The following is a 56,303-nucleotide window of genomic DNA, read 5'->3' on the forward strand; positions in this document are numbered from 1 at the left end:
TCGCATCGACGGCCTCTTCAACGTCGCCGCGAATATCGCTCCCTCCGAAGTCGCGAAAGACACCGACGTCGTCGATATCGACCTCGCCGCTTGGCAGCGGAGCCTCGACGTGAACCTCACCGGTTACCTCTTGACGCTCAAGGCCGCACTGCCGCACATGATTGCCGGTGGCGGCGGATCCGTGGTGAACACCATGTCCGGGGCCGTCTATGCCGGTATGGCCGATAAGGTCGCCTACTCCGTCACCAAGGCCGGGATCGGAGCACTCACGCGGCATGTCGCCCGTCGCTACGGCAAGGACCGGATTCGGTCGAACGGCATCGCGCCCGGGATGGTGCTCACCGAACAGACCCAACAGAATCTCCCCGAGAGCTACCGCGACCTGATTCTCCAGTCGACGCCGGCGCCCCGCCTCGGAGAGCCCGACGACATCGGCGCGACGGTCGCATTCCTGCTTTCCGACCTGTCCGAATGGACGACCGGACAGATCCTTTGTGTCGATGGCGGCACCACGATGCGCAACTGAGCTGCTCGTCCGGCGACCATGGACCACCCCTCATCGAACAAACGAAGACCACATGGGCAAGCTCGCATCGCGGACCCGTCCGAAAGATTCCCGACCCTAATCAGTAGAAATGATCCAGATGAATCCGTTGGCAAGACTTGTCGAGAAGAGCCTGATGCTCCCGGGTCGACAGATGAAGGAGTCACAGTTTGAGCTACTTCACCCCCGCGGCGGCCACATCCTCTTCCTTGGTGACAGCATCACCGAGGGAGGAGCATGGCAGGAATGGTTCCCGAAACAACAGGTGCTCAACAGAGGGATCGGCAGCGACACAAGCGCTGGGGTGCTCAATCGACTGGAGGTTGCGCTTCGCGGGGACCCGTCGAAGGTCTTCCTGCTAATTGGAACCAACGATCTAGGGCTCGGTGTCGGGCGCGAGACGGTCCTCCAAAACGTCAGTCGGATAGTTGACCGAATAGTCGGCCACACCACAGCGACTGACCTCGTGCTGCAGAGTGTCATGCCCAGGCACGCTCGTTACGCATCTCGCATCCGCGCCCTGAACGCGTCGTATAGAGAACTTGCCGACGATGCAGGCGCAACGTTCTTGGACCTCTGGCCAACGCTTAGCGATAACCGAGGTGGACTACTAGAGCAGTTCACGCGCGACAACTTGCATCTGAACGGTGCAGGTTACGAGGCCTGGGTGTCCGTGCTCTCACCCTTGATAGTCCGCCGCGAAGAAAATATATCCGGCTAGAGACAGTGCGACAGAAGCGTCGCCCGCGCCTCGAGCAGACGCCGCAGCAAGCTCGTCACCCTAGTATCCAGGTTCCCGATCGATCGTGACCCGATGCTTAGCTCGGGCATTCCTTCGCACCCAATTCGACGATCGTGCAGGTAGAGATCAAGCATCGTCATCGTTCGTGTTGCCATCACCGGTCGGATACGCCAGCGTCACGGTGATACCTAACTCGTTAAGCGTTCGGAACAGCACTCCGAGGCCGAGCTGGGGCACCTCCAGTTCTGGGCCCGTGGTCAGAACACTCCCACCCGTTCGCGCAACGCCGCCGTGCTGCTCAAGCTCTGCGCCGGTGCCGGTCTTTGGGCGAGCGAGGTCTGCGAGCTCCGCCGTGGCGACACAACAATGGACGCAGACGGGACTCTCGTCACCGTGCGCGGCGACAACGCCCGGCAGGTGCCACTGCTCGGCCGCTGGGAGGACGACCTCCTGCACGCCATCGGCACGCTCGAACCCGAAGACCGGGTGTTCGGGAGCCGGAGCAGGGCCCGCAAGGGCAGGAACCTCGTCAACACCTTTGTCGCCAACAGCGTGCTCTCCCCGCAGCGGCCGCGTCCCCAGACGAACCGCATGCGCGCCACCTCGCTAGTGACGCACCTGGCAGCCCGCACAGACATTCGCGTTCTGATGACCGCCAGCGGGGTCGGCAAGTTCGAGAACCTCGCCCGACTGCTGCAGTACGTTCCTGCGCTTGACACTGCCGAGTACCGCCGGATGCTGCGCAAGGAGGCCGGCTGACGGCGCTCAGCGAAATTCCCCAGTCCTGCTCATCGAAGCTCCCCGGGTCGCGGGGTTAGACCAGCGGAAGTTTGTGCCGGTTGTCACGCGGCGTAGCTCGACGGATGCGGCGGCGTGGTTGCGGAGCCGGTAGGAGGCGCCGTCGAGGGTGACGACAACGGATCGGTGCAGGAGCCGGTCGAGCATCGCGGCAGCGACGGTGGTGTCGCCGAGGATCTCGCCCCAGGCGCCAACGGGCCGGTTCGTGGTGATCACGATCGACGTTTTCAGGTAGCGCTGGTTGATGACTTGGAACAGTGCCGACGCGGCCTCGGTGGGCAGTGGCAGGTAGCCGAGTTCGTCGATCACGAGCAGCGTCGGACCGGCGAAGAACCGCATCATCGTGCCCCACTTGCCCTCGATCGCGGCGCGGTGGCAGCGGGCGGCGAGGTCAGCGGCAGAGGTGAAGTAGGTGCGGTAACGGGCCGTCACGGCGGCGTGACCGAGGCCGGTCGCGATGTGTGTTTTGCCTACTCCGGGCGGCCCGATCAGGAGCACGTTTGTCGAGGTCTCGAGGTAGCGGCAGGTGCCGAGCTCGGCGAGCAGAGACTGGTCGATTCCGGAGGCGGCGTCGTGAACGCTACGCGCATTAGCGTCGTGTCCCAGAAACACGAAAATCCTCACCCTGTTGGGCGAGGATTTTAGACAAGGTCAGCCCCAGATCGAATTTCATTAATTCAATCGCTACAAAAGCTGAACTACTCGTACGGAACCTTCTTTGATGCTCATCGCCTGGCGATTCCGGTGCGGGACATTGCGCCGATCATCGCCATCGTCTCGGTGCTCGGCATTGGGGCCTCGACCCTAGGCGCGCTCGTCGGTGGGAGCTGGTCAGACAGGCTGGGGCGTCGGCGGCCGTTCATCCTCGGCGCCGCCCTGCTCTTTGCCGGTGGGGCCGCGCTGATGGCCTTCGCCGAGGCCTTCCCGGTTCTACTGTGCGGAGCCGCGCTGTCCTCGCTCGGCGTGGCGATGTTCCTCGCCGTGAACCAGGCGATGGTTCTGGACGTGCTGCCGCATCGCGAGACACAGTACGGACGTTTCATGGCTATCACTGCATCCTCGCAGAAGATCCCCAGCGCCATTGCGCCGATGCTCGCTCCGCTCATTCTCGCGATCGGCTCCGCGAGCGCCACCAATTACACCGCGCTCTACCTGATCACGGGGTCGCTCGTGGTCGTGGGCGGCGCCATCATCGTGACCAAGGTGCACTCGGTGCGTTGACCGCACGCGTGGCTTTCAGGTGGGCGCCCGCTTGGGCGGACATCAGGTCTGATCCGCGATGGCACGCTCTATCAAGCCGAGCGGCGCCTCACTGCTTGACAAGCATCAGATGGGCACGCGTACCATCTGGCAAGACCCTGACGGCGGCCCGGAACGAGACTTGATGCGCGCACGTTTATTCAACGTTTATTCACTCCAGCTCACCCGAGGTGAGTCGAGGAGTCTCGATATGATGAGGGAACATCATGCAAGAAATCCCCAGTCAGGTCTAGATTACTCGAGGTCACTCGAGGTGGGGCGACTCGTGGGGGAGGCGCGGATGGAGTCCGCCGGTCACGGGTTCAAGTCCCGTCCGCCCTACTCACGGCCGAGAGCGGGGTCTGCAGAGGCGCTGCGGCACCCGGATTCAATTTGGCGCCTTCGCGCCCACCGTTTACCCATCACAATCAACCACAGTGAACCGGAACCGATCGGGTAGAATCTGAGGCAGCGAACCGCTTGGTTCCCTGCCAACAGTAGGGAATCCGCGAGTTCCTGAAACGATCGGTAAGGACCGGCAAATGCCCGGATCCTCCAGGGGGTCGCAGGTTCAAATCCTGTCAGCCCGACCAAAGGGCCGTTCTCGAAACTGTTCGTGAAACTGCCTCAAAGAAATCGCTCCTGATGAGAATCAGGAGCGATTTTTGTTTTGTCGGACGGTTTTGTGGGTTTTGGAGCTCGGCATTGTCTTCCGGGCAGATTCGCGGATCGTTTTCCTGCTCGTTAACGACTTTCAGGCGCACCGATGTCTTCGGTGCGCCTGGGGTTTTGCCCTCTCGGGCGGTGTTGGTGAACCGCTGAGCGGTTAGGTTCGGACGGGTGGCCCGCCGGTCTCGTCGGATGGCGTGGGTTTCACTTTGTCGGGTCGGAGAACACCCTCGGGGCAGGTATCTGTGTAAGGGTCGTGCCATTCGTAGTCGCGGCGTCGGACTCGGGCGATGGCGGGTTCGCCGAGAGCTTTCTTTCGGGCGCCGGGGCGTAGCATCGAGGTATGAGAGCTGCGCAACTGGATAAAGCCGGTGACCCGATCCGTATCGTGGACGTTCCTGAGCCCACCGCAAGCGCCGGACAAGTGCTGATCAAGGTCGCCGCGGTCGGCGTTTGCCATTCCGACCTCGCGATCCAGGCGCAGATTCCGGGTATGCCCCCGGTCCGGCACTTTCCCCTCATTCTCGGTCATGAGATCACCGGTTACGTGCATGCACTGGGCGAAGGCGTGACCGGCTTTGAGATCGGTGACGCGGTCGGCGTCTGGCCCGGCTGGGGCGACCGGACGTGTGTGGTGTGCCGGAGTGGGTACGAGCATCTGTGCCCGAACATCCAGTTCCCCGGCGTGGTCATCGATGGCGGTTGGGCTGATTTCATGCTCATTCCGCACGCCGACTACCTGATCCCGCTCGGCGACCTCGATCCGATCGTCGCCGCACCGTTGACCGATGCGGGCCTGACGTCCTTCGGCGCAGTCTCGAAGATCCTGCCGCTCCTGACCAACGCGGACACCAGCGTCATCGTGATCGGGGCCGGCGGGTTGGGACAGTTCGCCATCAAGTACTTCAAGGCCCTGACACCGACGAAGGTGATCGCACTCGACATCGAAGAGAGCAAGCGCGCCAACGCGCTCGTGATCGGTGCCGACCACGCCTTCGATTCGACAGAGGAAGACATCGCCGACAAGATCCGCGAGGTGACGACGGACAAGCTCGGCGTGACGGCGGTCCTCGATTTCGTCGGAATCGACGACACGTTGACACTCGCGGCGAACGTCGTGATACCGCGCGGACGAGTGACATTAGTGGGCATCAATGGCGGGTCGCTGCCATTCGCCTACGGAAGCACCCAACAAGAGGTACAACTGAGCACTAGCACGCTCGGCACCCGAGAAGACTTCGCAGAAGTGATCCGGCTGGCCCGAGAGAACGGGATCAACGTCAACACCACTCACTTCGACCTGGAGGACGTGAACCAGGCGCTGGCAGACCTGGCCAGCCACAAAATCCCGGAACGCGCCGTGTTGATCCTCTGACCCGGCCTGCGTAGCGGATGGCTGCCATCACGCCAGTTTTAAGCGGCGCGATGGCAGCGATCCGTTCCGCGTCTCGGTTCGCGACGCTGCGGAGCTGGTATGGCATCCCGAGATCGGGGCGGATCGCCGCGCTCAGGGGTCCCCTTGCGGTACAAAGCCCAGTACCGCGGCCGGCGCCAGATCGCCTCCAAGCGCGTCCGCTCAACGCTCCTTTCTCCAGGGTCGTTGCCGTGCGGGCACCACAATCGTGCGGACGTGCAGGACGCACCGCTGTACTCACGACCTAACGAATTCCGGAGCGAAGCGGTCGCGGATGATCGACAGCCTTGGCCGCTTGGAGTGACCTACTTGAGCGCTTCCGTTTCCTCATTCAGCAGTCCCACGCTTCTTGCAGATCGAGGGCGCCCCCGGGCTGATCGCATCTGACGCGGCCGGGCCCGGCGGCGCACCTCCTCTTCAGAGGTGATCCCACGGGTGACGGTTTCGATGCGGGTGATGAGTGCGGGCAACGGCTACAAGTATCTGCTGCGGACTGTCGCGGCCGGCGATGGCGAGAGATCGCTGTCGACTCCATCGACGAGGTACTACGCCGAGGCGGGCACGCCGCCGGGACGATGGTTGGGGAGCGGTGTGAGGTCGCTCGGCGACGGTCAGATCGTCGTCGGAGATCATGTCTCGGAGGCGCAGCTTCAGCTTCTCGTCGGGATGGGCCGCGATCCCATCACCGGTGAACCGCTTGGGAGGGCGTACCCGGCCTACACCGCTGTTGCCCAGCGGGGGCGGAGCGCGTCGACAAACTCGACCGCGGTCTCGGTGTAATCGAGCGGGCCGAGGCATCCGCTGCTATCGAAGTTGAAGAGAAAGACCGCGGCACCCGCCGAGCGGTTGCCGGTTTCGACTTCACGTTCTCCATCCCGAAATCCGCTTCGGTGCTTTGGGCGGTCGCCGACGCGGGCTCTCAGTCGCTCATCGCCGACGCCCACCACGCCGCGGTTGCGGAGATGGTTGCGTTCATGGAGCGGGAGGTTGCAGCCACCCGGACGGGTTCAACTGGACGCGACGGCGCCGTTGCCCAGGTCGATGTCACCGGGTTGATCACCACGGCCTTTGATCATTACGACTCCCGTGCCGGCGACCCCCACTTGCACACGCACGTCGTCATCAGTAACAAGGTGCGCACCACGTTCGATGAGAAGTGGCGTTCGCTTGACGGGCGTCCGATGCACGCGGCCGTCGTCGCGTTGTCCGAGCTGCACGAGGCGGTGTTCGCAATCCGTCGTGGGCGATCTCGACGGTGCCGGAGGAGATCGTCGCTGTGTTCTCCAGCCGGTCTCGGCGCATTGACATTCAGGCTCACCGCCTCGTCGAGGAATGGGCCGCGGGGCACGGGCGACAACCCTCGAACGCCACGATCATCCGGCTGCGTCAGCAGGCGAGGCTCACGACCCGTCCGGAGAAAGAGGTCAGGTCGCTTGCCGACTTGACGGCCGGATGGCGTGAGCGGGCGAGCAACTTGCTCGGTCAGGATGCAACACAGTGGGCGCGCACCGTCACGAACAACGATCCTGCCTCGCTGCGGCGCGTGCCCGGCGGGCAGGCGCCGAACGGGACGGGCGAGCTTGTAACCGCGAGGGTCTTCCTGCCCTACGGGGCCGGGCGTGCAGCGGGCGAGGCGGGGTCTTCTGGACTTCGGGCTCTTCGGGACGGACTATCGGGCGCTCATACATACCGGGCACTTGGACTAAGCCGCCGAGTCGACGCCCGGCCCGTCACCGAAGTGCTGGCACATCCTGTAAGCGAAGCATTGAGAGACGCTGTAACCGAAGTCACGAGAGAGGTCGCAAACAAGAAACTCCCGTAGGATACGAATGTACCGAATTTCGTACCGAATCGAGGGGTTTTTGTGTGACCGAGTGTCACGTTCCGCTTGAGCGGTCTACGGCGAGTCCGACGCCGGGCTGGCGTGGCTGCTTCACGGGCTTCTTCAGCGCTGCGCGGGCGCAGGTTGAAATCTGTTGGGCCCGTTGGCGTGGCGCTCGACGAAAGCAGGACACCAGTGTGATGCCAGAGGTTGGGAGGAGCCCCAGTGATTGAGCTGAAGTCAAAGATGTTCGCGGTGCGCAACACCACGCATGGTGGCCCTCGGCTGCTAGCGGTAGAAAAGGTGGCTCTCCCACATCGGGTAGCCGGCGAAGTGCTCGTCGAAGTGCACGCTGCCGGGGTGGCTTACCCGGACGTTCTGCAGTCTCGTGGTGAGTACCAGTTGCGTGTTCCGCTGCCCTTCACTATCGGATGTGAGTTTGCCGGTGTCGTCGTCGACGCAGACGCGGATTCGGGATTCCGCCCTGGGCAACGGGTGCTCGGTGTGACGGCTTCAGGCGCCTTTGCCGAGTATGTTGTGGCCCCGGCCGACCGAGTTCTGCCCCTGCCGGATGAGGTCGACTTCGTGACGGCCGCGGGCATGCCGATCAATGTGCTCACTGCGGAGTTTGCACTCGGCGAGCGCGGAAAGCTCCGGGGAGGGGAGACGGTGCTCATTCACGGCGCAGCAGGCGGGCTTGGTATTGCCCTCACGCAGCAGGCGAAGTTGCTCGGAGCCAATGTGATTGCGGTCGTGTCAACGCCGGAGAAGGCAGAACTCGCCCGCCGGGTGGGTGCTGACGCGACAATTTCCCCATACGACTTCCTGACCGAAACCCGACGACTGACCGAAGGTCGCGGTGTCGACATGGTGTGTGACCCGGTTGGCGGCGAGCGGTTCACCGACTCGCTTCGAGCCTTGTCTACACGCGGCCGGCTGCTCGTGCTCGGGTTTACAGGAGGAAGCATCCCCACCGTCCGTGTGAACCGGCTGCTGCTGACCAATACCAGCATCATTGGGGTGGCCTGGGAAGGTCTCATGCCTGTGTCCAGCGTCTCACTCCCTGATCAATGGGAGCGTCTGTCTGCCCATATCGGGGCCGGGGCTGTTGAGCCGGTGATCAGCGAGGTGATGGCGTTCGAGCACGCGCCCGAGGCGGTGGCGGCCCTCGATGAGCGGCGCGCTCGGGGAAAGATCGTGTTGGCCGTGCGGCGTCCGGCCTAGGTTTCCGGTCCGGCAGCGGGGCGCCGCGACGGCTTCAGCGACCTCGATTTCGTTGAGCTCGCTCGGCCCGATGCCGTGGCGATCGCAGGACCGCGCGATTGCGTCGCGGGTTGTGCCCGCAGCACGTTGATAGTTCCCCGTGGGGCAGGCGCTGGGTCAGCGGTTCCCGGCAACGCAAAAGCCGCCCTGATCAACCTTCAGGAGGGAGGTTGATCAGGGCGGTTCTAGGCTGTCACGGCCGAATCACGAACACTCCGCCGGTCGGTTCAGCATTCGATGATCGGGAGGATGAGCCGGCTGGGGTGCGCCGGACCGTGGTGTACACGGTTAGTGGCTTCGACCGCGTCGTCGATGGACTCGCGCGCGATGAAGCCACCAGTGTTCGTATTGCGGTCGAATCGGGGGAAGTTGCTGCTCGAGATGTCCAGACGCAGACGATGCCCGGGCAGGAAGACGTTCGAGGTGACGCCCATCCTCACTGTGACCTCGTAGACCTCACCGGGGGTGAGTGGCGTGGGGCTGGAGAGGCCGTCGCGGTAGCGCAGGCGCAACATCCCGTCGCAGAGGTTGATGGCTCGGCCGTCGGGGAAGACGTCGACCAGTTTCGCGGTGATGTCCGTGTCCACGGCGCTGGAGGATACGAATACTTTCAGCTCGACGTGGCCGGTAACCTCGAGGGGATCCTCAAGTACGGGAGACGTGTAGCAGAGGATGTCGTCGCGGCCGTCAACGACGGACTGGTCGACGGGTCCGATCAGCCCCGGTTCTGCGGGCAGCAGTGCGCCGCCGGCCGTGGGGACGGGATTGCGGGGGTCGTAGGTGAATTCGTCGAGCGAATCCGCCGCGGGGGCGCTGGGCTGTAGCGATCCGTCCCCGTTGCGGGTTGCTGCCGAACCAGCGCTGTCCAGGTAGTGGTCGGTGTACTGGGTGTCGGGGAGGGGCCAGTCGGCCTCGTCACGCCACTGGTCGATGCCCATCACGAAGATGCGCACTCGCGGCGCAGGCGTCGCCGGGGACGTACCGCGGAGGTGCTCGTCGAAGAAGGCGATGTGCTCGGCTGAGATGTCGGTTTCGCCGAGTACCCCGAAGTACCGGTCGGGGAATCGGCCGGTGGAACTCATGTGGTCCCACGGGCCGATGAGCAGCCGAGACTTGGTGCGGGCCTCTTCGGAGCCGCCCTGCGTACGTACGCCGATGAAGCCTTCGACGGTGCCGTTGATTTTCAGGTCGTACCAGCCGCCGATCGAAAGGACCGGCACGCTCACCTTGGACATGTGTTTTGGCCCTGACCAGTCCTGACTCTGCCAGTATTCGTCGAAGTCGGGGTGGGCGATCCAGTCGTCAAACCAACGACCTGTGCCGTGAACAGGCAGATCGGCGAGGGGCGTGGGATGGTTGAGGGACAGTGGGTCAAGAAGTGCGCCGCCGAGCCGCATAAGAGTGGTCGGGTCTTGGCTCGCGCCCAACGCCAAACTCCGCTGCTCCTGCCCCGCATACGACATCGCGTTCCAGAACGTGTCCAAGCTGAGTGACATTGCGCCGCCCTGCGAGTACCACAGGTTCCTGTACCAGTCGGTTGCTGCTTGGGTGGGGGCGATTGCGCGTAGCCCGGGCGTTCCGCTTATCACTAGGGCCCACTGGACCATTCCCAGGTATGAGGAACCATACATGGCGACGGTTCCATCCGACCAGCTCTGCTCGCGCACCCATTCGATGGTGTCCTGGCCGTCCGCGATCTCGTTGGCCTTCGGCTCGTAACTCCCCTCCGACATGCTGGTCCCACGCGCGTCCTGCATAACAACCGCATATCCGGCGTTGACCAGCGGCATCAACGAGGGAACTGTGCTGTTGGAGCCGCCAAAATGCAAGGTCTGCCGCCTGTCGTACGGAGTTCGGACCAGCAGGGTAGGCGCCTGTCCCTCCAGTGGTCGCCACACGTCCGCCACCAGCGTGACGCCGTCGCGAGTCTGCATGGCTACATTCGGTTCATACACGTGCTTCATATCGTCTCCTCATTGAGAACATGCCCTGCCCCAAGAAGGTAACAGGGCGCCCAGTCCGGGCTCGTCCCGCGCCAGCTCTCATGACATTAATTTCACGGAGTACGGATCGCGGTACGAACAACTCTTGTATCGTATCGTCACGACATTCGTTCCCGCAACGCCCGCTCTGTGGCATTCTTCGCGTCGTTCGCCTGCGCAGGGCGTAGCGGCCTCCATCGCCTCTGGCAATAGGCAGTGCCCCCTCCGACTACGGCGCGACAGGGCGGCGCGCGGCACACTGCACGAGCTTCCTCTCTCGGGCGCTCGGTGTCCGCGCGCGTGGAACGGTGTGTTCTCGCCACGCGCGATGATGCTCAGTATTCAGCAGGGCCGTTGCACGAGACATTCGACGTGACCGGACGTATTCGCGCCACCTCCGTCGCTCACGCCGAAGAGCGCGACCGTGCGTTCATCTGGGACGCTGTGTTGGCACGGCGTCTCGCCGCTTCTCAGGCGAAGTGCGACGTGCGGGGCACGCGCACGATAACGGCGTCGCCTTGTCCGCCGCCGCCACAGAGAGCTGCGGCTCCGATGCCGCCCCCACGCCTGGCCAACTCCAGTGCGAGGTGGAGCACGATGCGAGCACCGGACATGCCGATCGGGTGACCAATGGCTATCGCGCCGCCGTTGACGTTCACGCGGTCGAGCGGGATCCCCAGTTGCGCGGCAGAAGCCAGACAGACGGCGGCGAAGGCCTCATTGACCTCGATCAGGTCGAGTTCGTCGGGCCGGATGCCTTCGCGTTCGCATGCTCGGGCGATGGCGTTGCCGGGTTGCGCTTGCAAGGTGGAGTCGGGGCCGGCAACCATACCGTGGGCGCCGATTTCAGCGAGCCATGCCAGGCCGCGGGCTTCTGCTGCCTCACGGCTCATGATGACCATGGCGCAGGCGCCGTCTGAGATGGGTGAGGCATTGCCCGCTGTCACGGTGCCGTCTGGGCGGAAGGCAGGCGGCAACGCGCCGAGGATGGTGGCAGTGGTGTCTGGCCGGATGCCTTCATCGCGGGAGACGACGATGGGATTGCCGCGTCGTTGCGGAATGGTCACCGGAACGACTTCGCTGTCGAACACTCCGTTGCCCCAAGCCGCGCTGGAGCGTTCGTGGGAGGCTGCGGCAAAGGCGTCCTGGGCGATGCGACTTATCGGGTCGGTGTCATTCTTTCGTTCGGTCAACAGGCCCATAGCTTCGCCGGTGAACGCATCCTCCAGGCCGTCGAGGGCCATGTGGTCGGCCATCGTGATGGGGCCGAATTTCGTCCCTGCTCGTGATGCCGAGAGGAGATGAGGGGCGCGGCTCATCGATTCCTGTCCGCCTGCGACGATGATGTCGGCGTCTCCGGTACGAATGAACTGGTCGGCAAGGATGACGGCTTGGATGCCGGACAAGCACACCTTGCTGATGGTGGTTGCCGGGACATCCATGGGGATCCCGGCTGCTGCTGCGGCCTGGCGGGCCGGCAGTTGCCCGGCGCCGGCCGTGAGAACTTGCCCCATGATCACGTAGTCGATATCCGCGCCGCTCACACCGGCCCGTTCCAGGGCGGCTGCGATTGCGTGGCCGCCGAGCTCTGCAGCGCTGACGGAGGAGAGCCCGCCGAGGAGTCTGCCGATCGGGGTGCGGGCGCCGGCGACAATGACGGAGGTGCTCATTGGTTACTCCTCGTGTTTTTGATGGTGTGAAGCTCTGCGGGGTGCAGGGGCTGAAAGTAGGGTTCGGTCCAGGCGGGGTTGGGGCAAGAGTCTGCCCAGTTCGGGGTGCGGTCGCGATCGATCACGCGGGCGCGGATTCCCTCGGCGAAATCGGGGAGGGCGAAACACCGCACGGAGACGCGCAGCTCCTGAGCGAGGGCTTCTTCCAGAGAGTTCAGGCCGCGTGCTCGTCGGAGAGCGGCGAGGGTGAGCTCAAGCGCGGTGGGGGAGTTGCGTGCGATTCGAGCCAATGCGCGGTCGGCGGCACTCGTGCCGACATGACCGAGGTTGTCCTCGAGCTCCCGCATGGAAGCGGCGTTGAAGGCGCGGTCGATCCATTTGCGGTGCGGCAGAAGCTGTGCGGCGGGGGGAGCGGAGGCGACGGCAGCGATGGCGTCTTCAATGTCGGAATGGGCAGCACGGTGCAGGAGCTCAAAGATTCGCCCGGACGGCACAAAGTGCTCGGCGAGGCCGAGAGCGAGAGCATCCCCGGGGCCGACCGACTCTGCTGTCAGTGCGAGATACGTTCCCAGCTCGCCGGGCGCGTGCGAGAGTAGCCACGTTCCGCCGACATCAGGAACGAAACCAATCGCTGTCTCCGGCATGCCGACCTGCGAGCGCTCCGTCACCACGCGGTGGGAGCCGTGGGCGGACAGGCCCACTCCGCCGCCCAGGACGATGCCGTCCATGATCGAGAGGTACGGTTTCGGGAACCGTGCAATTGTGGCGTTGAGGTGGTATTCATCCCGCCAAAATGCAGTTGCCGCGTCCGCCTGGCCCGTGCTGATGTGGTGGTGAAGGGCGAGGATGTCGCCGCCGGCGCAGAGGCCGCGTGTGCCGGCGCCCCGAATGGCGACGGTGGCGACGGTGTCGTCATCGGCCCACCCGTCGAGAGCGGCGGTGATCGCGGTGACCATGTCGTGGTCGACCGCGTTGAGCTTGTCCGGGCGATTCAACGTGATCAGCGCGAGGTGACCGAGCTGCGAGAACTCCACTTTGCTCATGCGGGCTATTTCCATTCTCGTCGGGCGCTACGGTTGCGAGGACTGCCGTGTCCGGCCGTTGCGCGCATCGGCGCCCGATAGTGCACGGGCGGTGCTCGTTGAATTCCGCGAGAGCAACTCGTGTCACGTCGATTGCGATAGCGTGCAGATCGTTGTAGAGTACGAACGTATCGTATTTTGTACCGCAATCAAAGGTGATCGCATGACAGACGCAACACGAGGGCTCGAGAATATCTTGACCGAGTACGGAGCGCCCGACGCCAGCATGGCGTGGCTGCTCTGTGACCGGCACGCCCCTGAGACCGTTGCTTACACCATTGTTGACGGCGACACCGCGTTCGCTGTGACGTATGCCCAGCTGCGGCAGGACTCCAACCGTGTGGCCCATGGCCTGCTCGGACTGGGCATCGGTCCGGGCGATCGCGTGGCGAGCCTGCTGCGCAAAGGACCAGAGCTCATCACATTGATGATCGGGATCTGGCGAATCGGTGCGGTCTACGCACCCTTGTTCACTGCTTTCGGCGCTCCGGCTGCCGACTACCGACTGCGGACCGCGGGCGCCCGCCTGGTGGTGGTCGACCCCGAGCAGCGCGCCAAGCTCGATGGCGGCGATGCGCAGCAGCCGGCACCGTGGCAAGTGATGGTTGTCGGAGGTGATGGCCGGGCCGGCGACATCCGTTACGACGCCCTGATCGAGGCCGCGGACGCCGCTGATATCCCCCCGTTCGTGCAGGGAGGTGACGGCGCCATTGTGCACATCTTCACCTCGGGCACGACGGGCCTCCCCAAGGGTGTGATTCACCCGCTGCGCTATGCCGCGGGCTGGGAGAGCTATCTGCAGTTCGGCCTCGGCGTAACCGCCGAGGACGTGTACTGGTGCGGCGCCGACCCGGGATGGGCATATGGCCTCTACGCCGCAATTGTGGCCCCGCTCGCGGCGGGGACCGGAACCATTCTCCAAGTGGGGGCCTTCAACGCCGTAGCCACGTGGCGCACGATTGAGCAACTGGGGGTCACCAACTACACGGCGGCTCCGACGGTGTTCCGCGCGCTGCGGGCGGCAACGCCGAGCGACCGCAGCAGCCTGCACCTGCGCAGGCTCTCAAGCGCGGGGGAGCCGCTGACCCCCGAGGTGAACGACTGGGCCGAGCGAGAATTGGGCCTGACCGTGCACGACCACTTCGGACAAACTGAGGTTGGCATGATCTTCGCCAACCACCACCACTCAGATTTCGCGCGGCCTGTTCGTGCGGGCTCGATGGGGCAGCCGCTGCCGGGGTGGAGTGCGAAGGTGCTCGACGAGAGCAGCCCGCGAGAATTGGCTCAGGGAGAAGTGGGTCGCATCGCCATTGATGTCGTGGAGAGCCCCATGATGACCTTCCAGAGCTACCAGGAGCGGGCCAAGACGAAAACTCGGTTCACCGGCAACGGCCGCTACTACCTGCTCGGTGATCTCGGCTCAGTGGGTACTGAAGGTGAGTTCCGGTTCTCCTCCCGTGACGACGACGTCATCCTCATGGCCGGCTACCGCATCGGCCCGTTCGAGGTCGAGTCAGTGATCAGCCAACACCCGCAGGTCGCGGAGTGTGCCGTGATCGGCGCCCCCGACGAGGCCCGCGGCGAGGTGCTGGAAGCCTACGTGGTACTGAGAGGGGACGCCGCGGGTTCTGCCGAACTGACTGGCCAGATCCAGCAGCTGGTGCGGACCCAGTTCGCAGCGCACGCCTACCCGCGGGCCGTGCACGTGGTGGACCAGCTGCCCAAAACTCCCAGCGGCAAGATCCAACGCTTCCTGCTGCGCGAGCAACGCCGCGCCGAGAAGGAAGCCGAGGGGACATCGTGACAGGCGCCGTGCTGCGAGTCGAGCAACGCGGGCCAGTGCGTTGGCTTCATCTCAGCCGCCCGGCCCAGCGCAATGCGCTGAATGGTGAAATCGCCGAGGCGCTCGCTCGGCAGGTTGAGGACATCGAAGCTGACGATAGAACTTCGGTGGTCGTCGTCGCGGGGGACGGGCCGTCGTTCTGTGCCGGGGGAGACTTCCGACACTTTCTTCGTCTGCACGAGGAGGGCGGCGTTGTTCCCTTTCTCGCCGAGTTGAGCCGCTGTTTCACCATGATCGAAGCCAGCTCGAAGGTGTGGGTGGCGGCACTGCATGGGCACGCGATTGCCGGCGGCTTGGAGCTCGCTCTTGTGTGCGACGTGGTGATCGCTGCCGAAGGCACGCTGATTGGTGACGGCCATCTGAATAATGCCCTGCTGCCCGGGGCAGGTTCCAGCGTGCGGTTGGAGCGTGCGGTGGGCAAAGGCACCGCTCGTTGGCTTCATTTGACGGGCGACACCGTGCCGGCGGAGCAGCTGAAGGACACCGGGTGGCTCCACACGGTCGTGCCCGCCGAGTATCTCCATGAGGAAGCCGACCGCGTCGCGCGCCATCTTGCCCGGCAGAACCTCCCTACTCAACGACGCATGAAGCAGCTGCTCGTCGCCGTTGCGTCCGTGGACACCGGCGCCGGGCTGGCCCGGGAGCTCGAATTCTTCGGCGACAACTGGGCCAGCGAAAACGTCGCGGGCGCACTCCGCGGCTTCCTCGACCGCCGCGCCCTCAGCTCATAGACAGAAACAGGACAATCCACGCATGAACTCCCGCAAAGCGCCCTTTCCCTCACGCTTCTCAGGACGCACCGTCGCCATTACCGGTTCGGCACAAGGTCTCGGTTTCGCCATGGCCCACCGCTTCGCCGCCGAGGGGGCGTCCCTGGCAATGATCGACGTCAACCCGGACACACTCGCCGCCAGCGCTGCCGCGCTGCGGGAAGCGCACAACGTGCCCGTCGCTCACACCGTGGTCGACGTGACAGATTCCGCTCAAGTCTCCGAGTGGATCACCGCGACCGAGCGGCAGTTCGGAGCAGTTGACGTGCTGGTGAACAACGCCGGAATCATCCGCGACAACCGAGTCGAGAACATCAGCGACGACGACTGGCGGTCGGTGATCGACGTGAGTCTCACCGGGGCATTCAACTGTGCGCGAGCGGCGTTTCCCGGGATGCGGGAACGAAAGTACGGGCGCATCATCTCGTTCTCTTCGATGTCGTGGCGCGGCAACTTCGGCCAGGCCAACTATGTTGCAGCCAAGGCGGGCATCGTCGGTCTGACTCGGGCCCTCGCCCTGGAAGGTGCGCGCGACGGGGTGACGGTAAATGCCATTGCACCGGGACTGATCGAGACGCCCATGTTGGCATCGATGAACGACGCGGCCCGCGACGTCCTCACCAGGAAGGTGCCCATGCGGCACACCGGGGATCCGTCCGACATTGCCGAGGGTGCCGCCTTTTTGGCCTCCGAGGCTGCTGGCTACGTCACCGGCGTCGTGCTGGACATCGATGGCGGAATCTCGATCGGTTCCTCGATCCGCTGATGGCCGCACTCGCTGTCGAGGTCGCCCTGCGCTGGGGCGACCTCGACGCCTACGGGCATATCAACAATGTTGCGGTGCTGCGCATCCTCGAAGAGGCGCGATCGCGGGGATTCTGGGACAACGAGGCGATTCCGCTCCCGCCGCTGCGACCGGAGGAGTCCACATGGTCCCTCGTCGCAGAGGTCAGCGCGCGCTACCGCAGGCCGCTGGACTACAGCTCGGAGCCGGTGGAGGTGCGGATGACGGTGAGCCGGGTGCGCGGGGCAAGCTTCACCATCCACTACTCAGTCTTTGCCCCTGCGGTGGAGGGGGTGCATGTCGAGGCGGAAACGGTGATCGTGCTCATTGACGCGCAGTCCGGCGCGCCGACGAGGCTATCACCGGAACTTCGCGCTGCCCTCGGGACGGTCAACGATCGCTGACGTCAGGGGCGCACCGCGAGCCCATTGATGAGCAGCTCGCCGAGCTCGGTGAAGGCCTCGCCTGCAGAGAGGCCGGTTGATTCCAGCAGCCCACCGGATTGAACCCCGTCAATGAGAAGGGCGATTGCCTGAGCCGCAAGGGCTGCATCCGCCTCGCGAAACCTGCCCTGTTTCGCGCCCGATTCAATGAGACCACGCACCCGGCGCGCGGCTGCGTCGGAGTTCAGCCGGTAGATCTCCGCCGTGGGCTGGTAGCTCACCATGTCTTGGTAGAAATTCATGGAGTTGCGGCTCATGGCTCGCCCCACGCCGGAGAGGTATTTGATGATTTGTTGGGCTGGGTCGGACTCTTCCGCAAGTTCGGCCTCAATCGCCGCAGTGGCGCGCGCGAAAAAGTGACGTGTGACGGCCTGGATAATCTGCTCGCGAGAATCTGCGACGGAGTACAAAGTGGACTTGGAGCAGCGGAGCCTGCGGCAGAGCTCATCGATTGTGATGCTACTGAAACCCTCAGCAAGGAAAACATCCTCGAGCTGGTTGAGCAGTTCCGTGCGCCGTTCGTCGTCGGCGCGACGGCGCGCGCGCGACTCCCGCCGCGCGCCGTTCGCCGTTAGTGCCGAGGATGCCATAAAGCCAGTCTGCCATCAGAGGCACGATGTCGCGCAGGTCTCCAGCGGCAAGTTGGTTGTGGCCCGTCGATTCTGAGGAAGCGCAGGTCACGGCGGTGAGACGTCTCATCTGCGTTAGGTTACGAGGCGTCTCATCTGCGTTAGTTACGAGGCGTCTCATCGATGGCTCTTCTCGGCCTGCGCGATGGCGTATTACTGCGGCAAATGCAACTTCGTTGCGTCACTCCACTATTGGGGTCGGCTCCGGTCATCAGGGACGACGCCGGCGACAGATTCGTTGTCACCAAAAACGATCGCGCGGCCGCTACGCGATGCTCGAGACATCGCCGAACAGCTAGAAAGGGCGTCGCGCTCAGCCTCGGCGAGTCGATCTACGATCCATCTGAGGCCTACCTGCTGGAGCCGGCAGCGATGCTACGGGCGGTCATCGACCGCGACATGCTTATGTCGGAAGACCTCGCCGCTACTCGGATAGGACCGATGGCACCGAGCTCAGCGACTAGGTCCGGATCAGCGCTTCCTCATCTGCCGCAACATTCTTCTCCACGGCGAACTGGGTCCGGTGCAATTCTTCGTACCGCCCACCCACAGCCAACAGTTCCTCGTGCGTACCGCGCTCCACGATCGAGCCGTCCTCAACCACGAGGATCAGATCCGCGCTCCGGATGGTGGAGAGGCGGTGTGCGATCACCATCGCCGTGCGTCCCTTGAGCGCCTCGCTGAGCGCCGCCTGCACGGCGGCCTCAGACGTCGAGTCCAGCGCCGCCGTCGCCTCGTCGAGGATGACGACGCGCGGCTGGGCGAGCAGGAGCCTCGCGATGGTCATCCGCTGGCGCTCACCCCCGGACAGCCGGTAGCCACGCTCTCCCACCATGGTGTCCAGCTGGTCCGGCAGGGACCGGATGAGCGGCTCGAGCCGCGCACGGCGGACGGCGTCCCACACCTCGTCGTCGGACGCCTCTGGCCTCGCGAGGCGCAGATTGGAGAGGATGGTCTCGTGGAACAGGTGGCCGTCCTGCGTCACCATGCCCAGGGTGTGCCGCATGGAGACGAAGGTGACATCGCGGACATCCATCCCCGCGAGGCGCACGGCGCCGCTGTCGACGTCATACAGGCGCGAGAGGAGCTGCGCAATTGTGGACTTGCCGGCACCGGACGTACCAACGAGGGCAACGGTCTGCCCCGGCTCGATCCTGAAGGACACGCCGTGCAGCACCTCTTCGCCGCCGCGGGTGTCTAGCGTGGAAACTTCCTCGAGAGAGGCGAGGGACACTTTGTCCGCGGACGGGTAGGCGAAGCGGACGTTGTCGAACTCGACGGCCACCTGGCCTTCGGGGACGGCGTCGGCGTCGGGCTTCTCCTTGATGAGCGGGTCGAGGTCCAGCACCTCGAAGACGCGCTCGAAGCTGACCACCGCGCTCATGATCTCGACCCGTGCGTTTGCGAGGCTGGTGAGCGGCGCGTAGAGGCGGGTGAGGAGGAGTGCCAGGGTGACCACGTCACCGGTGTTCAGCTGGCCGGCGAGTGCGAGGAAGCCGCCGAGCCCATACACGAGCGCGAGGGCGAGAGCGGAGACGAGCATCAGTGCGGTGAAGAAGACGAACTGCAGCATCGCGGTCCGGACCCCGATGTCGCGGACGCGGGCGGCGCGGACGCGGAACTCCTCGGCCTCCTCGTCGGGTCGGCCGAACAGCTTGACGAGGGTGGCGCCGGGCGCCGAGAAGCGCTCGGTCATCTGCGTGCTCATGGCGGAATTGTGATCGGCGGCCTCGCGGCGCAGCGCGGCGAGGCGGCTGCCCATGCGGCGCGCGGGTACCAGGAAGATGGGGAGCATGATCACGGCGAGCACCGTCACGAGCCAGGACGTGCTGAGCATGACGATCAGGGTGAGGATCAGCGCCACGAGGTTCGTGACCACGCCGGACAGCGTGCCGCTGAAGGCCTGCTGAGCGCCGATCACATCGTTGTTGAGGCGGCTGACGAGGGCGCCCGTCCGCGTGCGGGTGAAGAACGCGATCGGCATCTTCTGCACGTGGTTGAAGACGGCGGTGCGGAGGTCCAGGATCACGCCCTCGCCGATCCGCGCCGAGTACCAGCGCGTCACGAGTGATACGGCGGCGTCGGCTACGGCCACGAGGGCGATGACGACGGCGAGCCAAACGATTGTGGTGACCTCGCCCTGGGCAACGATGACGTCGACCACCTGGCCGGCGAGTACCGGCGTCGCGACCGCGAGGAAAGCTCCCACGGTGGAGAGGGCGATGAAGATCAGCAGCTTCGTCCGGTAGGGCACCGCGAACGTCAGGATCCGCCGAACGGACTCACGGGAGAAGCCGTGCTTGCCGTCCCTGGCGGTAGAGATCTTGTACAGCGAGCTCCAGGCCGCGCCTTCCATGCTCATTGAGGTTCCTTCCATGGGCAGAAGACCCAGCTTAGATGGCGACTTGCCCGAGCTCAGGGTTCTCCCCAGCGGCGGCGAAGGTTTGGCTGAGGGCGACGAGCGCTGGCTTCGTTTCAGAAGTAATGGTCCAACTGCTCGGTTCATGCTCAAGCGATGTTTCGACAACAACATGCAGCCGCCCCAAAGCGGTTCAAATGGTCATCATCTACTCATCAGAATCAATTTCAGCCGACCCGAATTGACCGAGTACAATCGGAGTCAGTGAACCGCCCGGTTCCCTGTAAAAACAAGGGAATCCGCGAGTTTTCCAAGACATCCGGTGAAAACCGGGTTAAGGCTAGAGCCTTCAGCGGTCGCAGGTTCAAATCCTGTCAGCCCGACCAAAGGGCCGTTCTCGAAACTCGTCGCAGAACTGCCCCAAAGAAATCGCTCCTGATGAGAATCAGGAGCGATTTTTATTTTCAGGAGCTCTTTGACCCGTCATGGGCTCGGCGTCACCTGCCGAGTAGCTTTCCGGCAGGACTTCATGCTCGTCAGCAGTACTGTCGATCCAGCATCTCGAAGTTTGGCCGTGGGAGAGGAAACCCATCCGCCCCCACGACCGCCCCCGAACGAAGGGTGTCCGCGGCCGCCGCTTCTGCACGCCTCGTGACAGAAACCCCTACATATCAGCGCTGGGTTGGATCCCATCTGGGTTCCAGGGGTAGCCTGTCGCTAATGGTGCACCGTCGTCGTAACGGGAGAGCCATTCGACCGCAGCATCGTGATAGCGGTCGAAGCCCTTGTAATCGACAAGCTCGTGATCGATAGAGGCGAGAGCTCGATGTACTCGTTTTGCCCAGTCTGGAGCGTGCTGCACCAGCTCAGCCAGGCTGACGAGATAAGTACGGACCGGGAACACGATGGCATTCGACCGGGGCAGACGATGCAGAGGCTGCAGCTCGATGCGCAGGTGCACCATTTCTCCCGCGTTTTCAGGGGTCACTTTCGTCCGATCCGGTGCCCAGTCCGGGAGAGTCTCTACTGAGGTCTCGAGACGCGGGTGGACGGTGAGGGACCAGTTGACCCGACGGACGGGGTGGCCCGGCTTCATTCGGAGCAAGAATTTGAGGGCTCTATCCAGAATTCCCATCTCGTGCAGCTTGGGCACCGGACCGTGGAACTCGGCGAAGTTCATGCCGAGGTTGAACTGTAGTGAGTAGTCGGCTCGCTGGGTAGTCATCCCAGCTCCGATAACCAACGTGTTATCTCTATCCTCGAGAACTACGAATTCGCCCTGCGCTTGTCGCGTCGCATACTCCATCGGATCCATCGGCAAGGTTGCCGGGTCGCCGAATGTGAACGAATCATCGATCCCGAGGAGCAGGTTCTGCCACCGCCACTCGTTCCCGCTCTTTGTGAGGATGAAATGCTCGGGGAAATCTCTGGCGTATGACTCGAAGATGAGTTCCAGTAGATCCCATTGCGCTTCCAACATGTGCGGCAACGCGAGGTAGTGGACGCCCGGCATATCTTTGAGCATCTGAGCGCGGTGGGCACATTCGGACACATAGTGCTCATCGATATCAAATGCGGCCCGAAGAGCACCGCCGCCAGCCGGGACGTGTGGTTCGAGATTCATCGAGTACTTGTACTCGTCGTCTGGGAACGGGAACGGGAGACGGCGAACTGTCGCCCGGGAGTTCTGAAATTGGTACTCACCTTCCGGTGTGAATGTCTCATCCGATTTGAACTCGGCAGACTGAGGTATCGCTGTCATGGGAAAGTGTTCCTTAAGCATTGATGACGAGTTTCGTACAGGTGGCCCGCGAGACGCAGGGCATGATGAGCTTGTTCGCGACTCGTTCCGATTCCGATAGCCAGTCGTCCCGATGGTCGATGGTGCCGTCGAGCTCCAAAACCTCGATCTCGCATTCACCGCATGCGCCTCCCCGACAGAGGTAGGGCAGCTTGTAGCCTGCTTCTTCGGCCGCCTCCAGCAGTGATTGGTCAGGAGATACCTCGATCACCGCTCCGGACCGAGCCAGGGTGGCAGAGAACGGGTTGCCGGTTGACCCGAGGTCGTCAAACCTTTCGTAGTGAATGTGCGAGTCGGTCCATCCCAGGGCCTGAGCCGCCCCGATAACGTCATCCACCATTCGTGTTGGTCCGCAAACGTAGGTATGTGTGCCGAGCGGCCGTCCGGCCAGGATCTCTGACGAGTTCAATCGGGTCCCGTCGACGTCGCCGTAAAGCGTGACTCTCTCCCCGTAAAGTTCCTTGAGTTCATGGCCGAGGGCAGCATGCTCGGATCCCCGAACAGCCAAGTGGAGTTCGAACGAGCCTCCTTTGACGCTCAGTTCGTGCAACTGCGCGAAAATGGGGGTGACCCCGACGCCACCGGCGATGAAGAGGTGGTGCCGAGCGTGTTTTGAGACTGGAAAGAGGTTCGCCGGGGTCGTGACGAAGAGGACATCGCCCTCGTGGACATCCTCATGCATCGTGATTGAGCCACGCTTTCCATCATCGACGCGACGGACAGCGATTTGATACTGGCTCGTATCGTAGGGCGAACTCATGAGCGAATAGGCGTTGCGGCGCGTCTCGCCATCGAACGGAATCAGGACTCTGACGTGGCTTCCTCCTGAAAAGGGGGGAAGCCACGATCCGTCAGCGGCCGAGAATGTATATCGATTAATCTCCGGCGTGACCGATTCGACGCGGTCGACTGTCAGCTGCAGGGCTCCGTGTTGCGCCTCACTCATGTATCCAACTCCTCATTGTCTGGCAGTTCACCAGGTACTTCGCCATCCGCTTTCACCCCTTGGAACGCTGCGAGCCTTCCGGAGTAGTGATCGCGAACAATCAGATTGCGTTCGCAGCCGGGGCATTGGAATATCCGCCGGGTCACATTCTCGGAGTAGTGGCTGCAGTGCGCGCACCACACGCGTCTAACGAAGGAACCCGCATGCTCGCGCAACACTTCGTCTCGGTTCACGCCATAAGAGGTGGCAACTTGCATTGATGTGCCAATAAACCCCTCCGAACCAGAGAGGTACAGCCGGGTCCCCATCCGTGCCTTCGCAAGGAATGCGTCGAGTCCGCTCACCGCATCGGCATTGGTCGGAAAAACCAGAAGTTCGCGTACGTTGAATTTTTCGATGTCAGCCACATAGTTCTGGCCCGTGAATGACTCGGTTGAGTACAGAACGGTGGTCACGGTCAGCTGTTGTGAGGTCATCCCTCCGAGGAGGCGTGTCAGCGGCCTTCCGCCGCTGCCTTGTGCCGCAGCGACGTGGCTGAGACCGCTCGCCATCGGCGTGAGCTCGTCGTAAACGGGACGGCTCTTGATGCCGGTAATTAACATGAGTCTGTTACCGCTCAGCCTTGGACGCCAGGATACGGTCGTCAGCGCGGGGGATACGGGCAGTTGGAACGGCGTCGGCTGCCGGCGCGTCACCCCTGAGGTGCGGCTTCTTCCAGGCCATGTAGATCAGGCCGATCGCGACGACGGCGACGGCTGAAATCAGGACGATGTAGTTGACGAACCAGCCCGCCTCCGGGGTGCGGGGCCACGCCATGTTGACCATTCCAAGTACTCCCCAGACCAAGGCAGCGATGTTAACTGGGATGCCCCAGGCGCCAAGCTGGAAGGCTCCATTCGGCTTCCAACCGAGGATGCGCGCTCGAAGCGAGGCAAGAACCACCATCTGGAAGCCCATGTACATACCCATGGCAGCAAAGGAAATGATCAATGTCAGGGCGTCGCCGGAGACTTTCGACCCGATGACGATAAGGGCTGGAACCAACCCCGCAAGGAGGAGCGCATATGGAGGCACGTGGCGCGATTCGCTGAAAGTACTCAGGAGTTTGCTGGCCGGAAGGATACCGTCCCTGGCCATTGAGTACGCGAGGCGGGAGGTGGCCGCCTGAAGGCTCACCACGCATGAAAGGAAGGAGATCATGACGACGGCGAGAACTACCTTGAAGCCGATGGGGCCAAAGGCCGAGAGGAGGACGTTCCCGACAGGGTCTGTATCGGTGCCAGATATCACGGCAGCGAAATCGGGAACGGCAAGGATGAGGGACAGGCAGACGAACATGGCTGCGAAACCACCAATGTAGATGGTCATCCTCATGGCTTTAGGGATAGTGCGGCCCGGGTTTGGAACTTCCTCAGCCACGTCGCCGCAGGCTTCGAATCCGTAGTACTGGAAGATTCCAATCAACCCCGCCGCGGCGAAAGCTACAAAATAGTTACTGCCTTCCCCGGCACCGAATGACTGAAACAGAACGCCGAGATCGTGGTGCCGGGCGGTAACCAGCAGCCACCCACCCACCGCCAGTGCGCCGCCGAGTTCTGCCAGGAGACCGATCATGGCCACGGTGTTCAGCACCTTGGTTCCGCCCAGGTTGAGAACCGTCGCTATGGCAATGACCGCGACGCCCGCCAGGATGATGGAGTCAACGCTGTTCTCCATCCCGATCAGGGTGCTCAGAAAGGGCCCTGCCCCATACGCGACACTGGCGATGGTGGCCAGGAGCGCTACGAGGTAAACCCAGCCATTCATCCAACCCCATTTGCGACCCCACAGTCTGCGTGACCATGGGTAGACCCCGCCAGCCACCGGGTAGGCCGCGACAACCTCACCAAAAACCACCGCGACGAGGAGCTGACCGACACCGACAATGATGAGTGACCAAAACATAGGGGGCCCGGCAAGACCGAGGGACAGCGCAAACAGGGAGTAAATGCCCACAACTGGCGACAGATAGGTGAAGCCCAACGATACGTTTCCCCAGAACGTCATCTCCCGCTTGAACTTGCTCTCGTAGGAGTAGCCAAGGCTAGCGAGATGCTGAGCATCTTCGTCGACGTCAATCTCAGGCTCCGTGAACTGTTCACGCATAGAAAAGGTCCTTCCGCTCGGCCCCCTTTCTGTGTGTAAGCGGGGCCACGTTGAAAAAATATACTTTCAAAGGTTTAAAAGCGCAATATGCCAAGCAAGATTGCCAAAATCAACCGGATCTAAGGCATAGTGCCAATTGAATGTGGCAATAACATTCGATTTCAGTAGATTCTGTGCCCTACTTCCCGCTACTCTCGACACACAGGCACGTCTAGAAGGAACGCCTTCGTGGTGCGGCCCGTGGCGCATAGACATGCCAGGGGGTGGGCTTGAAGCGCCGGGATAGACTCAGCTCTGGTCCCCACATCGCACGGAGTCGCTTTTGGTATCTACCACCGCATTGCAAGCTCAGGTCTATCGGTCGTTGCCTGAGACCGAGCGCTCTGAAGCGATCGTCAATCGGATTTCCAAAGCCATCGCCCTCGGCCTGCTCAAGGTTGGCGAGCGACTTCCACCTGAGTTGGCCCTTTCGGAAATGTTTGGCGTTGCACCGTCTACTCTCCGGGAAGCGCTGGCGAACCTCCGTGATCAAGGGATCGTCGCTACTCGGCGGGGGCGCAACGGGGGAACGTTCATCGTCAAGCAGCCCTTCACCTCGGATGATGCGATGAAGAAATGGTTTCAGGACACATCTATCGCCGAGATTCGAGACGTTGGGGATGAGCATGCCGCTATCGCTGCTGCCGCCGTGCGACTGGCTTGCGAACGCGCCGAGGCACATGAAGTCGAGAGGCTCCGGGAGCTTGCCCGGGCGCTCGTCATGGCAGACAAACCCGAACTGCGTGCCCGGGCTGACAGCAGATTTCATATCGAGCTGGCGGTTTTGGCCCAATCCCCAAGGCTTACGAATGCAGAAATAAGACTGCAGGCGGAAACGGTTCAGGCTCTGTGGGCGCCCGTGTCGCTGACCCGAGATCCAGAACGAGTGACGGCCGAGCATCTCGCCTTGGCGCGCGCCATAGCAAGCGACTCACCCGAGGAAGCCCAACGGTTAGTGCTGGAGCATATCCAGCACGATATTCACCATCTGGTGGATGCAAAATTGTCCCTCGAATACCCGACGTACCCGCAGGAGCGACCATGACATCCACAACCCATGCACGAAAGGCCGCAACCGAAATTGCTGCATGGATGAACGCGCTCGGCCTCGATGTCCACAAATTTGCGACACAGACGGCATTGCTGTGGTCAGATCGCCCAAGCCTCCCCAGTATTACTCCCAGCGACCTTGCAAACCTGGAGAGGTTAGCGAAGGAATTCCTGGAAACGCATAGTTTCGCTGTGGGGGCGGGAGTCATCTTCTCTGCAGAAGTCATCAAAGGCAAGGATGGCGGTCTCGAGTGGTGGATCAAACGTAAGCACAGCGTTGAAAAGCTGGAATTTGACCTGACGCCAGGGGGTGAACGATTCTACGACTACCAGAACATGCCTTTCTTCGCTACGGCTAGCCGCACAGGAGAGCAGACGTCGTGGGGCCCGTACGTCGATTACCTGGGAGTCGATGAATATATCGTCACCTTTTGTGCGCCTATCCAGCTTGATGGAAAGTTCGTGGGAGTAGCCGGCTGCGACATCAGAATCAGAAAACTTGAAGAGATTTTCATACCTGCCCTCCGGACTATCCCAGGAGACGCCGCACTGCTGAACGAAAGCGGTCGCGTCGTCGTGGGAAACTCCGGTGCATACCTGGTCGGCCAGAGAATACGCTCTATCGCAGCCGACAAGCAGCTACTTCCGATCGAGGTGCCGCATCTGGGACTCTCACTGCTCTGCAGCCGTTAGACGCCGCTGACCCTGCTCGGCAGCGAAACGAACACATTCCCCCCGAAGCTTTCGGCCCTTAGCGGCTCGGCCGTTCTGGCATGAGTCGCGATCTCGAAATGCTCGAAGTGCGGCTTCGGGCCGTAGAAGACACGCTCGGCAATAGCCGACCGCTCAGCTTGCCGCAATGAGATGTGTGGCGTAGAAGGTCGTAGAGTGCGCAAGCGTCGCCGCGAACACGTACCTGGCCAGCGCCCACACCCGGACCGTCTCCCGACGGCGAAGTTCCGTCCTCGTTACTCGTCGAGGTCGAGGTCACGAACCACCTCGGCAACGCGGGAGCGCTGCTCCGCGTTCAGACCCTGGAGCGGGAGCGGCAGACAGCTGGCCGGTGCCAGGCCGAGGTGTTCCGCGATCGCGGCGACCACGCGGAGGCTGCCACCGAACTCGGCAAAGAGACCCCACAGCGGGGCGAGGCGCTCCGACTCCGCGACCGCGTCGGCGCCCCGCCCCTCTTGGGCGGCGCGCGTGATCCGCAGGGCAGGCTCGGGCAGAGTGCCGCCGATGACCGAGTACCAGGCATCGCACCCCGCGTTCAGTCCGGCAGCCGCAAACGCGTCACCGGAGACCCCGACCGTGATGTGATCGGGGGTCGCGGCGCGGATCTCCCGGATGCGGGCTCGCGCGGCGTCGGGATCGGTGGGTACGCCGGGGATCTTGATCGACGCGATACCGGGCAGCTCGGCGATCCGGCCGTAGAGCTCCGTGGTGAAGGCGAAGTGCGTCGTTCCGGGGTTGTCGTAGACGATCACCGGTAGCTTTGTGTGCTCGGTGACGGTGCGGAACAGCTCGAACACGTCATCTGCGGTGAGGGACTGGTAGGTAATCGGCGCGAGCAGGATCCCCGCCGCTCCGACATCCTCGGCGTTTTGGACGTTCGTGAGCACCTGCGAAGTACGCAGCGCCCCAACGCCGACGATCACTGGGGTCTTGTCGGCGTGGTCGACAGCGAGGCGTGCGACGCGGGCACGTTCGTCTGGGGAGAGATAGGCGTAGGAACCGGTGGAGCCGAGCGCGGTGATCGAATCCACCCCGGCCAGTGTGAGGCGCTCGATCCCACGAATGAAGGCCCGCTCGTCCACGACGTCATCGTGGAGCGGGGTGAGCGGGAAGGCGCTGAGACCAGTGAAGATACTCATGCCTGTTCCTCGGATTCAGGGGTGTGCTCGAGGCCGAGGGCCGGATTGCCGTAGACGGACTGCACCTCGGAGATCACGACTCGGTATTCGCCGAGCCATTCTCCATAACGCGACTTCGCGAGCCGGTGGGTGTCCATGCCGACAAGCTGGCGGAGCGCATCCATTTCGCTCCAGTAGTACACCTCGGCGTGCAGGCCGGTGTCCTCGTTGTGCCAGGCCTCCTCGCCGAGGAACCCCGGAATCTCGCGTGCTCGCTTCGCGATCTCGCTGTCGATGCGGTGGAACTCGTCCGTGAGGTTCCGGGTCTCGAAGATGAACGTCGAACTGTACTTCGGGATGACGGTCACATGGTCTCCTTCATCGTGGCCGTGGCCGTGGCCGTGGCCGTGGCCGTGGCCGTAGCCGTGGCTGTGTCTGCGGCTTGGTTGGTCGTACGGGAGCCGCCGCGTTGTGCGGCGGCTCCGATGGGCGAGATTTGCTTAGGCATGTCTGGTCTCCACTCGATGCCCGGACCCAACGCCGGGCTCGTAGACGGTCAAGGAGAAACGGGTGAGAACATCGCCAGGATTGGAATAGGAATGCTCCTCGTCACCCATGAACGCAAGGGCATCCCCAGGGGCCAGCGTGAATGCGTCATCCGCCACCGTGACGACGAGGGCTCCTTCGTGCACCTGCAGTAGTTCCCTCGTTCCCTGGGAGTGGGCCTCGCTCTCATGCTCTTCACCCGGGGCGAGCCTCCAGTCCCAGAGTTCGACCACGTCAGGTGGCTCGGTACCCGCAACAAGCACGCCCTGCCCGCCAGCACTGCCCTTCCAAAGCGCGGCTCCGTCGCCGGCCCGGGTGAGCCTGGCTCGCTCCCGGTGCGGCGGTTCCACCAGCGCCGGGAGCCCGACACCGAGAGCATCACTCAAGCGCAGGAGTGTGCCAATGCTCGGGTTCATTGCCCCTTGCTCGACGTTGACGACCATCCGGCGACTCACGCGCGCAACCTCGGCGAGCTGATCCAGCGTCCACCCGTGTTTGGTCCGCTCGTGTCGCACCCGCGATCCGATCACAGCAGACAGCGATTCTGCATCCACAGTCATAAGTGCATGATATTGCACTATGAAGTGCAGCGCCAAGAGGTAGGCGAACTGCCACTCTCAGATGGTGGCCGGGCGGACACCGCGGGCCTTCGAATCGGCGGGCCCGAGCCCACCGAGTGCCCATCACAATCATCCGTAGCCGGCCGGAATCGGTCGAGCGCGAGGGGTCGCGGACCGTTGCGGGCTTGATCCTCGGCGTCGTGAGCGGGAGTCAAAAACCCGTTCCGCTCACGACGCCTGGACGCCCGAGGGCCCCGTTGCCTATGCCGCGGCGGAGAGAAGTGACGCCGCGTGGGCGCCCGCCCGGCGGGCGCTGAATACGCAGTCTGCGAGCGAGAGTCCGCTGACGTAACTGTTAGAGCAGATCCCGACCGCGGTCCGCCCGGCGGCGTACAGGCCGGAAATGGTGGAGCCGTCGTCTCGCTGCACCAGTCCGCTGTGCCCATCGACAACCAAGCCTCCGAGCGTCAGCCCGGGAATGGGGGAGAAGGGCGACGAGTCGTCGGATATGTTCACCGCGTAGAACGGCGCCTTGGCGATCGGATGGCAGACGTCTGCCTCTTTGTGCGCAGGGTCGCCGGCGCTGGAGGTGATGCCCGCGTTGTACGCGGAGATCGTCTGCGCCATTCCGGAGTGGTCGACGCCCATCTTCGCGGCAAGTTTTTCGAGTGTGCGGGCGCGCTTGTGGCCGAGCGTGAACGTGAACGTCGCGGTGAGCTTGTGAAAGATCTGAGTCTGCGTCCAATACTGTCCGCGGGCCTTCTTCCAGTTGTCGGAGTCGTAGATGGCCCAGCCTTTACCGCTGAACTCGCGCATGAGCACGTTTCCGTGGGTGGCGCCGTAGAGATCCTCATTGGCGATGCGGCGACCGTTGAGTCCGACGGTGACGCCCTCGATGAATGCGCTCGGCGGGGAAAGGAATCGCCACGCGGTGACGTTGCCCATCTTCGCGGTCGAGCCGCCGGCATCCATTCCCAACTGAATGCCGCTGCCATCATCTGCGGGTGTGCCGAGCGGGGAGATCTTGGTGAACCCGGGCGCGTGTTGCGCGACCCATTGCTTGTTGTAGATGAAGCCGCCGGCAGACAGGATGACCGCGGAAGCGTGCGCTTCGCGCTGGACCGAGCCTGCTTTCCAGATGCGTGCGATGCGGTCGGTTGTGCCCTTGACAAGATCCGGCGCCCAGTTGCCGATCTTTGCCGTGCGCTTGGTCATCTGGCGGTGTCGGGCGGCGCTCGGGTGAGACTGGTCAAGCACGCGGTATTTCACGCCCGTCACGACGCCGTCGTCGATGATCAGCTCAGTGACCTTCGCGATGGGAATGAATGTCACTCCCTTCCGCAGTGCCGACTCGGCGAGGTGGGTCCACAGAACCTTTCCCGAGGCGAGTCCCTTCGCGAGCACGCGGTGCCCACGGGGAGCGGGAGTCGCGGTCTGTCGGTAGGGATACGCCTTCTCATTGCCGGAGAAGTACAGGTAGTGCCTGTCGGTGGGGTAGGACGTCTTGTATGGTGCGACCGAGCTGCCGAAGGATATTCCCTGCTGCTCCAGCCACGGAATCATCCCGGCGCTCTCATCGCAGAAGCGGCGCAGTGTTGTGTCTTCCACGGCGTCGCCCACCTCTTGCTTGAGATAAGCGTAAAGATTCTCAGGGCTATCTTCATATCCGGCTTCGCCTTGGTAGCGAGTGCCGCCGCCCGCGTACACGACTCCGCCGGACAGTGCGCTGGCGCCGCCGCCGTAGGAACTGTCGAGTACGAGCACGCGCGCGCCGCGATCGGCCGCTTCGATTGCGGCGGCAGCGCCGGCGACTCCGAATCCCACGACGATGACGTCGTAGTTCTGCTCCATTTCCTTTGCCCTGGCCATGTCAGATCGTTTCACCGGCGTCGGCAAGCAGCACACTGCCAGTCATGATCATGGACAGGTCGCTCGCGGCGAAGAGCACGACGCGGGCGATGTCATCCGGGGTGCCAATGCGCCCGATCAGGCTCTGGCTCATCACGTCCATCGACGGAATCTCGATACCCGCGGCTGCGGCCTGCTCCATCATCGCCGTCGCCATAGCGATGTTGCCCTCGGTCGGAACATAGCTGGGAGCGACGCCGAGAACCCGAATGCCGAGCGGGGCGAATTCGAGGGCCATCGCCTTGGTCATGCCGCGCACTGCATGCTTGGAACTGACGTAAGCGGAAAGACCGGGCGCTGGCGCCTGGAAGCCGGCGGTGGAAACAATGTTGATTATGACGCCGCCGTTCCCGGTCATCTGGTTCGCGGCCTCGCGAGCACCGAGGAAGGTGCCGCGAGTATTGACCGCATACACCTGGTCCCATGCTTCGACAGACATGTGCTGCACTGGCACGCTCGGGAAGAGGCCCGCGTTGTTGACCCAGATGCTTGGGGCACCTACTACCGCGGCGGCCTCGGCGGCGGCATCCGAGACTGAATTCTCATCGGTGACATCCATGCGTACGCCGATGGTGGTCACGCCGTATCTGTGGCTGATAGCGAGGGCAGCTTCGCTTGCGAGCTCGCCGTTGATGTCGGCAAGGGCGATGTTCGCCCCGGCCTCGGCAAGCCGCTCGGCGATCGCTCGGCCCAGGCCCTGTGCGCCTCCGGTAACGAGTGCTGAACGACCCTTCAGCGCAATTAGATCTTCGAGGGAGCGTGCGGACGCATCGGGAAAGGGGAAGGGCATGTTCGCCTCCATGTCGTGTGCGGAATAGTTTTGCCAGACTATGGCAAAACGTTTCTGCTGGCTAGTCGGTACCGTTAGCGGATGGACCGAATTAGTTCGCGAATTGGCAGGCCACCGAAAGCCGAACCCGAGGCGCTGCGGTCACGGCTCCTCGGGATTATCGAGAACGTTGGGTACGAACGGGCCTCGATGGGATCGCTTGCTGCCGAGGTTGGGATGAATGTGCGTACCCTGCATCGCTATTTCCCCGCCAAGGCCGACATCGTGTGGGGCGGAATCGAGTCGTCGATCGAGACGCTCGCAACAGAGCTCGATAACGCCGCCGCAGGGCGCAGCATTCTGGACGCCGTAGCCGGTGCCGTTGCCGGCGTGTTTGACCAGAACGCAGATGACCTCGCGATTATGCGCACGCGGCTGCGACTCATCGCACTCAGCCCCGAGCTTCAAGCGAATCGATCAGCAACATTCGAAGGCTGGCGCCACGCGATCATCCAATTTGTTGCGTCCCGGCGTGAGGAGGACGCGGGAAGCCTCGTGTGCGTCACCGCGGGCACAGCGATGCATGCGGCGATCATGGAAGCGCTCAGCTGGTGGGCGCTGCGCAAGGAGGTTGCTGATCCCGCCGGCTGTATCGCTGAGGCGCTTCATGGCCTGAGCGCGCTCGGTGAAGGCTGAGCTCTCGTCCTCCAGTGGTCACGAGGACCGGCCAACCTTTTTTCGTCAAGCGCAGGAGTGGCCGGAGCCGTGGAGAACGGCCTGCTGAATGATTTCGAGAAGAGCTTTCCCTGCGGAACCAAGTGCACGATTCGACGCCGACGCGACTCCAACTGACCACCACGGGAGGTCGCCGTCGATTCTCACCACCGTAACCCCGGGCGTCTCGTTGAGCAGGAACTCTGGAAGCACGGAGACTCCCAGTCCGTACTGAACGTATTGCACGGCCGTGCCGATGTCAGTGATCTCCAGCGCGACGCGTCGGCTCAGTCCTGCCGCAGAAAAGGCTCGATCCACCAGTTCTCGATTGCCGAAGCCTGGCGGCAGGTCAACGAAGTCCTCATCTGCCAGATCGTGCAATGTGACGTGGGGGCGATTCGCAAGGCGATGACCGTGGGGGAGTGCAACCATCAGCGGCGCCCGCCCCAGCAGCGTCACGTCGATACCGACGGGCGGGACGGCCGGCAACGACACGAAGGCTAGATCAAGGCGGTGCTCTAGGAGGGACGCCACCAGCCCCGCTGATCCAGATGGGGTGCCGCCGGTCACCAGTTTCACTCCGGGGTGCTGTCGGTGAAACTCGCCGAGTACAGCAGGGATGTCCACGAGAGGGATGGAAGTCAAGGTGCCCACCCGGAGAGTTCCGCTGAGCCCACCGCTGACCTCGCTGACCGCGTCACGGGCATCCCTCATTGCGTCAAGCGCTCGACGAGCACGAGGAAGCAGGGCCTCGCCAGCATCCGTAAGCTCGGTGCGTTTGCCGCGGCGGTCAAACAAAGAGGTTGCAAGATCCCGTTCCAGGGTCTGGATGCCTGCAGAAACGGCCGACTGGACGACGTGCAGCCGGTTCGCCGCGCGCCCAAAGTTCTTCTCGTCTGCAACTGCAACGAAATACTCCAGCTGACGAATTTCCATGTTCAATCATCACTGATGGTGATCGTTTTCAGCAAATTCTTTCGTTGGACATGATTGCCAGTCAAGCGGAGAGTTGTCTGTGGCCACACATCTGGCTCAATCTGACAGGAGTCACTGTGACACGCACGCTTTTGGAAGCAAGCCCAGCTCACGACAGCTCGACGGGCGGCATCCGCCGATTAGTCGCACTGGCAACCATCGGTATTTTTGTCACGTACCTTCCGATCAATGCGGTCGGCGGAGCGCTATCCACGATCGCAGTCGCCACGGGCGCAACCCCCACAGATCTGCAGTGGACAACTGGTGCCTACGTCATTCTGATGGCGATCAGTGTGCTGCCAGCGGGGCTCTATGGTGAACGCTACGGGCGTCGCCTCATCTACACGCTCGGACTTGCCTTCACGGTCCTCGGTTCTGCAACCGCCTTCGTGGCAAGTCTCTTTGCGAATGGGAGTATTCCGCTGCTCTGGATTGGCCAGGGCGTGGCCGGGATCGGTGCTGGGCTGCTCATTCCGACCACGCTGGCCCTGATCGCGGTGGCTGAACCCGACCCGCGTCGTCGGGGCCGACACATCGCCATGTGGGCAACGGGGACCGTGGCGGGACTGGCCGTTGGTCCCGTGCTGTCGGGGGTCATTCTCGAGTTCGCGGGGTGGGGCTGGATATTCCTGCCCGTGACGGTGCTCGCGGCGGCGACCATGATCGTCGCTCGCTTCATGCTCCCGGAAACGCCGTCGTTTCCCGAGCGCGGACTGGACTGGCCTGGGCAGATTAGTGTCTCGCTTGCCATCGCGCTCATCGTTTTCGGGGTTATTGAGGGTGGAGCGTCTGGTTGGTTGTCACTCCCGGCCCTCATCGGGCTGGGTGGCGGCGCAGTGTCGCTGATCGTCTTCATCTCCGTCGAACTCCGGACTCAGACACCCGTAGTCCCTCTCGGAATGTTCCGGCTTCGTGGATTCAGTGCAGCAACCCTGTCGGCTGTCGTCACCCTGTTCTCCATCGTCGGCACGATGTTCGTGCTCAGCATCTTCCTCGGCCAAGACCAGGGACTCAATGCCTTGGAGATCGGAATGCGCGTCGTATTCGTCCCCGGGGTCGCCGCGTTGTTCAACCCCATCGTCGGTCGACTCATGCGTCATGTGCAACCGCTGCACTTGCTGTGTGCTGGCCTTGCCACCGCCATCGCTGGCATGGTCGCAATCAGCGGTGTCACGACCACCACTACCTTCGCTGACCTGGCGTGGCGACTGGCGCTCTTCGGCCTCTCCAACGCTCTCATGTTGACCTCACTCACCGTCGTGGCGGTCAACAGTGTTCCAGGACATCAAGCGGGAGCGGCGGCAGCAACGAGCGCGGCACTTCGGCAGCTCGGTGGAGCCTTGGGCCCCGCAATCCTCGGAACTGTGTACTTCAGCGTTATGCAGGCCGGAGGAACGGCAGAATCAGGGTTGTCCGCTGCGGCTCTCACGACCGCTGCCGTGCTCGCGGTTGCGCTCGCAGCGTGCCTGGCCGTTGCCGCTCAATCGCTCTCGTCGTCGCGAGCTGAGGGTGCAGTGCCTCGATCGGCGCGGCCAAACCTGCTTTCAGGTGTGCGCTGAGTTCGTCAGCGATGACCTCGAAGTGTTCGGTCTCTACCCTGTCGAGGATTGCAGCAGCGAGGTGTGACGGGGCTATTTTAGCGGCTCCCTCGTAATCGTGAACTACGGGGTGGCACCCTCGAGTAGGAGCGCGAGCTCGTCGAGTTCGACGTCCCAGCCCTCTCGGTTCTGCTCAAGACGTTCGCGACGGTAGCGGGTGCCGCCGGGGAGTGTGTCGAAGCCCGATTCGATCACCGTGACATCCGTCCCGGTGCCAGCATCGGAGATGGTGAAGCGCACATGCGTCGAGTACTCATCGAGCTCTTCGGCGGGGATCCCCGACCAACGGAAGCCGAACGAGCCCTCGGGCACCACCTCGGTGATTTCGATCGGGAAGCTGCCGTAGCCATCCCAGTCGATGCTGCCAGTAGCACCGGGCTCGAGCGCGGCGAACGCCACACCGTCTCCGAACCACTTGACCATCACCTCGGGGTCGGTCAGTGCCTTCCAGACGCGCGCGCGCGAGGCCTCGATGTGCACGGTGCGGGTCACGGTGTGGCCTTTGATTCTTGCGTGATCAGACACGGTGTTTCCTTCTCGTTCGAGCTGAGCGCGACGGGACATTGCCCGCCGAGCGGCACGTGAACTGGAACGCGCCTCAACGAGCGTACCCATCATTGCGACTCGCGCTCACGGGCGAGAGAACCCGTGAACGCGAGTAGCAACACATCAGCGGTCGGTCCGTGGGATGTCGGAGCAGAACCGGTATCAGTCTCTGCACTGGTCTACAACGGTTCTGACACCGTATTCGCCTCGACGCCCTCCACATTTGGTTGTTGCACTACTTTGTCGATCCCGCTGCATGGCTTAGAGCCCGCAGGCTCTATGCGCAGTACAGCAACATCATGATGGGCGGAATCAACGGACCTTTGGGGAATGCGTTCACTGTTTCAAGCAGTAGCGTTTCGGCGAACTTGCTTGGGTGGACGGTGATGTGCCGTGTCTCTTCAGATGCCCTCGGTTGGAAAAGCGCTAAAGCCCGCGCTATTTCCATTTTTCTTGCCATAAAGCGCGACGGAACATTGCTCGCGCGCGATCGTCTCCCCGGTCGCCGATCCGAGCCGAATCCGTAATTGCCGCCTCGGCCATGGGGAAGGCGATCATGATGTCCCGGATCTCGATGTCGGGCTGTACGGTTCCGTCCCGGAGTCCAGCTTCCAATAGCGGCTCGAACGCGGCTGTCGTTCGACGCGATAGTGATTCGAGCGGGGCAAGATCAGATCGGGTAAAGAGCTGAATGAGGCCGCCATCGTCGCGCTGCTGGTCTAATACAAAGTCGAACAAGGTCTCGATCGCGCGCCATTGGCCGCTGAGTTCCGCAGCCCGCTTCTCTATGCTCACGACGTTCTCTTCGAGCACTGTGGCAGCGAGCTCCTCGCGGGTGCGGAAGTGGCGGTAGAGCGTCGTGCGACTCACTCCGGCCGCGCGGGCGACGTCTTCCAAAGGCGCATCCGGGCCCTGCTTTGCGAAAACCCGTCGGGCAGATGCGACCAAGCGCTCTCTGTTCTTCGCGGCGTCGGCGCGCTGTGAGGTTTTCCCCGACATCTCCATTGAGCAAGCGTATCGGGCCGAAACATTTCGGCCGTACTGCCGCCGGAATGGTGGGGACGTCTGCGTGGCCCATGAACGGAATGCATGTTATCCGTGCACAGGTGTACGTTTATCCGGTACGATCACGAACAACTCGAAGCGGCAGTGCTGCCGCCAACTGAAGGGAGCACCTCGTGGAGGGCCTCAAAGACAAAGTCATCGTTTTCGCCGGCGCTGGGGGCATTGCCAGTGCCACAGCCACGATCCTCGGGGGCGGTGGAGCCAAGATCGTCGTCGGAGATGTCGTGCTTGCTTCGGCCGAGCGAACGGTGCAGGCCGCGGTTGAGAGCGGAGGAGAGGGCGTCGCCACAACGTTGGACATTTCTGACGAGCAGCAGGTGAAGGCACTCATAGATCTCGCAATCGAGCGTTACGGTCGCATCGATGGGCTCTTCAACGTCGCCGCGAATATCGACCCGGAACAGGTGGAACAGGACACAAACGTCGTCGAGATCGACCTTGGGGCCTGGCAGCGCACGATCGACGTCAATCTCACGGGCTACCTGCTCACCGCGCGCTACGCCATACCGCATATCATCAAGGCCGGCGGTGGATCAATCGTGAACACCTCGTCCGAGGCGGTCTACGCGGGCATGGCCGACAAGGTGGCTTACTCGGCAACAAAGGCAGGAGTGACCGCCCTTACGCGCCATATCTCGAGGAAGTATGGCAAGGAGGGCGTCCGTGCGAACACCGTTTCCCCGGGTCTTGTCCTCACTCCGCAGACGGAAGCCAACCTGCCTGCCGAGTTCCGCGAGACGATTCTGGCGATGACGCCAGCGCCCCGAAATGGGAAGCCCTCCGACATCGGCAACACGGTTGCTTTCTTGCTCTCCGACGCCGGTGTATGGATCACGGGGCAGGTTCTCTCGGTTAACGGTGGCACGACAATGCGCGCCTGACACCCTCTCAAATCAACCGCAGTGCTCGGAGGACCATGCTGGTCCCGCGAGCACAATCCGAAGGAGTATGACAATGGAGTCACCCATCACCCAGTCAGAGCTGGCGCTGCGCCGCCCACCGTACGATCCCGGTGTGGCAGCCGCGCTGGCGGCAATGGCCGAGGGCGGCATCTTCGCCCCAATCACGCTCGAGTCGATTCCACTGATGCGCCAGTACGCCGTCCCTGAGGACATCAGCCGGTTCGATCTGGAAGAGAAAGAGTTCACGGTGCCCGGTTTCGAGGGCGCCGAACTCGCAGTCACCGTGCTTCGCCGCCGTGACCACACCGGATTTGGCCCCGGCATATTCAACATCCACGGTGGCGGTCTGGTGATGGGCACGAGGATGACGGGCATTTCTTTGATCGCACCCTGGGTAGACTCTCATGACGCGGTCGCGGTCACGGTCGAGTACCGTCTCGCGCCCGAGTACCCCGACCCCATTCCCGTCGAGGATTGCTACGCCGTACTGCTGTGGACGATCGAGCATGCTGAAGAACTCGGGATCGATCCGAACCGCGTCATCGTCGCGGGTGCGAGCGCTGGCGGCTGTCTTGCGGCAGGGGTCGCCCTTCTTGCGCGGGACCGCGGTGGCCCTCAACTCATCGGTCAGGCGCTCATCTGTCCAATGCTCGACGACAGGGACGCCACAGTGTCAGCGCGCCAGTTCGACGGTGTGGGCCTCTGGGATCGCGGAAGCAACCGTGTGGGTTGGACCGCACTGCTCGGTGGACGACGCGGAACCGACGACGTGTCGATATACGCCGCGCCCGCTCGCGCCACGGACCTTTCTGGTCTGCCGCCGACATTTCTGGATGCGGGGTCCGCCGAGGTCTTCCGCGATGAGACAGTCTCCTACGCAACACGGTTGTGGGAACACGGCGGCGTTGCCGAGCTCCATATCTGGCCTGGCGGCACCCACGGCTGGGACGCTCTCATCCCAGGTTCCCCTCTGGCGGAGTTGGCCGCCACAACACGGAACGCGTGGGTAGCTCGGCTCTTGGCTTAGCGAGAACGCCTTCGTCTACTAGGCGCTCAGGTCGCTGTCGACCGTGACAGCGGTCCCGGACGTCAACGAAATCACGTGTGCGGGCGACGACGTCGCCCGCACACGCGCAGCCCTTCACTACGAATCACAACCTCGAAGAAGAGAAAGAGTCGCGTTATGAAAAGCGTGTTCGTCACAGGTCCCGGGAAGCTTGAAATCCTGGAGGTGCCAGATCCAGTGATAGGCCCGAACGACCTGCTCGTGAAAATGATGGCCTGCGGTATCTGCGGCGCGGACCCGCACTCCCTGCACGACGGTTGGGTCGTGCCCGGTACGCCACGAACGGCGCTCGGACACGAGCCAGCCGGCGAGGTGGTCCAGATCGGCAGCGAGGTCTCTGGCGCCAAAATGGGAGACCACATCGTCATCGACCCCACAGGCGTGGAAGACGCAATCATCGGAGGTGGCGGCCCGCAGGGAGCACTCAGCGAGCTGATTGTTATTCGCGGGGCTGAGGTGGATAAGAACTTCTCGGTAGTCCCGGATCATGTGCCGTGGCATGTCGCCGCTTTGGCCGAGCCTCTCGCGGTAGCGACGCTTTCGGCCGCCCCGGCCTGCCCGGTACGGATATCTACTTGGATGCCGCAGGCGTGCCTGCGGTAGCCGAAACTGTGTTCGCAGGTCCCAAGCTGGGTGCCGTCTTCTGCGTCGTCGGCATCTACCGCCAGCCCGTCGAGGTGGACTTTCAGATGCTCATCCCGTCTGAGCTGACGATTCTCTTTTCGATGGGGCATCCCCAGGGGGAAATGTTTGAGGTGGCACGAGACATTGCAGAGAACACAGAAAAGTACGCGTTAATCGTCAGCGACGTTATCCCGTTCGCGAGGGTAGCCGAGGCCATCGATCTCGCAGACCGACCAGGTGACGCCAGCAAGGTCGTCGTCACCTTCGAATAATCGCTTGTCGCACTGAGTAACGCTCGGTCTTGCTTGTCTCCGCACCCACAAGACCAGAGCACCCTTCTCATCGAGCACCAGCGGCCGACCACGAGGGCCAAGAGGACCACGCCAAAACTCCCCATCTGAGCGGATTCACAGTGTGGTTTGCTGCTCATTGGGCGAGTGTTCCTCCCGGAGCGCGGCCAAGTCAAACGACCACGCGTTCACTCTGATCGGATTGCCCTTCGGATACTCGAAGTCCTCCTCTTCCCGGAATACAAAGCCGACAGATTTGCAGAGAGAGTTTGAAGCCGCGTTGTCCACTCGCGGGAAGGCAACGACGTACTGGCGGTCGCCGAGGATTGCCGCATGTTGAAGACAATCTCTCAGGGCGCGGGAAGCAAAGCCCCGGCCCTGGTATCGGGTCGCAATGCTCCACCCGGCTTCGTAGACATCCGCTTTCGCCCACTGCGTTTTCCAGTAGCCGACAGATCCGACGGCCTCCTCTTCGGAGTCGGCCCTGATCGTGAACATGCGCGCTTCGCCTTCCTTCCACAGGCGGAGGAACTTTGCTTGGCGTTTCACCAGTTGCTCCTCAGATTCCGGGCCACCGAGAAACGTTGTCATCTGGGGCGTGTTGCTGCGTTCCAACACCGGCAAATCATCGGCCGTCCAGGGGTGCAAAGAAACATGATCATTCATAGCTCGACCCTATGCGCCACCGCCGACGTTGGGAGTTTTCCTTACGAGGCTCGCCCGGCAGCCCGGCGCTGTTGGCGGCCCACATCACCACAACGGGCCGGTCTTTGGAGCCATCGAAACGGGTTCGGTTTACGGCCAACTGCTGCACGATTCTGTTCGCTGGGCCGCTTGAGTCTGTCGATCAGCAGTTCCACGGCCGCATGTGACTCCGCCGCCCACTGGGGTCGGTCGGTTGTAGAGCCGATGCCGTGGAGGACAATCCTGCAGGTCTCATCTGAGCAGCAGACTTCTTGGTTCGGTTGCCACCGCGCGCACGCGGCGGCGGGTCCCATTGACGCATTCGCCGCCCGGTTCTGCCCTGCCAACTCATTTCTAGCGACCGTCACGGCGAAGGCCCCCCGCGATTTATTCTGTCCCAAGTGAACGAGTAGCTATGTGAAGCCGGCACTGATTACTCGCTCTTATCGGCTGGTCGGCTCCTCGACGACAAGTGGGGAGGAAAAAGTGTCAGCCTGCGGAGGAAACGGCACTTCGTGATGGCCTGCGATCCGCGTCCTGACTGGTTTCGCGAACAGCCCACCGTGTGACGTGTCGTGGACTTCTCCTGTTCCTCGCCATGAGTCGAGGATGTTGGCGGCTACCGCGAGGAACTCACCCCTGGCTCGTGTCTGGTGGCCCGATGCACGAGCGCCTCAAGTCGTTTGCTGTGCGCGCCGCGCCAGTACACCCGATCACAACCGGTGCACCGCGAAAACGAGCGATAGGTGCGGAGGGTCCCTGGCTTGAGTTGCGCCGCGACCTCTGCGGAGGGCACCTCCGCGAGGAGCGCGCCGCAGCGCAGACACCGCGTCCACGGTGCGAGCCACGGGGCGAAACGACTGAGCACGTCTTCCAGTTGCGCGTCCACATCGCCTGAACGGATGAGCGCACCGTCGTACACGGCTCGGCGGAAGAGTAGTCCGCGGTCTCGGGTGAGCAGCTCCCGTTGCTCGGTTGCGGAACGGGCAGCAAGCTTGGAATCATCGTCATCAGGTTCATAGGCCGCGTCGAGGCCGAGCAGTCTCATCCGTCGCATGAGCGTGCCGAGGTGAACGTCGAGCAGGAAAAGACCGGAGTTCAACTGCGGTCGTTCCCGCGCTTCGACGTCGAGCGCTGACGAGTTTTCGATGTGCGTCGTACGAAGTGCCTCGTGGCCGATCCGGTGGCCGTCCACGGATGCGGCCCCGACTTCAGTCACCGGCACGCCCAAGACTTGCAGGAGATGTGCCACCGTTTCTGTGGGAGCAGCGTCACGCACGACGCGGTCCCCCCGGTCTCGCCTGGGCAGCAGGGACCGAAGTGAGGGATCGACCTCGACAATGACTTGCGGCACCTCGACATCGTGCCTGCTCAAGATGGGGGCTCGCTGGGCTAACCGGCTGAACGGTTCGTCGCATCGGGCTTCCGATGCGCGGCTCAGCGATCGCAGTGGGTATTGGGTACGTCCCGACGGACAGGTCGGTCGCACTCTCGAAAATCCGGCACCCCGATTTCTATCCACCGGCGCAACGAGGGAGACCTGCAAACGTCTGCGACGCCGATCAAGCGTTCTCGAGCTCGGCGATCACGATCTTCTTCTGCTGCATCATCACCTGGATCTGCTCCGGGCGACGGGTCAACTCGCCCATGTTCGCGGGGATGATCTGCCAGCTGAGGCCGAACCGGTCCTTGCACCACCCGCACTGCTCCGACTCGGGCACGTGCGAGAGACGCGACCAGTAGCGGTCGATTTCCTCCTGGTCCTTGCAGGACACGACGAAGGAGATCGACTCGCTGAAGGTGAACATCGGCCCGCCGTCGAGGCAGACGAAGTCCACGCCGTTCAGACGGAACTGGCCGTTCAGCACCTTGCCGGTCATGCCGCCGAAATGCTCGTCGAGCGACTCGTCGGGATACTCGTCGATCGAGACGATTCGGGAGTTCGGGAACACGTCGACGTAGTACTCCATCGCCGCGCGGGCCTGATCGTTAAACCACAGACACGGCTGGATGGGTGAGAGCTCGGCCATGGGAACCTCCTCGTTCGCACTGTTGCGGTGCGTCCAAGCTACGCGGATCCGGTGCCGCCGGCGAGACCGAATGTCGCGTGAGCGGATGCCGGGCCCGCGATTCGGATGCATCGGCGTCACGCTGCAGCACAAGGGGAATCGTCAGCTCGGGCAGCACCGTCGGCATCGGTGTATCTTCCTCACTGACCGCAAATCGCCAGATTCAAACCAATGAATCAACCGGCTCCGAGAGCATCCGGCCATGACACCCAACGAGTGACATCACGGACGCACTTGAGGCATGGGAGAGGAATCGAAATGAGAATTCTGTCACACTCCTGGCGGCTCGCCGCCGCTGTTCTCGCCGCGGGGATTCTCTTTCTCCCCGCAGGCACAGCCGCAGTCGCCGCGTCGTCGACCTCGAATCCAAGTTCTGTGCCGACCGCGGTTGCTGCAGCAAACGACGGTCAGGGCCCACAGTTCTACAGCGGTCTCAACGTCGACGTCTCGGGTGAGATCGACGGCGATGTGTATGCGTCGGGCCAGACCGTCACCATCAGCGGCAAGATCAAGGGAGACGTGATCGCTGCAGCCCAGAACATCACCATCACCGGGACCGTTGACGGCAATGTGCGTCTTGCCGGGGGCAGCGTCACGATCAGCGGTGACGTCTCGCGCAGTGGAACAGTCTTCGCGGGGACCGTGAATGTCACCGACGGCGGATCGATCGGCAACGATCTGGTGAGCGCCGGGGGAAATGTCGCGATCGCCGGGAAGATCGGCCGTGATCTGCTCGTCAGCACCCAACAGCTCACCATCGACGGAACGGTCGGGGGAAACGTCACCTATCAAAGCGACAACGCCGCACGCATCGCAACGGGCGCAGTGAGCGGCACGGTGGAGCGTATCGAGCGGCAGCCATCACCTGCGGTCGAGATCTCACCCTGGGCTGTGTTCATCGGCTGGCTTCTCGGGTTGCTCTACGCACTGGTCGCTTTGAGCCTCATCACCATCGCCGCAGCCCTGCTCGTTCCGCGCGTGCTGCAGCGGGTGACAGACCACCTCATCCCGTCGCCCTGGAAGGCGCTGCTCGTGGGATTCGTGGCATCCATCGCCGTGCCCATTGCATTGCTCCTCCTCCTGGTGTCCGTCATCGGCGCACCCCTCGCGCTTGCAGGCCTGTTGGTGTGGTTCGTGCTCTTGCTCGCGACGTTCGTGTTCAGCGCGTATTACATCGGGCGCCTCGTGTTCCGCAGACACGGGCATCCCGTCGTGAAGGCGCTCGTCGGCGGCGTGATCCTCATCGTCGCCCTGCAGATTCCGTGGCTGAACATCGTTGTCTGGATCGCCATGGTGTTCTTCGGTCTCGGCGCACAGCTCCTGGCAATCCACAGGCAGCGGCCATGGCACACCCGGACCGAAGCGGATGCGATGCCGCCCGCGGCAACGCCACCAACGGTCGGGGAGTTTCCGCAGACACCGGCCTGACGTCCCCCGATCGGAGCCCAACGAGCATCCGTTGGGCTCCTTCTACCGCAATCGTGGATGGCGTTCGACGAGAATTACTGAGCTCTTCAGGGTCACCACGCTGCCACGACGTGTCACGGCGTCTCGCATCGTTGACCCTCCTACCTCGAACGTCAGAGGTCGATTTGCGCCTTCCGGGCGGCGACGAGAGGACGGACGGCGTCAACCGGCTCCGGCACCTCCTCCCGGGCAATCGCGTAGAGCCGGGCGATCACGTCACGATCGGCCGGGTCGAGTGAGGCGAGGTAGTCATCGATGGTGCCCATGGATACACCTTGCCACCGCCGCCCGAGCCGCAACGGCTCAGCGCTCGCCAACGGGCGTCGACAGATTGTTGGCGCGTCAGTGTGCCAGCACCATCACGTCAAGCTGCCACGTGCGTGGGCCGGTATCGCAGGGCGACCGCCCCAGACCGGAACTCATGGCGGTCCACGAGTTCGAGCTGGATGCGCTCATGCAGACCGGCAAGCAGCGTCGGCCCGTGTCCGGCAAGCACCGGCTGCACCAGGAACTCGTACTCGTCGATCAGTCCCAGATTTGCCAAGGCCAGGGGGAGCGTCACGCCACCGACCCACAGGCTCTCGCCTGACTCCTGCTTGAGTTGCTGAACCGCTGGCCCCACGTCGCCTCGCACCAGCTCGGCATTCCAATCGACCCTGCTCAGTGTGCTTGACACGACGTACTTCTTCGCCCGGTCGATAGTCTCGGCGAACGGGATCTGCCACTCATCCATCCAGTCAGGCCACGTGCCCGTGGCCGGCCTCCGCCACGCCGACTCCATCATCTCGTAGGTCACCCGGCCGAACAGCAGGGCATCGGCTTGCTCCAGCTGAGCGGTCCAGTAGCCCATCGATTCCTCGTCCGGGGGGAGTCCTGCCTCGTGATGGCAGCAGCCGTCGAGCGTGACGTTGATTGAGTATCGGAGTGGTCTCATCTCGTCGCTCTCCTTCGATGCGCCGTTGCTCTCCTCGATGCGCGCGGCGCGTCTCACCGGACCATGCTCAGACCATAGTCCGCGCCAGCGCAATGGCGTAGTTCATGTGCGTCACGAAATGTGGCCGCGCGGGCGCGCTCGGCGCGGGAGAGATAGGCATAACTGCCCGTCGAGCCCAGCGCTCCGATAGAGTCGACGCCGGCGTTCGCGAGGCGCGCGATCAGCGACGCGTATGCCTTCTCGTCCAGCCCCGCATCCGTGGCGGGAGTAAGAGGAAAAGCGCTGAGTCCGGTGAACATGGAAATCACCTTCAGTTCGTCTGACGAGTGGGGGATAGGGCGGTGTCAGGGGCCGGGTCGCTCGCGGCATCGGAGGCGCGTGTCGGCGGGGTGACGGTGCTCCGATTGAGGCGGGTACGCACGGCGATGCCGGCACAGAGCACCACGGCGACTCCGCCAAGTATCGTCGCCCAGGTCAGCTCCTCACCCAGCAGCAGCGCCGCCCACAGGATGCTGAGCACTGGCTGCACCAGCTGCACCTGGCTGACCTGCGCCATCGGTCCGATCGCGAGTCCGCGATACCAGGCGAAGAACCCCAGGAACATGCTCACCACGCCGAGGTATCCGAATGCCGCCCACTCAATCGGCGTTCCGGTGGGCGGTTGCTGCACCCAGGCGACGGCGGCCAGCACGATCATCAGCGGCGCGGCAACGACGAGCGTCCAGGACACCGTCTGCCAGGCCCCGAGTTCGCGGGCCAGCAGCCCGCCCTCTGCGTACCCGATCGCCGCAGCGACCACGGCACCGAACAGCAGCAGGTCCGACAGAGTGAGGTGGCCGAACCCGCCACTCTGCAACGAGGCGAACACGACCGCGACGACCGCGCCGATGATCGCCATGACCCAGAACGCCACTGGGGGCCGCTCGCGGCCCCGGATGACGACCAGGACCGCCGTCGCCGCCGGCAGGAGCGCGATCACAACCGCGGCGTGACTCGCGGGCGTCGTGGTCAGCGCGTACGAGGTCAGAAGCGGGAAGCCCACGACAATGCCGCCGGCCACAACGGCCAGTCGAGCCCATTGGATGCCCCGCGGGAAGCGTTGCCGCGTCAGCGCCAGAGCTGCAACGGCCAGGAGGGCGGCGATGACCGCTCGCCCCGACCCGATGAACAGGGGCGACAAGCCCCCGAGGGCAACGCGGGTGAAGGGCACCGTGAACGAGAAGGCTACGACTCCGATCAGGCCCCAGGTCAGACCAGCCCGCGGAGACGATATCGCATTGCGCACAAACTGGGTAGCGCTACTATTGTCACTCATGAGCAACGATAGCAGCTTGCGGATTGTTGCGGACCTTCGCGATTGGATCACCGCTGCCCCGGCCGGGGCCAAGCTGCCATCGACGCGGGAGCTGGTTGCGCGTCACGGGGCGAGCCCGGTTACCGTGCAGAAGGCGATGCGCATCCTCTCTGCACAAGGGCTCATCGAGAGCCGGCCAGGCGTGGGCACCTTCGTACGAGCGGTCCGCACGGCGAGGCCGCTCGACTACGGATGGCAGACGGCCGCGCTGGGTTCGCCGCACAATCGCATCCCGTCGGCCTCGCCGACCATGCGCACGGCGCCGCCAGGAGCGATCGCGCTACATGCGGGCTACCCCGACCCGGAGCTGCTTCCGGAACGGCTGGTGCGCACCGCCTTGACGCGCGCTGCGCGCAGCGGCGTCGCCGTGTCCCGATCCCCGGTCGCCGGCCTGCCCGACCTGCAAGCCTGGTTCGCCGCCGAGATAGGGAGCGCCGTCCCCGTCGGCGTCACCCCGCCGACGGCGAATGATGTGATCGTGCTGCCCGGGAGCCAGAGCGGGCTCAGCTCCACTTTCCGCGCGCTCGTCACCCCTGGCCAGCCCCTCTTGATGGAATCGCCGACCTACTGGGGCGCGATCCTCGCCGCTGCGCAGGCCGGCGTCCGCGTCATCCCCGTGCCGTCCGGCCCCTCCGGGCCGGAGCCTGACGAGCTGGCGAGGGCTTTCGAGGAGACCGGCGCGCGTGCGTTCTACGCCCAACCGAACTACGCCAACCCAACAGGAGCGCAGTGGGGGCGTGAGAGGGCACTCCGCATCCTTGACGTCGTGCGCGCCAACGGCGCATTCCTCATTGAGGATGACTGGGCGCACGACTTCGGCATCACCACCGACCCCGTGCCGCTGGCCGCCCTCGATGACGCCGGGCACGTGGTGTACATCCGTTCCCTGACCAAGAGCGTGTCCCCGGCGATCCGGATCGCCGCCGTCATCGCCCGCGGCCCCGCTCGAGAACGCATCCTCGCCGACCGAGGAGCCGCGTCGATGTACGTCAGCGGTATTCTCCAGGCCGCAGCGCTTGACATCGTCACCCATCCCGGTTGGGGCACCCACCTCCGCGGACTCCGGCAACAGCTCCGCGCCCGCCGCGACCTCCTCATCGACAGCATGAGCGAGCACGCCCCGACCGCCCATCTCACCGCCACTCCGCCCGGCGGATTGAACCTCTGGTACCGGCTTCCGGACAGCACCGATCTGAATGTGTTCATGCGCGAGTGCGAGGATCGAAACGTGTTCGTGGCATCCGGAACCGAATGGTTTCCGGCCGAGCCGGCCGGCCCCTTCATCCGTCTCAACTACTCCGGCGTGAACCCCGGAGCATTCCCCGACGCAGCCCGTGTCATCGGGGAGGTGCTGCACCGCGCCGCATGATTCCGGTGCCATCGCCGAGCGCCTGCACGCAAGCGTTGAGCCCGCGACTGAGCGAGACGAGCTCCGACGGGCTAAAACCCGAAAGCATCCGTTCTTCGACTCCGTCCACTTCAGCCTGTGCGGCGGAGAGGAGATCAACACCCGCCGCCGTCAGTGCGGTCGGTAGAGCGCGACCGCTTTCGGGGCGGGCGGGGCGTACGACCAATCCCCGCTCGAGCAATTGCTGAAGCATCGAGTTCATCGACTGGCGCGTCATGAATGTGGCGCGGGCCAGCCCCGCAGCGGAGATGCCCGGCTCGCGAAGTAGGTGGTGAAGACACGAGTACTGGGAAACCGTGAGGGCGAGCGGATGCAGCGCCTCCTCCATGCGAAGGCGAAGCAACGATTGCGCCTGCTTCAACACGTATCCGACCTGCGGTTCCTGGTTGCTCATGTAAGAATTCTGACATAGTATTCGATGTAAGAAAACTGACATACAAGGAGAATCACTATGGCCGTCACCGGTCCCGACTTCATTGCCCTGCAGGTACGCGACCTCGAGAAGGCCGCAGCCTTCTACGAAAACATCGTCGGCCTGACCCGGGCACCCTTCTCGCCTCCCCACGCCGTCGTCTTCGACACCCAGCCGACCTTCGCGGTTCGCGACCCCGCACCGGGAGTTGATCTTGAATCCGGTCCGCTGGGGCTCGGCGTCGCACTCTGGCTCCATGATCCTGAGGCCGTCGCGCTGCACCAAGCTGTCGCGGAAGCGGGGGTGACCATTCTTCAGGAACCCTTCGAGGGCCCGTTCGGAATGACATTCGTGTTTCAGGATCCCGACGGGTACGCCGTCACTGTTCACGATCGAGCCACGCGCAGCTAACCATTTGAAGGCGGCGGCACAACCATTTTGGCGCCGCCGCCACCTTTCTCCAGATCTGATTCGGATGCGGTCAGGGGGCCGCAGACTGAGCGGCCAGCTCGGTCGAGTGCCGATGCTTGCGAGGGGGATTCAGGGCACACTTGTGGCGTGAGTGGAATCCCATGGGTGCTGCACGTCGATCTTGACCAGTTCATCGCGGCGGTCGAAGTGCTCCGGCGGCCGGAGCTTGCGGGCAGGCCGGTCATTGTCGGCGGTCGGGGCGACCCCACCGAACGCGCGGTGGTGTCGACCGCATCCTACGAAGCCAGGGCGTTCGGCGTGGGTTCCGGAATGCCCCTCCGCATTGCGGCCAGGAAGGTACCCGACGCCGTGATCCTGCCGGTCGATCAGGAGGCCTACCTTGAGGCGTCGGAAACAGTGATGGCTACCCTGCGCGCGCGGCCCGACGCCACTGTGCAGGTGCTGGGCTGGGACGAAGCGTTCATGGGCATTGAGACAGAGGATCCGGAAGCCTACGCCCGGCAGGTGCAGGCCGCCGTTCTGGAGCGAACTCAGCTGCATTGCAGCGTGGGCATCGGCGACACCTTGGTGCGGGCCAAGGTCGCCACCGGTTTTGCCAAGCCAGCCGGAGTCTTCCGTCTCACGGCAGCAAACTGGCTCGATGTTATGGGCAGTCGGCCCACCAGGGATCTGTGGGGCGTGGGAAGCAAAGTGTCGGGCCGCCTGGCAAAACTCGGCATCAAGACGGTCGCCGAGCTCGCTGCGTGCGACCCCGCAAACTTGGTTCCAGAATTCGGTCCCAAGATGGGGCCTTGGTACGCGGAGCTCGGACGAGGGGACGGCGCCAGCGTTGTGGACGACACCCCGTGGGTTGCCCGCGGGCATAGCCGAGAGATCACCTTTCAGCACGACCTGACCGACCCCGCCCAGGTGGATGACGCGGTGAGGGAACTGACAGCACGTGTGCTTGAAGATGTTGTGGCCGAAGGGCGGCCCGTGATCGGTCTGACCCTCAAGATTCGGTACGCGCCGTTTGTCACCACGACCCGCGCGAGGAAGATTCCCGACACATCTGACGGGAACGAAATCCTCGCGCGTACCCTGGACCTCGCAGCCGAAATCGAACAGGGCCGTCCGATCCGGCTCTTGGGCTTGCGTGCCGAAATGGCAATGCCCGACGATGCCCGCAAGGGACATACGCCGACGCGCGGCGGTTGGTGATGCGTACCGGTGGAATCGATCAGGATTCGAGAAGTGCGCCCACGCCACGAGTCGTAGTGTGATCGTAGGCCGAGAGCGGCCACGACATCGACGAGGAGCAAGACATGGCTGAAAAGACCGCGGGGCTGTCCAAGGAAGAACGTGAGGCCGTCAAGCAGCGCGCCGCCGAGCTGCGTGCGCAGGAGAAGTCAGGGAAGACCCGTGCCGCCGGGGAGCAAGCGGTGCGCGAGGCGATCGCCGCGCTGCCGGACGATGATCGAGTTTTGGCCGAGGGTATCGACCGGATCGTCTCCGAGGTTGCCCCGCATCTCATTCCCAAGACCTGGTACGGGTTTCCGTCATACGCCGACGAGGATGGAAAGGTCGTCGTCTTCTTCAAGGCCGCCTCGAAGTTCACCACTCGCTACGCGACCCTCGGGTTCGAGGAGTCTGCACGACTTGACGACGGCGACCTCTGGGTCACGTCATTCGCTCTGCTCGCGCTCACCCCGGAAACGGAGCGAACAATCGCAGAGCACATCCGCAAGGCAGCTGGCTGATCTGTCGGGTTCTCTGCCCAGGCCGGAACCACATCCCGAGGTGACGCAGCCGCAGCCTGGGCAGTAGAAGCGGGATCGAGTGCTCCGCGCGCGCTGCGCGCGGCTATGGAATGAACCTCAGCTCGCTGACCGGCGTGTTCAGCACCGACGCCGTCTCGCCGTCGGGGACCAGATCAGTTCGCAGAGAAGCGTGGGCGGCATTGCGACCCGCGATGCGGCCGGAGACCATCGCCCACCCGATGTGTAGACCGTGATTGAGCAGCTGCAGGCCGCCCTGGCCCGTGGAGCCGGCCGCGTAGAGGCCGGGGATGGGCTGTCCCTCAGGCGTGGTGACGCGCAGCGTCGTGTCGACGGCAAGCCCGCCGTCGGCGAGGGTGATGTACGACTGCATCGGGCCGAGAGCGTAGTAGGGCCCTTCGTTGATTCCTCCGCCGAAGCGCGTGCGACCGAACTCCGGGTCGGCGTCGGCGTCGCGGTACTCGCGGAACTTCCGCACCGTGTCGCGGAGTCCCGCCTCATCGATGCCCGCCTTCGCGGCGAGTTCCTCGATGGTCTCGGCCTTGTGGAACATGTCGGGGCGGTACCGGGCGTAGTCCTGCACGTACGCGTAGGCGACACCGGGGAAGGTCGAGACCGGGTTCGGCCACGCGGAGAAATGCTTCGCGAGCGCTTCGTCGAACACCATGTATCCGCTCTTGGTGCCGGCGGCCACGCCGCGGGCGAGGAGCTTGTCTGAATCTTCGTTCGCCACCCGCTTGCCCGTCTGGTCGACGAGGATGGCGCCGGCGGCGTACAGCGTGTTGTTCGGCCCGACCCAGCTGGTCAGGGCGCCGCGCATCAGCACGCCGAGCAGGTTCTTGGGCAGGCGCTCTGCGACGAAGCGGATGATGCGGGAGACCGCTGGGTGGGCGGGAAGCATCTTGATCGGGTCGGGGAAGCGGCCGGGCGGAAACCGCAGCCCCTCGTAGAGGCGGTCCATCTGCAGCATGACACCGCCGACGTCGCTGCCGAGCCGAAACCCGTCGCCGGTGTTGTTCTGGTTGACGGCCGGCACTTGCGCGGCATCCTCGCCGACATAGGCGGCCTTGAGGTCGGTGGCGGCCGAGTAGTCGCCTGTCGCGAGCACGACGGCGCGGCGTCCGAGGTAGTCGACGCCGTTCGCACGTGCACCGATGACCTCGCCCGCAATGTTGCGCAGCAGCTTCTCCACACGGGCGCTCGTGACGACCGTCACGCCACGCTTACGCGCCTCACGAGAGAGTGCCGTGATGTACGCGGACGAGTTGGGCAGCACATTGTGCATGCGGGGCTTCTCGTACGGCGGCTCAGGGGTCGGGCCGAGAAACTGCACACCGATCGAGGAGAGCCACTCCAGGGTGAGGCCGGCGTTTTCGGCCAGCACGCGTCGGAGGGCGACGTTCTCGCGGGCCTCGTCGGCCCCGTTGGCCACCTTCATGTCCTCGATGAAGAGATCGATCGAGTCATTCACTCCCGCGCGGTACTGGTACGCAGTGTTGGACGCGGTGAAGCTCCCGACCGACATACCGGTGCTGCCACCCACCTCGGCGCATTTCTCCAAGACGAGGGCGGATGCGCCGCTCGTGGCTGCGGAGATGGCTGCGGTGAGTCCAGCGCCGCCTCCGCCGATGACGAGGACATCTGTTGTGACGCTCATGCTTGTTCCTTTCCGTTGAGTGCTCGGAGGGCCGCAGCGCGACCCGCCCAGCCTCCGGTGACATAGCCGGGAGCGAGTCCTCCCGCATAGCCGATGTTCGACAGCCCGCCGATGTCCGCGCCGGCGACGTACAGGCCAGCGATGGGTGCGCCGTCGGGATCGAGTGCCTCGGCCTCGACCGAGATCGGCACGCCGCCGAAGGTGAAGGTGATGGATGGCTGCACCATGAGCGCGTGGAACGGACCGCTCTGCGGTGCGCGAGCGTGCGCAGACACTGGGACCCCGCGGACCACGCCACCGCCGGCGGCGGTCGCCCGGGCGTATCCGTCGAGGGTCGCGGTCAGCGCCTCGCTGTCGACGCCCCAGGTGCCGACCAGCGCGATGAGTTCGTCCATCGTGCCGGCCGACGCCCACCGGCCGCCTGCTTCCTGAGCTGCTTCGAACCGATCGGTGGCGCCGAGGCCGGGGAACGGCTCTTGGCGTGCTTCGGTGACATGGATGTGCTCGTCGAAGATCAGCACACCGCGCGCCTCCGGCTGGGCGACAACGAGCTGGTTGAGGATCTCGTCGCCCAGGGTCTCGTCGGTGAAGCGCTCGCCGCGCAGGTTCACGACGATCGTCGACCCCGAGTAGTACTGCGAGTAGGGGAGGTAGTTCTCCGGCTCGAACGCGTGCAGCGGCCATGGCACGAGGTGGCCGTAGAACGACGCCATTGCCGGTGACCCGCCGGCCCCGACAGCGCGGGCCATGCGCAGACCGTCGCCGACACTGCCGGGGTTGGAGCGTTTGAGCAGGCGGTCAGAGTTCGTGCCGATGTAGCGGGCGAGCAGCTCCGGATCGCGTGCGAACCCACCGGTCGCCAGAATGACGCTCGGCGCCCGCAATTCTCGCGGGCCGTGTTGTGTCGCCACGACGACACCGACGACGCTGCCGTCGTCATCGACGAGAAGGCGGCGGACGGGGGCGGATGCCTGCACGCTCCCGCCCGCGGCGATCACCTGGTCACGGCACCAGGCGAGGATGCCGTGGATGTCGGTGGAGTACCCGATGCCGTAGGTCATGATCTCGCGGGTCGGTTCGTCGGCGACGCGCACGCCGGTGGCGCGGAGCTCGTCGATCGCGCCGGGGAAGTCCTCGACGAGGCGCCGTCCGATGACGGCATTGCCGAGCGGGATGCGCCGCTGGAACGCGTCGAGGTCGGGCGCGGTCCACAGCATTCCGGCCGAGAGCGCGGCCGAACCGCCGAAGCTCGCGGACTTCTCCAGCAGCACCACCCGGGCGCCGGCGCGCGAGGCGGCGGCGGCAGCGGATGCCCCCGCGATCCCCGAGCCGACGACGATGACGTCGAAACGATCTGAGCTCACGCTCCGACCCCGCTCGGTGTGTGCGCCGCCAGTGCCGCGCGCTGCGCAGCCTGCTGCGCGACGATGAGGCCGAAGACCGCGCCCTTTCCGAGCGAGGAGCCGGTCATGTAGGCCGCGCCGTGGAATCCGCCGACCACCTCGCCGATCGCGTAGAGGCCGGGGATGGACTCACCCTCGACCGTGATCACTTCCGCGTGCGCCGAGGTCTTGACGCCACAGTAGGTCGTGGTCATCAGTGATTTCGCCGGGTACGCGTAGAACGGGGCCTGCTCGATCGGCACGAGTTCCCCGACACCGTTACACAGGCTGGCGCGGCCGACCTCGTCGTCCCCGCCCCGGGTGGCGACGTCGTTGTACCGCGCGACGGTCTGCTCAAGCGTGTCGGGATCGACGTCGGCGAGCTCGGCCAGCTCCGCCAGGGTGTCGGCACGAAAGACGTGCCCCTTCTCCTCGAGCGTGTCCATGTCTTTGAGCGGGATGCCGCGGTGCGAGAGCGCCCGCACCCTCGCGTCGAAGATCTGCACGCCGAGCCCGTCCTCCTCGTGGAGCACGGCGGCGCCGAGCGTCTTGTACGACAGCGACTCGTCAATGAATCGCCTGCCGCCCTTGTTAACGATGATCGCGCCCACGTAATAGGCGGTGAGCAGCTCGTGCACCTCGCCCGTCTCTGGGTGGGATCCGTAGGTTCCGCTGATGAACGACATGTCGGCCATGTCAGCGCCGAGCTTCCACGCCATCCGCAGCCCGTCACCGGTGTTGCCCCGCCCGCCGAACGGGATCGCCTGCAACTGCCCGGGCGCGAAGATGTTCAGCAGTTCGGTGCCGCGGCTGAACCCGCCGGTGGCCAGCACCACGCCGAAGCGCGCGGTGACCTCGGAATCGCCCTTGGGCCCCGACAGTCGGGTGCCCGTGACCCGGCCGTCGGCGTCGGTGAGGAGCTTTGTCGCGCGGTGCTCGAGCAGCGTGGTGCCGCCCGCCGCGGCGAACTGGTCGTGCAGGGTCGCCATCACATCAGTGATCGCCGTGTTGTGGCCGCGCTTGGCCGACTGCCCGGAGCTGATCTCCACCTCGCGAAAGACGACCCCGTGTTCCTTCAACCAGCGGTAGGTCTCGTCCTGGTGATCGAGGTATGCGTGCAGGAGCGCCGGGTCGTTGCGGTACTCGCCGACCTCCTGCATGTCACGCAGAAAGAGCTCCGCGGAGTCGTCAACGCCGGCGGCACGCTGCTCCTCGGTGCCGCTGAAGGCGAACCATCCGCCGCTCATCACCGTTGAGCCGCCCAGAGCGGCGGTCTTCTCGGCGAGGATGACGTTCAGCCCGGCTTCGGCGGCGTGGGTCGCGGCCGTCTGGCCGGCAATGCCGCTGCCGAGTACCAGCAGGTCACAGTTGAGGGTGCTCATTCGTCGTGCTCCGTCTTCGATGTCGTGTGCAGGGGCCCGGGCCGTCGAGAGGCCCGGGCCGTTCAGCGACTCAGGCCGTTCAGAGGCCCCGGTCGTTCAGAGACCCAAGTCGCGTAGCGGGGTCTTGTTCGTCTCGCGGGCTGTGGCGATGGCGATCGAGGAGATCACGCAGGCGATGCTCGTGAAGAGCGCTGCCGGCCACCATGCGTTGTCGTTCGCGATCGAGATCGCCTGGATGATAATCGGCGAGAATCCGGTCAGCACCATGCCGAGCTGCAGGCCCACCGCCATGCCGCTCACCCGGAAGCGGGTGTTGAACATCTCGCTGAAGAACACCGGGTAGACGGCGTTCGTCGCGCCGAACGCGAGCGTGATCGTGAGGAACACGCCGAGGTAGATCATCGGCACGTTCGCTTCGCCGACGGCCCAGAAGAACTCCCACACGGCGAGTGCGCCGAAGATGTTGCCGCCAATGAGCACCGGCTTGCGCCCGATCTTGTCACTGAGCAGCGCGAATAGCGGTTGTGAGACCATCGCCGTCGCGTAACCGAATACGACAGCCCACAGCATTGTGCTGGCCGGGATGCCGACGATGGCGGTCGCGTAAGTGAGGCCATAGACCGGTACGACCGAGCTGATGACGATGAGGAAGGCCGCGAAGATCACGCGGACGACGTCTTTGGGCTGACGCTTGAGCACCTCTGCGAGCGGGGCCTTGACGATCGTGCCGTTCTCCTTCTGCTCTGTAAACGCCTCGGGGTCCTCGATCGTGCGGCGGATGATGATTCCGATGACCACGATGACCGCGCTGCCCCAGAACGGAACGCGCCAGCCCCACGAGTAGAGGGCGTCATCCGGCAGCGAGGCCACGCCGATGAACGCGAGGGTCGCGAGGATGTAGCCGACCCAGATGCCGTTCACCATCCACGAGGTGTAGAGGCCCCGTCGATCCTCTGGCGCGTGCTCCAGTGTGAGAGATGTCGCGCCGGAGGCCTCGCCGCCGACGGAGAGCCCCTGGAACAGGCGGAGCAGGATGAGCATGGCGGGGGCGAGTATGCCGACCGAGGCGTGCGAGGGCAGGCAGCCGATGAGGAACGTCGCGATTCCCATCACCATGAGGGTCAGGATCATGATGTTGCGGCGCCCATACCGGTCGCCGATGTGGCCGGCGAGGAAGCCGCCGAGGGGGCGCGCGAGGTAGGCGACGCCGTAGGTGCCGAGCGAGAGAAGTAGGCCCGTCGCACCCGAGTCAGGGAAGAAGACGCGTGTGAACACGAGGGCGGACGCCGACGCGTAGATGTACATGTCGTAGTACTCGAGGGCAGATCCGATGAAGCCTGCGGCCGAGGCCCGCTTGTCCTGCCGACCATATGAGCGTCGGGACTTCTTCGCCGCCTTCGCTGGGTCAGTGATTGTCGTCGTTGACATTTCGTTTCCTGTCTTTTGGTGGATTGGTTGGCGGGCGCTCAGCAGGTGAGCGCGCCTCCGTTGACGTCGAGGCTGGCGCCGGTGATGTAGCTGGCCTTGTCGCTGATGAGAAACTCGACCGCGTCGGCGATCTCGTGCGGACGGGCGAAGCGGGCCATCGGAATCTGGTCTGTGATCTGCTTCGTCTCGGCTTCGGGCATCCCGCCCGTCATCGGCGTCGCCACGAATCCCGGAGCGACGCCATTGACACGGATGCGGAACGAGGAGAGCTCACGGGCCAGCGAGCCGGTGAGGTTCTGCAGCGCGCCCTTCGAGGTGGAGTACGCGACGGATGACGGCATGAACGGGGGGAACGTGTCGCCGGCGAGCCCGCCGGTGCCCGACTTCGAGGTGATCGAGAGGATGTTCACGATCGAGGCTGAACCATCGGTCGGCATGTGCCGGAACGCCGCCTGGATGAGCAGGAGCGGGGCCTTGACGTTGACGGCCA

At 63.8% G+C, this 56,303-nt stretch carries 54 protein-coding genes, 1 tRNA gene and 3 pseudogenes (2 of these 58 cut by a window edge); 26 read left to right on the plus strand and 32 right to left on the minus strand.

The window, feature by feature from the left end; all coding sequences use genetic code 11:
- The 3 genes from ABD791_RS00685 to ABD791_RS00695 form a co-directional block, all read left to right on the plus strand.
- Positions 1-526: the 3' portion of an SDR family NAD(P)-dependent oxidoreductase gene (locus ABD791_RS00685; RefSeq protein ID WP_345061287.1), read on the plus strand. The gene continues 242 nt to the left of window position 1, outside the view; 526 of the gene's 768 nt are visible here — the last part of the coding sequence; its start codon lies off the left edge, out of view; it ends in the stop codon at positions 524-526.
- A 109-nt stretch (positions 527-635) separates the two neighbouring features.
- Positions 636-1,265, plus strand: coding sequence for a GDSL-type esterase/lipase family protein (locus tag ABD791_RS00690; protein ID WP_345061289.1), 630 nt, complete (start codon positions 636-638; stop codon positions 1,263-1,265).
- A gap of 387 nt (positions 1,266-1,652) precedes the next feature.
- Entirely contained in the window at positions 1,653-2,045 is a 393-nt protein-coding gene (locus tag ABD791_RS00695) for a hypothetical protein (RefSeq protein WP_345061291.1), read from the plus strand.
- Positions 2,046-2,051: 6 nt separating this feature from the next.
- On the opposite strand, the pseudogene istB reads toward ABD791_RS00695, so the two are convergent.
- Positions 2,052-2,657, minus strand: a pseudogene (gene istB / locus ABD791_RS00700) (IS21-like element helper ATPase IstB); the annotation flags it as partial.
- 171 nt (positions 2,658-2,828) lie between these two features.
- Between istB and ABD791_RS00705 the strand changes: the two are divergent.
- The 5 genes and pseudogenes from ABD791_RS00705 to ABD791_RS00725 all read left to right on the plus strand — a co-directional run bounded on the left by ABD791_RS00705 (position 2,829) and on the right by ABD791_RS00725 (position 8,452).
- A complete protein-coding gene (locus ABD791_RS00705) occupies positions 2,829-3,305 on the plus strand; it encodes an MFS transporter (RefSeq protein WP_345061295.1) in 477 nt (158 codons plus the stop codon).
- A 294-nt stretch (positions 3,306-3,599) separates the two neighbouring features.
- Positions 3,600-3,665, plus strand: a tRNA-OTHER gene (locus ABD791_RS00710).
- 670 nt (positions 3,666-4,335) lie between these two features.
- A complete protein-coding gene (locus ABD791_RS00715; protein WP_345061297.1) occupies positions 4,336-5,367 on the plus strand; it encodes an NAD(P)-dependent alcohol dehydrogenase in 1,032 nt (343 codons plus the stop codon).
- 486 nt (positions 5,368-5,853) lie between these two features.
- Positions 5,854-6,949, plus strand: a pseudogene (mobF, locus tag ABD791_RS00720) (MobF family relaxase); the annotation flags it as partial.
- 504 nt (positions 6,950-7,453) lie between these two features.
- Positions 7,454-8,452 (plus strand): NADPH:quinone oxidoreductase family protein, encoded by a 999-nt coding sequence (locus ABD791_RS00725; protein ID WP_345061299.1) that lies wholly within the window; start codon positions 7,454-7,456, stop codon positions 8,450-8,452.
- A 266-nt stretch (positions 8,453-8,718) separates the two neighbouring features.
- Here ABD791_RS00725 and ABD791_RS00730 read toward each other — a convergent pair whose 3' ends face one another.
- The 3 genes from ABD791_RS00730 to ABD791_RS00740 all read right to left on the minus strand — a co-directional run bounded on the left by ABD791_RS00730 (position 8,719) and on the right by ABD791_RS00740 (position 13,186).
- Positions 8,719-10,455, minus strand: a complete 1,737-nt coding sequence (locus ABD791_RS00730; protein WP_345061300.1) for a CocE/NonD family hydrolase — start codon at positions 10,453-10,455, stop codon at positions 8,719-8,721.
- A 488-nt stretch (positions 10,456-10,943) separates the two neighbouring features.
- Positions 10,944-12,143 (minus strand): acetyl-CoA C-acetyltransferase, encoded by a 1,200-nt coding sequence (locus ABD791_RS00735; RefSeq protein ID WP_345061302.1) that lies wholly within the window; start codon positions 12,141-12,143, stop codon positions 10,944-10,946.
- Complete coding sequence (locus tag ABD791_RS00740) at positions 12,140-13,186, minus strand: enoyl-CoA hydratase/isomerase family protein (protein WP_345061304.1); 1,047 nt, start codon at positions 13,184-13,186, stop codon at positions 12,140-12,142. Before ABD791_RS00740 ends, ABD791_RS00735 begins: the two co-directional genes overlap by 4 nt.
- A gap of 202 nt (positions 13,187-13,388) precedes the next feature.
- Between ABD791_RS00740 and ABD791_RS00745 the strand changes: the two genes are divergently transcribed.
- Genes ABD791_RS00745 through ABD791_RS00760 form a run of 4 tightly spaced genes read left to right on the plus strand, consistent with a single transcriptional unit; the run spans position 13,389 to position 17,026 of the window.
- Complete coding sequence (locus tag ABD791_RS00745; protein WP_345061306.1) at positions 13,389-15,029, plus strand: AMP-binding protein; 1,641 nt, start codon at positions 13,389-13,391, stop codon at positions 15,027-15,029.
- Positions 15,030-15,064: 35 nt separating this feature from the next.
- On the plus strand, positions 15,065-15,799 hold the full coding sequence (locus ABD791_RS00750; protein ID WP_345064410.1) for an enoyl-CoA hydratase/isomerase family protein: 735 nt from the start codon (positions 15,065-15,067) through the stop codon (positions 15,797-15,799).
- Between the two features lie 22 nt (positions 15,800-15,821).
- Positions 15,822-16,604, plus strand: a complete 783-nt coding sequence (locus tag ABD791_RS00755; RefSeq protein ID WP_345061308.1) for an SDR family oxidoreductase — start codon at positions 15,822-15,824, stop codon at positions 16,602-16,604.
- Positions 16,604-17,026, plus strand: a complete 423-nt coding sequence (locus ABD791_RS00760) for an acyl-CoA thioesterase (RefSeq protein WP_345061310.1) — start codon at positions 16,604-16,606, stop codon at positions 17,024-17,026. Before ABD791_RS00755 ends, ABD791_RS00760 begins: the two co-directional genes overlap by 1 nt.
- A 2-nt stretch (positions 17,027-17,028) precedes the next feature.
- Here ABD791_RS00760 and ABD791_RS00765 read toward each other — a convergent pair whose 3' ends face one another.
- The gene (locus ABD791_RS00765; RefSeq protein ID WP_345061312.1) at positions 17,029-17,322 is read right to left on the minus strand and encodes a hypothetical protein; all 294 of its coding nucleotides are present in this window, start codon (positions 17,320-17,322) and stop codon (positions 17,029-17,031) included.
- Positions 17,323-17,358: 36 nt separating this feature from the next.
- Here ABD791_RS00765 and ABD791_RS00770 point away from each other — a divergent pair, with 36 nt between their 5' ends.
- The gene (locus ABD791_RS00770) at positions 17,359-17,640 is read left to right on the plus strand and encodes a hypothetical protein (RefSeq protein WP_345061314.1); all 282 of its coding nucleotides are present in this window, start codon (positions 17,359-17,361) and stop codon (positions 17,638-17,640) included.
- A gap of 514 nt (positions 17,641-18,154) precedes the next feature.
- Here the strand turns inward: ABD791_RS00770 and ABD791_RS00775 are convergent.
- The 5 genes from ABD791_RS00775 to ABD791_RS00795 form a co-directional block, all read right to left on the minus strand.
- Complete coding sequence (locus ABD791_RS00775) at positions 18,155-20,056, minus strand: ABC transporter ATP-binding protein (protein ID WP_345061316.1); 1,902 nt, start codon at positions 20,054-20,056, stop codon at positions 18,155-18,157.
- Between the two features lie 661 nt (positions 20,057-20,717).
- Positions 20,718-21,815 (minus strand): heme-dependent oxidative N-demethylase family protein, encoded by a 1,098-nt coding sequence (locus ABD791_RS00780; protein ID WP_345061318.1) that lies wholly within the window; start codon positions 21,813-21,815, stop codon positions 20,718-20,720.
- 13 nt (positions 21,816-21,828) lie between these two features.
- Positions 21,829-22,800: a PDR/VanB family oxidoreductase gene (locus tag ABD791_RS00785; protein ID WP_345061320.1), complete on the minus strand. Its 972-nt coding sequence runs from the start codon at positions 22,798-22,800 to the stop codon at positions 21,829-21,831.
- Positions 22,797-23,402, minus strand: coding sequence for a dimethylamine monooxygenase subunit DmmA family protein (locus ABD791_RS00790; protein ID WP_345061322.1), 606 nt, complete (start codon positions 23,400-23,402; stop codon positions 22,797-22,799). The genes ABD791_RS00785 and ABD791_RS00790 overlap by 4 nt, the downstream gene beginning before the upstream one ends.
- Before the next feature lie 7 nt (positions 23,403-23,409).
- The gene (locus ABD791_RS00795; RefSeq protein ID WP_345061324.1) at positions 23,410-24,945 is read right to left on the minus strand and encodes an APC family permease; all 1,536 of its coding nucleotides are present in this window, start codon (positions 24,943-24,945) and stop codon (positions 23,410-23,412) included.
- 322 nt (positions 24,946-25,267) lie between these two features.
- On the opposite strand from ABD791_RS00795, the gene ABD791_RS00800 reads away from it, so the two are divergent.
- Together ABD791_RS00800 and ABD791_RS00805 are read left to right on the plus strand one after the other, a co-directional pair.
- Positions 25,268-26,029 carry a FadR/GntR family transcriptional regulator gene (locus ABD791_RS00800; RefSeq protein ID WP_345061326.1) on the plus strand — a complete coding sequence of 254 codons (762 nt, stop codon included), beginning with the start codon at positions 25,268-25,270 and terminating at the stop codon, positions 26,027-26,029.
- Positions 26,026-26,727: a cache domain-containing protein gene (locus ABD791_RS00805; RefSeq protein ID WP_345061328.1), complete on the plus strand. Its 702-nt coding sequence runs from the start codon at positions 26,026-26,028 to the stop codon at positions 26,725-26,727. The genes ABD791_RS00800 and ABD791_RS00805 overlap by 4 nt, the downstream gene beginning before the upstream one ends.
- 275 nt (positions 26,728-27,002) lie before the next feature.
- Here the strand turns inward: ABD791_RS00805 and ABD791_RS00810 are convergent, their stop codons facing one another.
- From ABD791_RS00810 to ABD791_RS00835, 6 genes are all read right to left on the minus strand, one after another.
- Positions 27,003-27,905, minus strand: coding sequence for a dihydrodipicolinate synthase family protein (locus ABD791_RS00810; RefSeq protein ID WP_345061330.1), 903 nt, complete (start codon positions 27,903-27,905; stop codon positions 27,003-27,005).
- On the minus strand, positions 27,902-28,252 hold the full coding sequence (locus ABD791_RS00815; protein ID WP_345061332.1) for a hypothetical protein: 351 nt from the start codon (positions 28,250-28,252) through the stop codon (positions 27,902-27,904). The genes ABD791_RS00810 and ABD791_RS00815 overlap by 4 nt, the downstream gene beginning before the upstream one ends.
- Positions 28,249-28,392: a hypothetical protein gene (locus ABD791_RS00820; protein ID WP_345061334.1), complete on the minus strand. Its 144-nt coding sequence runs from the start codon at positions 28,390-28,392 to the stop codon at positions 28,249-28,251. Before ABD791_RS00820 ends, ABD791_RS00815 begins: the two co-directional genes overlap by 4 nt.
- Positions 28,385-28,990, minus strand: a complete 606-nt coding sequence (locus ABD791_RS00825; RefSeq protein ID WP_345061336.1) for a helix-turn-helix domain-containing protein — start codon at positions 28,988-28,990, stop codon at positions 28,385-28,387. Before ABD791_RS00825 ends, ABD791_RS00820 begins: the two co-directional genes overlap by 8 nt.
- A gap of 261 nt (positions 28,991-29,251) precedes the next feature.
- Positions 29,252-30,859: an FAD-binding protein gene (locus tag ABD791_RS00830; RefSeq protein WP_345061338.1), complete on the minus strand. Its 1,608-nt coding sequence runs from the start codon at positions 30,857-30,859 to the stop codon at positions 29,252-29,254.
- 1 nt (position 30,860) lies between these two features.
- Positions 30,861-31,688 carry an SDR family NAD(P)-dependent oxidoreductase gene (locus tag ABD791_RS00835; protein ID WP_345061340.1) on the minus strand — a complete coding sequence of 276 codons (828 nt, stop codon included), beginning with the start codon at positions 31,686-31,688 and terminating at the stop codon, positions 30,861-30,863.
- An 81-nt stretch (positions 31,689-31,769) separates the two neighbouring features.
- On the opposite strand from ABD791_RS00835, the gene ABD791_RS00840 reads away from it, so the two are divergent.
- Positions 31,770-32,363, plus strand: a complete 594-nt coding sequence (locus tag ABD791_RS00840; protein ID WP_345061342.1) for an acyl-CoA-like ligand-binding transcription factor — start codon at positions 31,770-31,772, stop codon at positions 32,361-32,363.
- Between the two features lie 45 nt (positions 32,364-32,408).
- Here the strand turns inward: ABD791_RS00840 and ABD791_RS00845 are convergent, their stop codons facing one another.
- Entirely contained in the window at positions 32,409-33,317 is a 909-nt protein-coding gene (locus ABD791_RS00845; RefSeq protein ID WP_425562205.1) for a LysR family transcriptional regulator, read from the minus strand.
- Positions 33,318-33,433: 116 nt separating this feature from the next.
- Between ABD791_RS00845 and ABD791_RS00855 the strand changes: the two genes are divergently transcribed.
- A complete protein-coding gene (locus tag ABD791_RS00855; RefSeq protein ID WP_345061344.1) occupies positions 33,434-34,915 on the plus strand; it encodes an MFS transporter in 1,482 nt (493 codons plus the stop codon).
- Between the two features lie 102 nt (positions 34,916-35,017).
- Here ABD791_RS00855 and ABD791_RS00860 read toward each other — a convergent pair whose 3' ends face one another.
- Both ABD791_RS00860 and ABD791_RS00865 read right to left on the minus strand, forming a co-directional pair.
- The gene (locus ABD791_RS00860) at positions 35,018-35,479 is read right to left on the minus strand and encodes an SRPBCC domain-containing protein (RefSeq protein WP_345061346.1); all 462 of its coding nucleotides are present in this window, start codon (positions 35,477-35,479) and stop codon (positions 35,018-35,020) included.
- A gap of 459 nt (positions 35,480-35,938) precedes the next feature.
- Complete coding sequence (locus ABD791_RS00865; RefSeq protein ID WP_345061348.1) at positions 35,939-36,505, minus strand: TetR/AcrR family transcriptional regulator; 567 nt, start codon at positions 36,503-36,505, stop codon at positions 35,939-35,941.
- Between the two features lie 173 nt (positions 36,506-36,678).
- Between ABD791_RS00865 and ABD791_RS00870 the strand changes: the two genes are divergently transcribed.
- The 4 genes from ABD791_RS00870 to ABD791_RS00885 all read left to right on the plus strand — a co-directional run bounded on the left by ABD791_RS00870 (position 36,679) and on the right by ABD791_RS00885 (position 39,429).
- Entirely contained in the window at positions 36,679-37,446 is a 768-nt protein-coding gene (locus ABD791_RS00870; protein WP_345061350.1) for an SDR family NAD(P)-dependent oxidoreductase, read from the plus strand.
- Positions 37,447-37,519: 73 nt separating this feature from the next.
- On the plus strand, positions 37,520-38,494 hold the full coding sequence (locus ABD791_RS00875) for an alpha/beta hydrolase (RefSeq protein WP_345061352.1): 975 nt from the start codon (positions 37,520-37,522) through the stop codon (positions 38,492-38,494).
- 156 nt (positions 38,495-38,650) lie between these two features.
- Entirely contained in the window at positions 38,651-39,136 is a 486-nt protein-coding gene (locus ABD791_RS00880; RefSeq protein WP_345061354.1) for an alcohol dehydrogenase catalytic domain-containing protein, read from the plus strand.
- Complete coding sequence (locus tag ABD791_RS00885; protein WP_345061356.1) at positions 39,124-39,429, plus strand: hypothetical protein; 306 nt, start codon at positions 39,124-39,126, stop codon at positions 39,427-39,429. The genes ABD791_RS00880 and ABD791_RS00885 overlap by 13 nt, the downstream gene beginning before the upstream one ends.
- 135 nt (positions 39,430-39,564) lie before the next feature.
- Here ABD791_RS00885 and ABD791_RS00890 read toward each other — a convergent pair whose 3' ends face one another.
- The 3 genes from ABD791_RS00890 to ABD791_RS00900 all read right to left on the minus strand — a co-directional run bounded on the left by ABD791_RS00890 (position 39,565) and on the right by ABD791_RS00900 (position 42,161).
- Positions 39,565-40,113 carry a GNAT family N-acetyltransferase gene (locus ABD791_RS00890; protein ID WP_345061358.1) on the minus strand — a complete coding sequence of 183 codons (549 nt, stop codon included), beginning with the start codon at positions 40,111-40,113 and terminating at the stop codon, positions 39,565-39,567.
- A 637-nt stretch (positions 40,114-40,750) separates the two neighbouring features.
- Positions 40,751-41,653 carry a Mut7-C RNAse domain-containing protein gene (locus ABD791_RS00895; protein WP_345061360.1) on the minus strand — a complete coding sequence of 301 codons (903 nt, stop codon included), beginning with the start codon at positions 41,651-41,653 and terminating at the stop codon, positions 40,751-40,753.
- A gap of 40 nt (positions 41,654-41,693) precedes the next feature.
- Positions 41,694-42,161 carry a VOC family protein gene (locus ABD791_RS00900; RefSeq protein ID WP_345061362.1) on the minus strand — a complete coding sequence of 156 codons (468 nt, stop codon included), beginning with the start codon at positions 42,159-42,161 and terminating at the stop codon, positions 41,694-41,696.
- Positions 42,162-42,458: 297 nt separating this feature from the next.
- Between ABD791_RS00900 and ABD791_RS00905 the strand changes: the two genes are divergently transcribed.
- Entirely contained in the window at positions 42,459-43,628 is a 1,170-nt protein-coding gene (locus ABD791_RS00905; RefSeq protein ID WP_345061364.1) for a DUF8173 domain-containing protein, read from the plus strand.
- 152 nt (positions 43,629-43,780) lie between these two features.
- Here ABD791_RS00905 and ABD791_RS00910 read toward each other — a convergent pair whose 3' ends face one another.
- The 4 genes and pseudogenes from ABD791_RS00910 to ABD791_RS00925 all read right to left on the minus strand — a co-directional run bounded on the left by ABD791_RS00910 (position 43,781) and on the right by ABD791_RS00925 (position 45,916).
- Complete coding sequence (locus ABD791_RS00910; protein ID WP_345061366.1) at positions 43,781-43,933, minus strand: hypothetical protein; 153 nt, start codon at positions 43,931-43,933, stop codon at positions 43,781-43,783.
- Between the two features lie 98 nt (positions 43,934-44,031).
- Positions 44,032-44,601 (minus strand): dihydrofolate reductase family protein, encoded by a 570-nt coding sequence (locus tag ABD791_RS00915; protein WP_345061368.1) that lies wholly within the window; start codon positions 44,599-44,601, stop codon positions 44,032-44,034.
- Positions 44,602-44,705: 104 nt separating this feature from the next.
- Positions 44,706-44,900, minus strand: a pseudogene (locus ABD791_RS00920) (dihydrodipicolinate synthase family protein); the annotation flags it as partial.
- 11 nt (positions 44,901-44,911) lie between these two features.
- A complete protein-coding gene (locus ABD791_RS00925) occupies positions 44,912-45,916 on the minus strand; it encodes a DMT family transporter (protein WP_345061370.1) in 1,005 nt (334 codons plus the stop codon).
- Here ABD791_RS00925 and ABD791_RS00930 point away from each other — a divergent pair.
- The gene (locus ABD791_RS00930) at positions 45,915-47,324 is read left to right on the plus strand and encodes an aminotransferase-like domain-containing protein (protein ID WP_345061372.1); all 1,410 of its coding nucleotides are present in this window, start codon (positions 45,915-45,917) and stop codon (positions 47,322-47,324) included. The genes ABD791_RS00925 and ABD791_RS00930 overlap by 2 nt on opposite strands.
- On the opposite strand, the gene ABD791_RS00935 is transcribed toward ABD791_RS00930, so the two are convergent.
- Complete coding sequence (locus ABD791_RS00935; protein WP_345061374.1) at positions 47,293-47,757, minus strand: MarR family winged helix-turn-helix transcriptional regulator; 465 nt, start codon at positions 47,755-47,757, stop codon at positions 47,293-47,295. The genes ABD791_RS00930 and ABD791_RS00935 overlap by 32 nt on opposite strands.
- 57 nt (positions 47,758-47,814) lie before the next feature.
- Here ABD791_RS00935 and ABD791_RS00940 point away from each other — a divergent pair, with 57 nt between their 5' ends.
- The 3 genes from ABD791_RS00940 (at position 47,815) to ABD791_RS00950 (ending at position 49,946) form a co-directional block, all read left to right on the plus strand.
- Positions 47,815-48,186, plus strand: coding sequence for a VOC family protein (locus tag ABD791_RS00940; protein ID WP_345061376.1), 372 nt, complete (start codon positions 47,815-47,817; stop codon positions 48,184-48,186).
- A 147-nt stretch (positions 48,187-48,333) separates the two neighbouring features.
- Positions 48,334-49,407: a DNA polymerase IV gene (locus tag ABD791_RS00945; protein WP_486326967.1), complete on the plus strand. Its 1,074-nt coding sequence runs from the start codon at positions 48,334-48,336 to the stop codon at positions 49,405-49,407.
- Positions 49,408-49,511: 104 nt separating this feature from the next.
- Complete coding sequence (locus ABD791_RS00950; protein ID WP_345061378.1) at positions 49,512-49,946, plus strand: hypothetical protein; 435 nt, start codon at positions 49,512-49,514, stop codon at positions 49,944-49,946.
- Positions 49,947-50,049: 103 nt separating this feature from the next.
- Here ABD791_RS00950 and ABD791_RS00955 read toward each other — a convergent pair whose 3' ends face one another.
- The 5 genes from ABD791_RS00955 to ABD791_RS00975 form a co-directional block, all read right to left on the minus strand.
- Complete coding sequence (locus ABD791_RS00955; RefSeq protein ID WP_345061380.1) at positions 50,050-51,621, minus strand: FAD-dependent oxidoreductase; 1,572 nt, start codon at positions 51,619-51,621, stop codon at positions 50,050-50,052.
- Positions 51,618-52,985, minus strand: coding sequence for an FAD-dependent oxidoreductase (locus ABD791_RS00960; protein ID WP_345061382.1), 1,368 nt, complete (start codon positions 52,983-52,985; stop codon positions 51,618-51,620). The genes ABD791_RS00955 and ABD791_RS00960 overlap by 4 nt, the downstream gene beginning before the upstream one ends.
- Complete coding sequence (locus ABD791_RS00965) at positions 52,982-54,385, minus strand: FAD-dependent oxidoreductase (RefSeq protein WP_345061384.1); 1,404 nt, start codon at positions 54,383-54,385, stop codon at positions 52,982-52,984. Before ABD791_RS00965 ends, ABD791_RS00960 begins: the two co-directional genes overlap by 4 nt.
- A gap of 96 nt (positions 54,386-54,481) precedes the next feature.
- Positions 54,482-55,813 carry an MFS transporter gene (locus ABD791_RS00970; protein ID WP_345061386.1) on the minus strand — a complete coding sequence of 444 codons (1,332 nt, stop codon included), beginning with the start codon at positions 55,811-55,813 and terminating at the stop codon, positions 54,482-54,484.
- 38 nt (positions 55,814-55,851) lie between these two features.
- Positions 55,852-56,303, minus strand: the 3' portion of a protein-coding gene (locus tag ABD791_RS00975) for an SDR family NAD(P)-dependent oxidoreductase (protein ID WP_345061388.1). Its footprint extends 346 nt past the window's final position; 452 of the gene's 798 nt are visible here — the last part of the coding sequence; the start codon falls outside the window, past its right edge — the gene reads right to left on this strand; the stop codon is at positions 55,852-55,854.

Source organism: Glaciibacter kafniensis (assembly GCF_039538945.1).
Taxonomy (GTDB): Bacteria; Actinomycetota; Actinomycetes; order Actinomycetales; family Microbacteriaceae; genus Cryobacterium; species Cryobacterium kafniensis.

Bases quoted from the DNA above. Each gene is read 5' to 3' on its own strand.
- ABD791_RS00690 (WP_345061289.1), top strand. From the start codon at position 636: ATGATCCAGATGAATCCGTTGGCAAGACTTGTCGAGAAGAGCCTGATG.
- ABD791_RS00695 (WP_345061291.1), top strand. From the start codon at position 1,653: ATGGACGCAGACGGGACTCTCGTCACCGTGCGCGGCGACAACGCCCGG.
- ABD791_RS00715 (WP_345061297.1), top strand. From the start codon at position 4,336: ATGAGAGCTGCGCAACTGGATAAAGCCGGTGACCCGATCCGTATCGTG.
- ABD791_RS00730 (WP_345061300.1), bottom strand. From the start codon at position 10,455: ATGAAGCACGTGTATGAACCGAATGTAGCCATGCAGACTCGCGACGGC.
- ABD791_RS00735 (WP_345061302.1), bottom strand. From the start codon at position 12,143: ATGAGCACCTCCGTCATTGTCGCCGGCGCCCGCACCCCGATCGGCAGA.
- ABD791_RS00740 (WP_345061304.1), bottom strand. From the start codon at position 13,186: ATGAGCAAAGTGGAGTTCTCGCAGCTCGGTCACCTCGCGCTGATCACG.
- ABD791_RS00745 (WP_345061306.1), top strand. From the start codon at position 13,389: ATGACAGACGCAACACGAGGGCTCGAGAATATCTTGACCGAGTACGGA.
- ABD791_RS00755 (WP_345061308.1), top strand. From the start codon at position 15,822: ATGAACTCCCGCAAAGCGCCCTTTCCCTCACGCTTCTCAGGACGCACC.
- ABD791_RS00760 (WP_345061310.1), top strand. From the start codon at position 16,604: ATGGCCGCACTCGCTGTCGAGGTCGCCCTGCGCTGGGGCGACCTCGAC.
- ABD791_RS00765 (WP_345061312.1), bottom strand. From the start codon at position 17,322: ATGAGCCGCAACTCCATGAATTTCTACCAAGACATGGTGAGCTACCAG.
- ABD791_RS00775 (WP_345061316.1), bottom strand. From the start codon at position 20,056: ATGAGCATGGAAGGCGCGGCCTGGAGCTCGCTGTACAAGATCTCTACC.
- ABD791_RS00780 (WP_345061318.1), bottom strand. From the start codon at position 21,815: ATGACAGCGATACCTCAGTCTGCCGAGTTCAAATCGGATGAGACATTC.
- ABD791_RS00785 (WP_345061320.1), bottom strand. From the start codon at position 22,800: ATGAGTGAGGCGCAACACGGAGCCCTGCAGCTGACAGTCGACCGCGTC.
- ABD791_RS00790 (WP_345061322.1), bottom strand. From the start codon at position 23,402: ATGTTAATTACCGGCATCAAGAGCCGTCCCGTTTACGACGAGCTCACG.
- ABD791_RS00795 (WP_345061324.1), bottom strand. From the start codon at position 24,945: ATGCGTGAACAGTTCACGGAGCCTGAGATTGACGTCGACGAAGATGCT.
- ABD791_RS00805 (WP_345061328.1), top strand. From the start codon at position 26,026: ATGACATCCACAACCCATGCACGAAAGGCCGCAACCGAAATTGCTGCA.
- ABD791_RS00810 (WP_345061330.1), bottom strand. From the start codon at position 27,905: ATGAGTATCTTCACTGGTCTCAGCGCCTTCCCGCTCACCCCGCTCCAC.
- ABD791_RS00820 (WP_345061334.1), bottom strand. From the start codon at position 28,392: ATGCCTAAGCAAATCTCGCCCATCGGAGCCGCCGCACAACGCGGCGGC.
- ABD791_RS00825 (WP_345061336.1), bottom strand. From the start codon at position 28,990: ATGACTGTGGATGCAGAATCGCTGTCTGCTGTGATCGGATCGCGGGTG.
- ABD791_RS00830 (WP_345061338.1), bottom strand. From the start codon at position 30,859: ATGGCCAGGGCAAAGGAAATGGAGCAGAACTACGACGTCATCGTCGTG.
- ABD791_RS00835 (WP_345061340.1), bottom strand. From the start codon at position 31,688: ATGCCCTTCCCCTTTCCCGATGCGTCCGCACGCTCCCTCGAAGATCTA.
- ABD791_RS00840 (WP_345061342.1), top strand. From the start codon at position 31,770: ATGGACCGAATTAGTTCGCGAATTGGCAGGCCACCGAAAGCCGAACCC.
- ABD791_RS00845 (WP_425562205.1), bottom strand. From the start codon at position 33,317: ATGGAAATTCGTCAGCTGGAGTATTTCGTTGCAGTTGCAGACGAGAAG.
- ABD791_RS00865 (WP_345061348.1), bottom strand. From the start codon at position 36,505: ATGGAGATGTCGGGGAAAACCTCACAGCGCGCCGACGCCGCGAAGAAC.
- ABD791_RS00875 (WP_345061352.1), top strand. From the start codon at position 37,520: ATGGAGTCACCCATCACCCAGTCAGAGCTGGCGCTGCGCCGCCCACCG.
- ABD791_RS00880 (WP_345061354.1), top strand. From the start codon at position 38,651: ATGAAAAGCGTGTTCGTCACAGGTCCCGGGAAGCTTGAAATCCTGGAG.
- ABD791_RS00890 (WP_345061358.1), bottom strand. From the start codon at position 40,113: ATGAATGATCATGTTTCTTTGCACCCCTGGACGGCCGATGATTTGCCG.
- ABD791_RS00900 (WP_345061362.1), bottom strand. From the start codon at position 42,161: ATGGCCGAGCTCTCACCCATCCAGCCGTGTCTGTGGTTTAACGATCAG.
- ABD791_RS00905 (WP_345061364.1), top strand. From the start codon at position 42,459: ATGAGAATTCTGTCACACTCCTGGCGGCTCGCCGCCGCTGTTCTCGCC.
- ABD791_RS00910 (WP_345061366.1), bottom strand. From the start codon at position 43,933: ATGGGCACCATCGATGACTACCTCGCCTCACTCGACCCGGCCGATCGT.
- ABD791_RS00915 (WP_345061368.1), bottom strand. From the start codon at position 44,601: ATGAGACCACTCCGATACTCAATCAACGTCACGCTCGACGGCTGCTGC.
- ABD791_RS00930 (WP_345061372.1), top strand. From the start codon at position 45,915: ATGAGCAACGATAGCAGCTTGCGGATTGTTGCGGACCTTCGCGATTGG.
- ABD791_RS00925 (WP_345061370.1), bottom strand. From the start codon at position 45,916: ATGAGTGACAATAGTAGCGCTACCCAGTTTGTGCGCAATGCGATATCG.
- ABD791_RS00935 (WP_345061374.1), bottom strand. From the start codon at position 47,757: ATGAGCAACCAGGAACCGCAGGTCGGATACGTGTTGAAGCAGGCGCAA.
- ABD791_RS00940 (WP_345061376.1), top strand. From the start codon at position 47,815: ATGGCCGTCACCGGTCCCGACTTCATTGCCCTGCAGGTACGCGACCTC.
- ABD791_RS00950 (WP_345061378.1), top strand. From the start codon at position 49,512: ATGGCTGAAAAGACCGCGGGGCTGTCCAAGGAAGAACGTGAGGCCGTC.
- ABD791_RS00955 (WP_345061380.1), bottom strand. From the start codon at position 51,621: ATGAGCGTCACAACAGATGTCCTCGTCATCGGCGGAGGCGGCGCTGGA.
- ABD791_RS00965 (WP_345061384.1), bottom strand. From the start codon at position 54,385: ATGAGCACCCTCAACTGTGACCTGCTGGTACTCGGCAGCGGCATTGCC.
- ABD791_RS00970 (WP_345061386.1), bottom strand. From the start codon at position 55,813: ATGTCAACGACGACAATCACTGACCCAGCGAAGGCGGCGAAGAAGTCC.